Genomic DNA, 55,299 nt, shown 5'->3' on the forward strand with positions numbered 1-55,299 from the left:
ACGTCTCCACCCACACCGGCTCAGCCCGCAGCACCCCACCCATACAGCAGAAATGCCCTGTCTCCGCCCTTCTGCAACAAGCTTTAGGGCCCGTCAGGCCGCCGGGAAGTCGAAGGTGTACCCCTGGGCGACCAGCCAGGGCAGCAGCTGCTTGAGCGCGGCCACGGTCTGGCTGCGGTCGCCGCCGCCGTCGTGCAGCAGGATCACGCCACCGGGCTTGAGCTGCTTCTGCACGGTGGAGACGATGGCCGGCACGCCGGGGCGGGACCAGTCGCGCGGGTCGACGGACCAGCCGAGCGAGGACATGCCGAGGCCCGCGGTGATGTGCTCGTTGTCGGGGTTGAAGCCGCCGCCCGGGGCGCGGAACCAGCTGACCTCGGTGCCCGGGCCGCCGGCCTGGACGATCATGTCGCGGGCCGCGGTGATCTCGTACACGGCCTTGTCGTGCGGGAGCTTCGCGAACGGCTGCGGGTGGTGGACGCTGTGGTCGCACAGCCGGTGCCCGGCGGCCAGGACGCGCTTGACCAGGGCCGGGTTGGCGGCGGCGTTCTGACCGATCTCGCAGAAGGTGGCCTTGGCGTGGTACTGGGCGAGCAGGTCGAGGATCTGGCCGGTCGCCGGGCCCGGGCCGTCGTCGAAGGTGAGCGCGACGGTGCGGCCGCCGGAGGCGGTGGAGCCGATCACGGAGCCCGCTCCGGGGTGCCCGGTCGGTGCGGTGGGCGGCGTGGTGGGCGGCGCGGCGGGAGTGGAGGCCGCGGCCGGGGTGCCGGGGACCGGGGTCGCCGGAGCGGCGGCGGCGGAGGAGGCGGCCGGTGCGGGGGTGCGCGGCTTCACCGGGGCGGCGGTCGCGGACGGTGAGGCGGAGGCCGGGGCCGGCGGCAGCCCGTCGGAGCCGGGGGTGGGCGCGATGGTGGCGGCCGGTGTGCCGCTCGGCCGGTCGGCGAGCGGCGGCTGGGCCGCGGTGCTCGGCGACTGCAGGGCCCCGCTGGCGGTTCCGCACGCGGTCAGCCCCAGGACGGCGGCCGCCGCGATGCAGCCCGCGACCAGCCGGCGCCGGGAGCGGGTCGGGCTGGTCGGGGTGGAGGGGCGGCGTCGGGCGGTCCGGTGCATGGCGGCGGCTCCTGAGGATGCGAGGGCGGTGCCGATCTCTCGGGGCAGGATGACTGTCCGATAGGACGCCGAGCGTACGTGGCCCGGTTGCGCGCCGGACCGATCCCTCCAGGGACTCTTCTCACATCCGCTCCGGTTGGCACCCGACCGCCGCCCGGGGTATCGCCCCCGCCGCCCGGGGGCGGTCGGCCTGCCGTCAGAACGGGTACCAGCGCACCTCGGTGGCCCCGTCCCGCAGGGAGCCGACCCGCCGCCGGAACTCCGCCAGCGCGGCCGGGTTGCCGGCCGCCTGCTGCGCCACCCAGGCGGCGCTGGCGGTCTCCCGGGCGCCGCGCAGCACGGTGAAGCCGGGCCAGTCGCGCACGTCCCAGCCGTACGCCTCGGTGAACGCGTGGTACTCCTCGCCGGGCACCCCGTAGCGGTCCTGGGCGAGCGCGAGGACCACCAGGTCGTGTTCGCGCAGGTCGTCGGCGACGAATTCGAGGTCGAGCAGCACCGGGCCGTCCGGGCCCACGTGGACGTTGCGCGGCAGCGCGTCGCCGTGGATCACCCCCGGGTGCAGCCGGGGCACGAGGTCGGGCAGGGCGGCCTCGAAGGCGTTCCGGCGGTGGCGCAGGAAGGCGACGTCCTCGGGGTCGACGTGGCCCTCGGCGGAGGCCAGCCAGCGTTCGACCGGGGCCAGCAGGTCGCGCCGGCCGAGCGGTACCGGCGGCACCGGCAGCCGGTGCAGGGTGCGCAGCAGCGGGGCGAGGTCGACCGGGCGGGCCGGGCGGACGGCGGGCGCGAGCCGGTGCCAGAAGGTGACCGGGTGGCCGTCGGCGAGCTGCGGCTCGGGGGCCACGGCGTCGTACGGGCGCACCACCGGGACGCCCTGACCGGCCAGCCAGTGGGCGACGGCCAGCTCGCGGTGCGCCCGGTCGTACAGTTCGGGGCCGCGGCCGACCTTGGCGACCACGGCCGGGTCGCCGAGGTCGAAGACGGCGTTCTCGCCGAGGGCGAGCAGCGGGGCGTCGCCGGGGCCGGGCAGTCCGGCGGACTCGCAGGCGTGGGCGAGCAGCAGCCTGGCGCGGCCCTCGTCGAAGGGGATCATGACCGGGCTCCGTTCCGGCGGTGTTCGCCCGGGGGCCCCCGGGCGGTGATCATCATGACGCACGGACGCCGGGCCCCGCGCGCGGCGGGGCCCGGCGTGGTCCGCGTCACGGGTGCCGGCTCAGACCTCGACCCTCCGGTGCCGCGCGCCCTCCGCCGGGGATCCGGCGGCGGGCTGCCCGTGCAGGGCGGTCGCGGCGCCGAGCGGAGGGACGGACTCGCCGTGCGAGAGGTCCGGCAGCCACCTCAGCCAGCGCGGCAGGTACCAGTTGCGGTCGCCGAGCAGGGTCATCACCGAGGGCAGCAGCACGGCGCGGATCACCGTCGCGTCGATCAGCACGGCCACCGCCAGGCCCACGCCCATCTGCTTCATCGCCTGCATGGACAGGGTGCCGAAGACCGCGAACACCGCCACCATGATCACCGCGGCGCTGGTGACGACCCCGGCCGTCGAGCGGATGCCGTGGGCGATCGCGGCCCGGGTCGGCAGCCCGCGGTCGTGGCCCTCCTTGATCCGGGAGACCACGAAGACGTGGTAGTCCATCGAGAGCCCGAAGAGGATCACGAAGAGGAACAGCGGCACCCAGGACTCCACCGCCCCGACCCCGGCGGTGCCCAGCAGCGAGGCGCCCACGCCGTGCTGGAAGACCAGCGTCAGTACCCCGTACGCGGCGCCCACCGAGAGCAGGTTGAGCACCACGGCGGTGCCGGCCACCACCGGCGAGCGGAAGGAGGTGAGCATCAGCAGGAAGGCGAAGGCGACCACGAAGCCGAAGACCGGCGGCATCGAGCCGGTCATCTTGGCGTTGAAGTCGTACGACCCGGCGGTGCGCCCGGTGACCGGGGCCTCGGTGCCGGGCACCGCGAGGACGGTCGAGGGCACCAGGTCCTCGCGCAGGGTCTTCAGCGCCTCGTTGCTGGTGGCGTCGTTGCCGGTGCCGTTGAGCGGGATGTCCACGGTGGCGACGTTCTCGTCGGCGTGCACGGCGACCTCGATCGGGCCGTGCATCCGCCCGCTGGCCAGCGCCTTCGCCTTGAGGTCGGCGATCGCGGCGGTCATCGCGGGGGAGTCGATGTCGGCGGCCCTGATGACCACGGTGGCCGGGGCCGGGCTGCCGGGGAAGGCGGCCTCGATCTTCTGCGAGGCGGCGACCAGCGGGTTGCCCTTCGGCAGCTGCTGCTGGAAGGTCAGGTTGGCGGTGTGCATGGTGAGCAGCGGCGCGGCCAGGGCGAGCAGGAAGGCCCCGGCGAGCACGGTCGCGGCCAGCGGGCGGCGCAGCACCGGGGTCAGCACCGCGTTCCAGAACCGTCCGCCGGTCCGTGCCGCGTCCGGGCGGCGGAGCGTGGCGAGGAGGGGCACCCGGCCCTTGTCGACCCGGTCGCCGAGCATCGACAGCAGGGCGGGCAGCACGGTGAGCGAGCCGAGCACGGCGGTGACCACGACCAGGATGGTGGCGAAGGCCATCGCCCGGAAGTCGGCGATCCCGGTGAGGAACATGCCGGCCATGGCGACCACCACGGTGACGCCGGAGACCAGGACGGCCCGGCCGCTGGTGGCGGCGGCCACGGTCAGCGCGGTCTGCGCGTCGCGCCCGGCGGCCCGCTCCTCGCGCTCGCGGCGCAGGTAGAAGAGGCAGTAGTCGACGCCGACGGCGAGGCCGACCAGCAGCATCACCGAGCTGGCGTCGTCGCTGGTGTGCAGCAGGCCGCTGGTGAGCGCGACCAGTCCGCCGGCCGCGACGAAGGCGGTCAGCGCGAGCACCACCGGCAGCACGGCGGCGACCAGCGCGCCGAAGGCGATCAGCAGGATGCCGAGGGCGAGCGGCACGGCCGTCCACTCGGCGCGGGCGAAGTCGTTCTTGAACTGGTCCTGGATCCACTTGCCGGAGCTGGCGTCGCCGAGCTCGACCACGGTGAGCCCGGGGTTGCGCTGCTGCACGCCGTTCACCGCGTCCATCACGGACTGCACCCCGGCGACGGCCTCGTCCCGGTCCCCCTTGAGCGTCACCAGGACGAGTGCGGAGTGGCCGTCCTGGGAGACCGCCTTGGTGTCGTACGGCGAGCGGATCCCGGCGGCCTTGCCGGTAGCCTCGACGGCGGCGATCACCTGGCCGACGGCCGTCCGGAAGTCGGGGTCGTCGGCGCTGCGGGTGGCGCTCTGGACCAGGACGGTCTCGCTCGCCGGGCTCCGCAGGCCGGCCTCGTCGAGGATCCGCGCGGCCCGGGCGACCTGCCCGGGCATCGACTCGGCCTCGGTCACCTTGGCGCTGCCGTGCGCGCCGCCGAGCACGGTGGCGAGCACCACGAAGAGCAGCCAGCCGAAGACGGCGGTCTTGCGGTGCCGGGCGCTCCAGACGCCCATCGCGGCGGCCATGCCGCGTCTGGTCTGCGCGGTTCCGGTCTGTACGGACTTCACGGTGGTCCCCCCTGGGAGAGCGGCGGTGGTCGCCGGCCGGGAGCGGCGCGGCGGCCCCGGTCACGGGCCGCCGTCCGCTGCGCGCCGGGTGCGGATCCGGCGCCTGATCGACAGTAGGGAAGCGGGAGTTGTGCGGTAATCCGGCTGGCGGGTGACGCCTCCCTGGTGCTGCCCTCGGGGGCGGGGTGGGGTTTTCCCTACCCCCCGACCCCGAGATCTCCTCCTCGGGGGTAGGGGACGCAACTCCACCCTGAGGGGGAGATGACTCCACCCGGAGCACGAGGTCAACGAGGGTGCGGTCGGGAGAAACTGGGTCGGGGCCGTTTCGGGGCGGTCCCGCACGGGGGTTGGAATACGGGGGCTCCTTGCCGGGCGGCAAGCAAGTGCTCGTAGGATGATGCCCGAATCTACTTACCTGCCGACCGGCAAGGGTGTGCCTCCGTGCGCTTCCGAGCCGGTCCTGCCGTCGCCCAGCGTCCCGTCCCCCAAGGGCTGCGGTGAACCATGCCCAGGAGGCATCACGAGCATGTTCCACCGACTAGGACACTTCGTCGTTCGCCGTGCGTGGTGGGTGATCCTCGCCTGGGTCGTCGCGATGGTCGCCATCGTCGCGTCGGCCCCGAAGGTCACCTCGCAGACGGACGAGTCCGCATTCCTGCCCAAGCACTACGAGTCGATCCAGGCGGCGCAGCTCCAGGAGCAGGCCTTCCCGTCCAGCTTCACCCCCGCCGCGCTGCTGCTCTTCGAGCGCACCGACGGCCAGGCGCTGAACGACGCCGACCAGGCCTCGATGGACAAGGTCGTCAACGGCCTCACCGAGGCGCACATCCCCGCCGTCGAGAAGATCATCCCGGTCGACCCCAAGACGTCGAAGTCCAAGGACGGCAAGTACGCGCTGTCCATGGTCGCCATCGACAAGACCAAGATGCAGACCGAGGAGTACCCCGACGCGGCCAAGAAGCTGCGTGAGGAGGGCTCCAAGCTCGCCGACGGCACCGGGCTGAAGTTCCAGGTCGGCGGTCAGGCCGCCAGCAGCCTGGACCAGAAGGACGCCTCCGGCGCCACGGACGCCATCGTCATGTTCGGCAGCCTGCTGCTGGTCATCCTGATCGTCGGCATCATCTTCCGCAGCATCCTGGCCGGCCTCCTGCCGGTCCTGCTCTCGCTGGTCATCGCGATGCCGGTGGCCAACGGCCTGATCGCCGACGCGATCAAGATGTTCGACCTGAAGTCCTCCCCGATGACCTCCGCGATCCTGATCATCGTGGTCCTCGGCGTCGGTACGGACTACTTCCTCTTCCTGGCCTTCCGCTACCGCGAGCGGCTGCGCCTGGGCGAGGACCGCAAGACGGCCGTGGCCAACGCGGTCGGCCGGGTCGGCGAGGCGATCGCCTCCGCCGCCGGTGCCGTCGCCGTCGCCTTCGCCGTGCTCGTCCTGTCCAGCCTGGGCATGTTCACCGCGCTCGGCCCGGCGCTGGCCATCGCGGTCATCGCGACCGCCCTGGTCTCGCTCACCCTGGCCCCGGCCGTGCTCGCCGTCCTGCCCGCCAAGGCCGTGTTCTGGCCGGGCAAGAAGTGGATGCAGGAGCCGAAGAACGCCCGCTTCGCCGCGCTCGGCCGGATGACCGGCAAGAAGCCCGGCCTGGTGGCCCTGGTCTCCGGCGGCATCCTGGTGGCGCTGACCCTGGCCGGCGTCAACTACAACGGCACCTACGACCTCTCGGGCAGCTCGATGCCCAAGACCAAGGAGTCGATGGTCGTCCAGGACAAGCTGATGACGGCGTTCTCGGCCGGCGCCGCCGACCCGAGCCACGTCTACCTGACCAGCACCAACGGTGCCAAGCTCGCCGACTCGGCGATCAAGGACTTCGGCGCCAAGCTCCAGGAGGTGCCCGGGGTCGCCTCGGTCTCCACGCCGGTCGCCCAGAAGGGGATCAACGCCGACGGCACCACCGCCGACTTCACGGTGATGCTGAACGACGCCCCGGCCTCCAACAAGGCCATCGACACCATCGAGAAGGTCCGCGACACCGCCCACGCCTCGGCCCCGGCCGACAGCAAGTCCCTGGTCGGCGGCATCACCTCGGTGTACAAGGACATCAACACCGCGATGGTCCACGACTACACCCTGGTCTTCCCGATCGCGGCCGTGATCATCATGCTCATCCTGGGCCTGCAGCTGCGCAGCGTGGTCGCGCCGTGGTACCTGATGGCCTCGGTCGGCCTCGGCTTCGGCGGCACCCTCGGCGCCACCACCCTGGTGTTCCAGAACCTCAAGGGCGAGCCCGGCCTGATGTTCATGCTGCCGATCTTCATCTACCTCTTCGTGGTGGCGATCGGCACGGACTACAACATCCTGATCATCGCCCGCCTCCGCGAGGAGGCCCGCGAGGGCCGCAACCCGCGCGAGGCGGCCCGCGAGGCCGTCAAGCACGGCGGCCCGACCGTCGCGGCGGCCGGCTTCATCCTGGCGGCGTCCTTCGCGACCTTCATGCTCGCGGGCAACGTGCTCTTCATGGAGCTCGGCTTCTCGCTGGCCTTCGGCATCGTGCTGGCGGCCTTCGTGATGGCGATGTTCTTCACCCCGGCCCTGACCGCGCTGCTCGGCCACCGCGCCTGGTGGCCCGGCCACGCGGACGAGGCCCCGTCCGGCCGCGGCCACGGCAGTGGTCCGGCCCCGCTGGCGGGCACGCACGACGGCGTGCCGGAGCCGGCCGGCCGGCACTGACCCCGGGCCCGGCCACGGACGGGCTCCAGGGTCACCCTGGGCCCGGCCCGGACTGATCCACCGACGGCGCCCCGCTTCGGCGGGGCGCCGTTTTCCCGTTCCCCGGGCGCGCCAAACGTGATCTGTTCAGCGGAAAATCCCCGGTCGCTCGGGGTGGCACCGTGCTACAGTCGAGTCAGTTGCAGTTTTGGTTCCCATGAACGTGTATGTGCGCCTGCTGGTTCCAACCAACAGGCGCATTTGTTTTGTCCGGTGTTTCAGTCTCCGGATGGGGATCGCGGCTACTTGGGGATTCACGAGGTGTGGATCCCTGATGCCCCAGTTTTAGAGGAGACGGTTATGGCTACCGGCACCGTGAAGTGGTTCAACAGCGAAAAGGGCTTCGGCTTCATCGAGCAGGACGGCGGCGGCGCCGACGTGTTCGCTCACTACTCGAACATCGTTGCCCAGGGCTTCCGTGAGCTGTTCGAGGGCCAGAAGGTCGAGTTCGACGTCACCCAGGGCCAGAAGGGCCCGCAGGCCGAGAACATCCAGATCATCGGCTGACGTCAGCCTCACGCTGACTCGCGATCATCGCGAAGCGGGGGCCCGCACCGCACGGTGCGGGCCCCCGCTCATGCCGCCGAACGGCCGGGGCGGCGCACCTCCTCTCGACGGCCGACCAGCCCGCAGCGCGGGCTGCCGACCGACGGACGGAGATCCCGTGACCACCCCTGCCCGCCCGCCGCGCGACCGCGGCGCCCGTACCAACGACCGTGGCAACGACCGCGGCCCCCGTAGCACCGAGCGCGGCTCCGACCAGGGCCGCCGCGCCGCCGGCGGCGACCGCGCGCGCAAGCCGCGCAACCGTGCCGGCGCCCCCAAGCAGGCCCGCGCCGCCGTCCCCGAGGCCACCGAGTTCACCGTGGTCCAGGGCACCCCGGCCCGGCCCCCGGCGGCCACCTTCGCCGAGCTTGACCTCCCCAAGGGCATCCTCGCCGCGCTCGGCCGCGAGGGCGTCACCGAGCCCTTCCCGATCCAGGGCGCCACGCTGCCCGACTCGATCGCCGGTCGCGACGTGCTCGGCCGCGGCCGCACCGGCTCCGGCAAGACCCTGGCCTTCGGCCTGCCGCTGCTCGCCCGTACCGCCGGGAGCCGCGCCGTCGCCCGGCACCCGCTGGCGCTCGTCCTGGTGCCCACCCGCGAGCTGGCCCAGCAGGTCACCGAGGCGCTCACCCCGTACGCCACCGCCGTCAACCTGCGGATCACCACCGTCGTCGGCGGCATGTCGATCAACCGGCAGTCCAACGCCGTGCGCCGCGGCACCGAGGTCCTGGTCGCCACCCCCGGCCGACTGGACGACCTGATCGGGCGCGGCGACGTCAACCTCTCCGACGTGGCGATCACCGTCCTGGACGAGGCCGACCAGATGGCCGACATGGGCTTCCTGCCGCAGGTCAGCAAGCTGCTGGAGCAGGTCGCCGAGGGCGGGCAGCGGATGCTGTTCTCCGCCACCCTGGACCGCAACGTCGACCGGCTGGTCAAGCGCTTCCTGAACGACCCGGTGACCCACTCGGTCGACCCGTCGGCCGGCGCGGTCACCACCATGGACCACCACGTCCTGCAGCTCGACCCGACCGACAAGGCCTCCGCCACCGCGCACATCGCCTCCCGCGACGGCCGCGTGATCATGTTCGTGCACACCAAGCACGGCGCCGACCGGCTCGCCAAGCAGCTGCTCGCCAACGGCGTGAAGGCCGCCGCCCTGCACGGCGGCAAGTCCCAGCCGCAGCGCAACCGGGTCCTGGACCAGTTCCGGGACGGTCACGTCACCGCGCTGATCGCCACCAACGTCGCCGCCCGCGGCATCCACATCGACGGCCTGGACCTGGTCGTCAACGTGGACCCGCCGGTCGACCACAAGGACTACCTGCACCGCGGCGGCCGCACCGCCCGGGCCGGCGAGTCCGGCACGGTCGTCACCCTCGTGCTGCCCGAGCAGCGCCGCGAGGTCAACCGGCTGATGACGGTGGCCGGCATCCGCCCGACCGTCACCAAGATCCGCCCCGGCGACGCCGACCTGGCCCGGATCACCGGCGCCCGCACGCCGAGCGGCGTCCCGGTCACGCTGGCCGTACCGGTGGTCGCGGTGGCCGAGAAGCCCGTGGAGACCAAGGCCGCCGCCCCGCGCCGCCGCCCGGGCAAGCGCTCCGGCCTGCCCACCGACGTCGACATGAACGGCAACCCGCGCCGCCCCCGCCCCAAGCAGCGGGTCGGCGGCGCCCAGGGCGAGCGGCACCAGGCGGCCGGCTTCATCGGCCGGTCCTCCGGGCGCGCCAAGCCCGGCAGCGGTTCCAAGTCCGGCTCCAACTACGGGACCGGGCGCCAGCGCCGCAAGGCCGACTGACCGCCGTCCCGGCCCCGCCGAACGGGCCCCGCGACCTCCCCGCACCGGGAGAGGGCGCGGGGCCCGTTCCGTTTCCGGGGCCGCTCCGGAACGGGTGGACGCGCGTCCGCCCGTGCGGGAACTGCCGCCCGGGCCGACGGCGCTGGTCAGCCCCCGGTCAGGCGGCAGCTGCCGCCGAACTGCCGTTGACGGTGGACCGCGCGCCGCCGAGTCTTTCACTCGGCCCACACATTCGACGCGACGTCAACACAGTTGCGCGGATGGTGAGTTGCCGTCACCAACCCGACCGGAAGGACGACCGTACCGATGCGCCGCACCTCCGCACTGCTGACCACCGCCCTGCTCGCCGGGGCCGCCGCCCTCGCCGCCCCGGCCACCTCCGCCCAGGCCGCGCCCGCCTGTTCCGCCTACGTCGCGGGCTGGAGCGCCGTGGGCACCTGTACCGGCCTCGACCCGATGCAGACCTGGTCCGTCACCGCCAACTGCTGGTACTGGAACGCCGACCACACCATGCAGTTCTCCCGCCCCGCGTTCGGCGGCGTGTCGATCGGGGACGGCTCCGCCTCCGCCGCCTGCGGCATCGGCGACACCGTGATGTTCCCGCGGGTCGTCCTCGGCCCCGTGCCGCCGGCGGGCCCGACCGGCCAGATCACGGGCTACGCGGACAAGTGCGTCGACGTGAAGGGCGCCAACGCCGGCAACGGCACCCCCGTCCAGATCTACGACTGCAACAACACCTGGGCGCAGAAGTGGCGGATCGGTGTCGACGGCACGATCCGCGCCCTCGGCAAGTGCCTGGACGTGCAGGGCGGGAACACCGGCAACGCCACCCGGGTGCAGATCTACGACTGCAACGGCACCGGGGCCCAGCAGTGGCAGGCCCGCCCGGACGGCTCGCTGCTGAACCCGCAGTCCGGCCGCTGCCTGGACGACCTGGGCTTCTCCACCGCCAACGGCAACCAGCTCGGCATCTGGGACTGCAACGGTGCCGCCAACCAGAAGTGGAACCTGCCGGTCTGACGACCCGGCCGGGGGTGAAGACCCGCTTCCGCTCCGCCGCCCCGGCACCGCGCCGGGGCGGCGGAGCCGCGTTCAGACGGTGGCGACGGCCGGAGCCGGGGCCAGGGACCGCAGCCGTTCCTCCGTCTCGGTGTCGCGCGGCGCCATCACGATCAGCTGCAGCCCCTCGGCGGCCAGCAGCACGTGCTGGTCGATCCGCAGCTCGCCCACCACCTCGTGGCGGATGAGCTTCTCGGCCCCGCCCCGCTCGGCGACCTGGTGCTCGTCCAGCCAGCGGTCCGCCTCCGGGTACTCGCCGCGCACCTGCTGGATCATCCGGGCCAGGTGGCGCCCCACCGCCGTCGCCTCCCCGCCGCGCTCGGCGTACGCGGACCGCAGCTGGGCCAGGAAGCCGCGGGCGTGCTCCTCCCAGTGCTCGACCCGGGCCCGGTGCACCGCGTTGCCGAACACCACCCAGGCCAGGTTGCACTCCTCCGGCGGCCGGCCGGTCAGGCCGAACAGCGCGTCCGCGCCCGGATTCCAGGCCCGGATGTCCCAGTTGGCGTCCATCACGAAGGCCGGCGCCGGCCACTGGGCCCGCATCAGCCGCAGCAGCGGCACCGGGACGTCCCCCGGTGCGGCCACTTCACCGTCCCGCGGGTGGCTGCCGGCCAGCCGGAACAGGTACGCCGTCTCCGCCCGGTCCAGCCGCAGCGTCCGGGCCAGGCTCGCCAGCACCTCCGGCGACGGATGGATGTCCCGCCCCTGCTCCAACCACGTGTACCAGGTCACCCCCACGCCGGCGAGCAGCGCCAGCTCCTCCCGCCGCAGCCCCGGCGTGCGCCGCCGCACCCCGGGCGCCAGCCCGACGTCCTGCGGTGTCAGCCGGGCCCGGCGGCTGCGCAGGAAGCTCGACAGCGCCGTACGGCGCTCCTGGGCGTCCTCGACGTCCATCACGTCCCCCCGTTCTTCCTGGTAGCCGGACTACCAGTACCCTCACGCACTGCTGCGGCCCGCCCGTTCGCGCGAGGCTCGATCACGACAACGGACCGCACGCGCAGAGGAATTCCGATGAGCCACCGTCAGCACCGTACTCTCCGCCGCACCCTGGTCGCGGCCGCATTCACCACCCTGCTGGGAGCCTCCGGCGCACTGCCCGTCGCCTCGCCCGCCGCAGCCTCGCCCGCCGTCGCCTCGCCGGTCGCGGCGGCGGCCCGCCCGGCCCCGGCCGTGATCATCGGCCGGGCGCCCGGCCTGGTGCCCGAGGCGGGCGCCTGGGACGCCTCCCACCACCGCTTCCTGCTCGGCTCGCTGCGGCACGCCACCGTCTCCGCCGTCGGCACCGACGGGAGCGTGCGCACCCTGGTGCAGGACCCCGCGCTGACCGAGATCGCGGGCCTGCGGATCGACCCGGTCCACCGCCGCGTCCTGGTCACCGACCTCGACAACGGCCTCGGCGAGCGCAGCGGCCCCGCCACCCTCGGGAAGATCGCCGGCATCGGCGCCTACGACCTGGACACCGGCCGGCGGATCTTCTACACCGACCTCGCCGCCGTCGCCGCCGACGGCGGCGGCCACCTGGCCAACGACATCGCGGTCGGCCCCGACGGCACCGCGTACGTCACCGACTCCTTCGCCCCGGTCGTCTACCGGGTGACGCCGGACGGCGCCGCCTCCGTCCTGCTGCGCGACCCGCGGCTGGCCCCCGCGCCGGGGTCGTACGGCCTCAACGGCATCGTCTACCGGGAGGGCCGCCTGGTCCTCGGCAAGTGGGACGACGGCACGCTGTGGCAGGTCCCGCTGGGGAACCCGGCCGCCGTGCGGCGGGTCGAGGTGGCCGGCGGCGCCGGTGCCCTGCTGCACCTGGACGGCCTGCTGGGCCGCCCGGACGGCTCCGTCGCGGGCGTCACCAACGCCCTGCTGGGGACGGGCCGCGACGCCGAGGTCGAACTGCGCTCCGACGACCACTGGCGCACCGCCCGCCTCACCGCCGTCCGCCCCTCCGTCGACGCCACCCCCACCGCGCTGATCGCCGGCCCGGCCGGCCGCGTCTACCAGCTCTCCGCCGGCCTCGCCGACGCCCTCGCGGGCCGCCCGTCGGACACCTTCGCCCTGCGCCGGATCTGACCCGGCCGCGGACCGCCTGACGGCCCGGCTCCCGCTCGTCCGGGAGCCGGGCCGTACGCGATCCGGCCGGATCGGCCGGGCGTCCGGCCTGGCCGGGTCCCCGCCGTACCGTGTCGTACACGTTCCGTGCGTGGACGGACCGGTGGCGTGATCTTCACCCCCACCCGTTGACCGTGAACAGACGGTGCCCGATGCTTTCGCGCGGCCCGCACAACTGTCACACCGTCATCACGTGTGCTTCACATGCGGGCCGGTTGGTTCACCCTCCCCGGAAGGACTCCCCCCGTGCGCCGTACCTCCGCCCTGTTCGCCACCGCCCTGCTGGCCGGTGCCGCCGCGCTCACCGCGCCGGCCGCCGCCGACGCCGCCGAGAGCACCACCCGGAGCGCGAGCGCGACCACCACCACCGTCCCGGGCCCCGGCGGCGTCGGGAGCTGCACCGTCGACAACGCCCCGCTGGCGCCCGTCGGCACCTGTACGGGCATCGACCCGCAGCAGACCTGGCGCGTCGTGGTCGACTGCAACGGCTACGACTGGACCTGGCACACGCCCATCTACACGGCTGCGGCCGGCAACTGGGTCACCGGCAACACCAGCGCCTCCGCCGGATGCATGTACCCGCTGAACACGGGCAGCGGCTCGATCCAGTTCGGTCCGGCGGTTCCGGCCGGCCCGGTCGGCCAGATCACCGGGATCGCGGGCAAGTGCCTGGACGTGCGCGGCGGCAGCACCGCCAACGGGACGCAGACGCAGATCTGGGACTGCCTGGGCAATGTGAACCAGACCTGGAAGGTCGGCGCCGACGGCACCGTCCGGGCGGTCGGCAACTGCCTGGACGTCGAGGGCGGGCGGACCGGCAACGGCACCCTGGTGCGGACCTGGGAGTGCAACGGCAGCGGTGCGCAGAAGTGGCAGGCGCGGCCGGACGGTTCGCTGGTCAACCCGCAGTCGGGCCGCTGCCTGGACGTCCGGGGCGTGTCCAGCGCGAACGGCGCGGTGCTGCAGATCTGGGACTGCTTCGGTGCCGGCGCGGCCAACCAGGTCTGGCACCTGCCCGCCTGATGCCCACCACAGGACAATCCGCCCGATCACTCCCGAGGAGCCCCGCCATGCGTCGCACTGCCGCTCTGTTCGCCACCACCCTGCTCGCCGGAGCCGCCGCGCTCACCGCGCCGGCCGCCGCCGATGCCGCCGCGAGCACGCCGTCCGCCCTGACCGCCGGAGGCTGTTCGGTCGTCAGGACAGGTGCCGGCTTCCTCGGCACCTGCTCGGGCATCGACCCGCAGCAGACCTGGCAGCTCGCGGTCTCCTGCCAGGGCTTCGACAGCAACGGGTTCCCCACCTACTCGGGCTCCGCCAGCGGCTGGGTCACCGGCAACACCAGCGCGGCCGCGAGCTGCTTCTACCCGATGATGGCGACCGGCGGCTGGATCGTGAACGGCTCCCCCGTCCCGGCGGGCCCGGTCGGCCCGATCAGCGGCTACGCGAACAAGTGCGTGGACGTGCGCGGCGGCAACAGCGGCGCCGGTACCCCCGTCCAGATCTGGGACTGCCTCGGCAACGCCGCGCAGACCTGGAAGATCGGCGTCGACGGCACGATCCGCGCCCTCGGCAAGTGTCTGGACGTGCAGGGCGGGAACACCTGGAACGCCGCCCGGGTGCAGATCTACGACTGCAACGGCACCGGTGCGCAGAAGTGGCAGGCCCGCCCGGACGGCTCCATCCTCAACCCGCAGTCCGGCCGCTGCCTGGACGACCTGGGCTTCTCCACCACCAATGGCAACCAGCTGGGCATCTGGGACTGCAACGGCGCCGCCAACCAGAAGTGGAACCTCCCCGCCTGACCCGCACCACCCCTCCTGACGGCGCGCGCGGCCCGACCGCGCGCGCCGTCGGAGATCGACCTCGACGACGAGGCGCCGGCGCGCTATGGCACGTGCCGGAGTCCTGGGCTCCCCGCTCAGGCGGTGAGGGCCGGGAGGGCCTGCGCCGGGTGGCGGGCCTGGTCGTAGCGTTCCAGGAGCAGGGTGGCCAGCTCGGGGGCGGGGCCGAGGACGTCGGCGAGGACGTCGGCCTCGGTCGAGGCCGCGGCGATGCGGTCGGGCAGGCGGCCGGGGGCCAGCAGGTAGGGGGCGACCGCCGTCCGTTCGGCGCCGGCGGCGCGGAGGGCGGCGAGGGCCTCGGGGACGCGGGGGCCGGCGGCGGAGGCGTAGGCCACCTCGACGGCGGCCCAGCCGCGGGTACGCCGCCACTCGGCGGCCACCGCGCGGGTGGCGGCGTCGGCGGCCGGGTCGGAGGAGCCCGCGGCGGCCAGCACCACGCCGGTGCGGGCGCGGACGGCCGGGGTGGCGACGTCCAGGCCGGCCTCGGCGAGGCGGCGGTCCAACGCGGCCGGCAGCAGCGGGGACGGCCCCAGCACGTCCGCCACCGGCAGGCGGGAGCCGGCGGCGCGCAGCGCGGCGGGGATGTCGTGCTTGGCGTGGAACGCCCGGTTGAGCAGCAGTGGGACGGCCACCGCGTCCGTCAGCCGTCCGGCCACCTGCGGGATCCGCGGCGCGCAGTGGTCCAGGTACGCGGTGGCGACCTCGGTGCCGGGCCGCTGCGCCCGCACCTCCTCGACGAGCGCGGCCACGGACGCGGCGTGGCGCGGGTCGCGGCTGCCGTGGGCGATGAGGAGGAGGGCGGGCATCAGCGGTGCCTCACTTGCCGGTGGCCAGCAGGCCGCGGTTGCGCAGCACCCGGCGCTCGACCGGGGTGAACACCAGCAGCTCGATGGCGATGCCGACGAACAGGATCAGGACGATGCCGAGCAGCACCCCGGACATGTCGGAGAACTCGCGCTGGTCCTCCAGGAACCGGCCGAGGCCGCGGCCCAGGTCGGGGGAGGAGGCGACCAGCTCGGCGGCCATCAGCGAGCGCCAGGAGAACGCCCAGCCCTGCTTGAGGCCGGCCAGGTAGCCGGGCAGCGCGGCCGGGATCAGCACGTGCCGGGCGCCGGCCAGGCCGGTGGCGCCGATGGTGCGTCCGGCCCGCAGGAACAGCGGCGGCACCTGGTCGATGCCGGCCACCAGGCCGTTGGCGATCGAGGGGACGGCGCCGAGCAGGATCACCGCGTACATCATCGAGTCGTTGATGCCGAGCCAGATCACCGCGGCCGGCACCCAGGCGACCGAGGGCAGCGACTGCAGGCCCTGCAGCACCGGGCCGATCGCGGTGCGCACCGGCCTGACCCGGGCGACCACCAGCCCGATCGGGGTGCCGATCACCACGGCGAGCAGGAAGCCGGACAGGCCGCGCCAGACGCTGGTCCAGATGATCGAGAACAGCGTGCCCTGGTACCAGAGCTCCTGCGCGGAGTGCCAGACGTCCAGCGGGCTGGGCAGCTTGTACGAGGAGGTGAGGTGCAGGCTGTACGCCCCCTGCCACAGGGCGAGCACCACGAGCACGCCGATCAGCGGCGGCAGCGCCTTGGTCCGCAGCGCCTGGCCGAGGCTGCCGCGCTGCGCGGTGACGGCGTCGAGGGCGTCCAGGCCGGCCCCGACGTCGGCGGTGTCGGTGCTGCCGGTGCCGCCGGCGGCCTTGTCCAGGACGGGGGTGGTGTCAGTGCTGGCCATGGCGACGGATCTCCCCACGCAGTTCTTCGGTGATCTCGATGGACAGGTCGGCGACGCCCGCGGACTCGATGCGGCGCGGCTGCGGCAGGTCGATCCGCCATTCGCGGGCGACCCGGCCGGGGCGGGAGGAGAGCAGCACGACCCGCTGGGCCAGCCGGACGGCCTCGCGGACGTTGTGGGTGACGAACAGGACCGAGAGCTGCCGCTCGGCCCAGATCCGGGTGATCTCGTCGTGCAGCACGTCGCGGGTGATGGCGTCGAGCGCGGCGAACGGCTCGTCCATCAGCAGGACCTTGCTGCCCTGGGCGAGGGCCCGGGCCATCGCCACGCGCTGGCGCATGCCGCCGGACAGCTCGTGCACCCGCTTGTCGTACGCGCCCTTGAGGCGGACGAGTTCGAGCAGCCGCTCGGCCTCGGCGCGGCGCTCGGGGCGGGGCAGGCCGGCCAGCTTGAGGGCGAGTTCGATGTTCTTCCCGGCGGTCAGCCAGGGGAAGAGCGCGTGCTCCTGGAACATCAGGGCGGGGCGGCCGCCGGGCACCTCGATGCTGCCGGCGGTGGGCTTGTCGAGGCCGGCGACCAGGTTGAGCAGGGTGGACTTGCCGCAGCCCGAGGCGCCGAGCAGGGTGACGAACTCGCCGGGCGCGACGTCGAGGGTGATGTCGTCCAGGACGTGGGTCTGGGCGCCGGGGCGGCCGAAGGACTTGTGCACGTGCGAGATCCGGACGGCGGGCGCGCCGCCGTGGGCGCCGGCGCCGGGGGCGGCGGGCGCCGAGGTGGTCAGTGCCGAGGTCATCCGGGCACCTCCTGCGTGAGTGGTCTGCGTGGGCTGCGGGTCGGGGCCGTGGCCCGGGCCCCGCCCGTTCCGGTGGGCATCGATCGGGGATCGACCGGGCGGGCGGGGGCCGGACCGCGGAGTCGGGGCCGAACGGCGTTGGCCCGGGCGTTACTTGGCGCCGAGTCCGGCGTCCGCCACGGCGGCCTGGCCCTGGGCGGCGAGGACCTTGTTCAGCAGGCTGAGGTCGTAGATGCCGTTCAGGTTGGGCTTCTTGAGGAGCCCGGCGGTGACGGCGTGGTCGGCCTCGGCCTGCAGGGTGTTCGCCAGCGGGTCGTCCAGGAAGTCGATGTCGGCCCAGGCCGGGTCGAGGACGGTCGGCTCCAGCGCGTTGCCGGCTTCCTTCTTGATCGCCTCGTTGGCGTCGGCCTTGGCCTTGTCGGAGTTGGCCTTGATGAAGGCGTTGGTCTTCACCGAGCCGCGCAGCACGGCCTCCACCACGTCCGGGTGCTCCTTGAGGAACTTCTGCGAGACGATGATGTTGGTGATCACGAACTTCTTGTCCGGCCAGACGTCCTTCTCGTTGAGCAGGACCTTCGCACCGAGCGTGACCAGCTTGGAGGCGGTCGGCTCGGGCACCCAGGCGCCGTCGATGGAGCCGGACTTGTAGGCGTCGGGGGTGACCTTGTTGTCGGTGCGCACCACCGAGACGTCGCCCGCGCCGGAGGCCGCGTCGACCTTGTAGCCCTTGCCCGCGAGGTAGTTGAGCAGTGCCACGTCCTGGGTGTTGCCCAGCTGCGGGGTGGCGATCTTCTTGCCCTTGAGGTCGTCCAGCGAGGGGACCTTGTCCGGGTTGACCACCAGCTTGACCCCGCCGGAGGCCGAACCGCCGATGATCTTCAGGGACTGGCCCTCCGACTTGGTGTAGCCGTTGATCGCGGGGGAGGGGCCGATCCAGCCGATGTCGATCGAGCCGGCGTTGAGCGCCTCGATCTCGGCGGGGCCGGCGTTGAAGACCTGGGTCTTGATCTGGGTGCCGCCCAGCTCCTTCTGGAAGATGCCCTCCTGGAGGCCGACCAGCGGGGTGCCGTGGGTGAGGTTGGCGAAGTAGCCGATCTTCACGGTGTCCGCGGACAGCTTCGCCCCGGAATCCCCGGCGGTGGCCGCGGCCTTGGCCTTGTCGTCGGACTTGTCGGCCTTGGATCCGTAGCTGCAGGCCGACAGCAGGGCCACCGCGGTCAGGCCGGCCGCGGCGGCCGCCGCGGTGCGTCTGATCCGGCCGGCGTTGGGGCGGGTGCTGGTATGGGCGCGGGAGGGGGCCTGGTTCGGTGCCATGGTGAGTCCTGTTCGCGGACGGACCGTCAGGAGGCGGTCTCGGGAGGATGGTTCGGAAGGTGGTGCGCGCGGCAGCGGAGTGCCGGGGCAAGCCGGGCGGCTGTGGGGGAAGACGACCCGGTGACAGGGCGTTCTCAGCCCTGTCGGCCCGCACATCGGGTCAAGCCGCCCTGGCCGCTGCCGAGGACGCCGCTGCCGATGCGGCCGCCTTCCTTGTCCATGCCCGAGAACGCCTCGCTGGGCATCAGACCCAGTCCTCCTCTTCGGGTGCGTCGGGTGCGTCGGTGCCGCGTACGGTCTCGAAGGCCTCGCCCGCCATGCCGGCGGTGAGGGTGGTGCCGTCGGCCGGGTCGATCAGCAGGAACGAGCCGGTCCGGCGGTTGTCGGTGTAGCTGTCGATGGCCAGCGGCTCGGCGGTGCGCAGCTTCACGTGGCCGATGTCGTTGACGTTCAACCCCTCGGCGCCGCTGCGCTGTTCGAGAGTGTCGATGTCGATCCGGTAGGAGATCTCCTTGACCAGGGCGCGCACCGTGCGGGTGGTGTGCTTGAGCAGCACCTTGTCGCCGGCGCGCAGCGGCCGCTCGTTGAGGTGGCTGACGGTGGCCTCGATGTCCTTGGTGGGGACGGGGGCCGGGCCGGCGGCGAGCAGGTCGCCGCGGGAGATGTCGAGGTCGTCGGCGAGGCGGACGGTGACCGACTGCGGGGCCCAGGCGATGTCCGTTTCCCGGCCGAGGGCGTCGATGCCGGTGACGGTGCTGGTGTGGCCGGAGGGCAGGACGGTGACCGGGTCGCCGACGCGCAGCACGCCGGAGGCCAGCTGGCCCGCGTAGCCGCGGTAGTCGGGGTGCTCCTCGGTCTGCGGGCGGATCACGTACTGGACGGGGAAGCGGGCCGGCTCGGCGCTCGGGTCGCTGCCGACCGGGACGGTCTCCAGGTGCTCCAGCAGGGTCGGGCCGCCGTACCAGTCCATGTGGGCGGAGGGCTCGACGACGTTGTCCCCGGCGAGCGCGGAGATCGGGACGGCCAGCACGTCCTTGACGCCGAGCGAGGCGGCGTAGGAGGTGAACTCGGCGGCGATGGCGGCGAAGACGGGCTCGGCGTAGCCGACGAGGTCCATCTTGTTGACGGCGAGGACGACGTGCGGCACCCGCAGCAGCGCGGCGACGGCGGCGTGCCGGCGGGTCTGCTCGACCACGCCGTTGCGGGCGTCGACCAGGACGACGGCGAGTTCGGCGGTGGAGGCGCCGGTGACCATGTTCCGGGTGTACTGCACGTGGCCGGGGGTGTCGGCGAGGATGAAGCGCCGGCGGGGGGTGGCGAAGTAGCGGTAGGCGACGTCGATGGTGATGCCCTGCTCGCGTTCGGCGCGCAGGCCGTCGGTGAGCAGCGCGAGGTCGGGCGCGTCCTGGCCGCGGTTGCGGGAGGCGTGCTCGACGGCCTCCAGCTGGTCGGCGAGCACGGACTTGGAGTCGTGCAGCAGCCGGCCGACGAGGGTGGACTTGCCGTCGTCGACGGAGCCGGCGGTGGCGAAGCGCAGCAGCGACGTGGCGGTGCCGGTCTGGATCGTGTCGGCCCGGGTGGTGCTGGTCATGGTTAGAAGTACCCCTCGCGCTTGCGGTCTTCCATCGCGGCCTCGGAGAGCTTGTCGTCGGCGCGGGTGGCGCCGCGCTCGGTGAGGCGGCTGGCGGCGATCTCGGCGATGACGGCCTGGATGGTGGTGGCGTCGGAGTCGACGGCGCCGGTGCAGGACATGTCGCCGACGGTGCGGTAGCGGATCAGGCGGCGCTGGACGGGTTCGGTGTCCTTGGGGCCGCCCCACTCGCCGGCGGTGAGCCACATGCCGTTGCGGGCGAAGACGTCGCGTTCGTGGGCGTAGTAGATCTCGGGGAGCTCGATGCCCTCGCGCTCGATGTACTGCCAGACGTCGAGCTCGGTCCAGTTGGACAGCGGGAAGACGCGCACGTGCTCGCCGACGGCGTGGCGGCCGTTGTAGAGCGACCACAGCTCGGGGCGCTGGCGGCGCGGGTCCCAGGCGCCGAACTCGTCGCGCAGGGAGAAGACGCGCTCCTTGGCGCGGGCCTTCTCCTCGTCGCGGCGGCCGCCGCCGAAGACGGCGTCGAAGCGGTTGGTCTCGATGGCGTCGAGCAGCGGGACGGTCTGCAGCGGGTTGCGGGTGCCGTCCGGGCGCTCGCGCAGCCGGCCGTCGTCGATGAAGTCCTGGACGTGGGCGACGTGCAGGCGCAGGTTGTGCTCCGCCACGACGCGGTCGCGGTAGGCGATGACCTCGGGGAAGTTGTGCCCGGTGTCGACGTGCAGCAGGGAGAACGGGACGGCGGCGGGCGCGAAGGCCTTCAGCGCCAGGTGCAGCATGACGATGGAGTCCTTGCCGCCGGAGAACAGGATCACCGGGCGCTCGAACTCCCCCGCGACCTCGCGGAAGATGTGCACCGACTCGGCCTCCAGCGCGTCCAGGTGGGACAGCGCGAAGGGGTTGTCCTCGGTGCGGACGGGACTGTCGGTCGCGGTGGTCATGCCAGGCCCCTCTCGGTCAGGAAGGCGTGCAGCTCGGCGGCGCTCTCGGCCACCTCGCGGCCCTGGGTCTGCAGTCGCAGCTCGGGGTCCACGGGCGCCTCGTACGGGTCGTCCACACCGGTGAGACCGGAGATCTCGCCGGCCGCCTGCTTGGCGTACAGGCCCTTGACGTCGCGTTCGGCGCACAGCTCGACCGGGGTCGCGACGTGGATCTCCAGGAACTCGGTGCCGGCCGCGCCGTGCCGCTCGCGCACGGCGGCGCGGGAGTCGGCGAACGGGGCGATCACCGGGGCGAGGACCTTGACGCCGTTGGCGGCGAGCTTCTCGGCGACGAAGCCGATCCGGGTGACGTTGGTGTGCCGGTCCTCGCGGGAGAACCCGAGGCCCTTGGAGAGGAACTCGCGGATCTCGTCGCCGTCCAGGACCTCGACCTTGTGGCCCTCGGCGCGCAGCCGCTCGGCCAGGGCGAAGGCGAGCGTGGTCTTGCCGGCGCTCGGCAGTCCGGTCAGCCACACGGTGGCGCCGCGCTCGCAGGGGGCGGCCGCGGGGGCCGCCGCAGTGCCCCCGGCGGAGCCGCGGCGGCTCAGGGTGTTCGCTGTCACGGGCTGTTCCTCACGGGGTCGTTGATGACGGGTCGGTGAGCGGGTGTCAGAGGTGGATGCCGCACTCGGTCTTGCCGGAGCCGGACCAGCGGCCGGCCCGGGCGTCCTCGCCCTCGGCGGGCTTGCGGGTGCAGGACAGCGGCGAGCAGCCGATCGAGGTGTAGCCCTCCCACAGCAGCGGGTTGAGCAGCACGCCGTTGGCGGCGACGTAGGCGTCCACGTCCTCCTGCGTCCACCGGGCGATCGGGGCGATCTTGACCTTGCGGCGCTTCGGGTCCCAGGCCACCACCGGGGTGTTCGCCCGGGTCGGCGACTCGTCGCGGCGCAGCCCGGTGGCCCAGGCGTCGTAGCCGCCGAGGCCGCGGTTCAGCGGCTCGACCTTGCGCAGCGCGCAGCACAGGTCCGGGTCGCGGTCGTGCAGGTTCGGCCCGTACTCGGCGTCCTGCTCGGCCACGGTCTTCAGCGGGGTGAGCGTGATGACGTTGACCGGCATGGTCGCCGCCACCGCGTCCCGGGTGCCGATGGTCTCCGGGAAGTGGTAGCCGGTGTCCAGGAACACCACGTCCACGCCGGGGAGCACCGTGGAGGCGAGGTGCGCGACCACCGCGTCCTCCATCGAGGAGGTGACGCAGAACCGCTTGCCGAAGGTGTCGGCGGCCCACCGCAGGATCTCCTGCGGGGTCGCCTCCTCCAGCTCGCGGCCGGCCCGGACGGCTGCCGCCTCGTGGTCAGTCGCGGTGCCGCTCATGGGACGCACCCCCGTGATTCGTCGGTGACAGCAGGCCGAGGAACTTCAACTGGAAGGCCCGGCGGCACCCGTGGCACTCCCAGGCGCCGTGGCCGGCCTCCGAGGGGCGCAGGTCCTCGTCCCCGCAGTAGGGGCAGAAGAACGGTGCGGCTCGCTCACTCATCGCCCACCTCGCTGCGCTCGGCGTTCGCTTCGCGAACACGCCCTGCCCTTGTGGTTCGCTCGCTCACGACAGCTGCTCCTCGGTCGCCCGGGCCGCCCACTGGGCGAAGCGCTCGCCCTCGGTGCGGTCGGCCTGGTAGCGGGTCAGCAGCCGCTCGACGTAGTCGGGCAGGCCGGCGCTGGTGACCTTGAGGCCGCGGACCTTGCGGCCGAAGCCGGCCTCCAGGCCGAGCGCGCCGCCGAGGTGCACCTGGTAGCCCTCGACCTGCTCGCCGTTCTCGTCGGTGACCAGCTGGCCCTTGAGGCCGATGTCGGCGACCTGGATGCGGGCGCAGGCGTTGGGGCAGCCGTTGATGTTGATGGTCAGCGGCTCGGTGAACTCCGGCAGGCGCTGCTCCAGTTCGTCGATGAGCGTCTGGCCGCGCCCCTTGGTCTCGACGATGGCGAGCTTGCAGTACTCGATGCCGGTGCAGGCCATGGTGCCGCGGCGGAACGGCGACGGGGTGACCCGCAGGTCGAGCGCCTCCAGGCCGGCCACCACCGACTGGACGTGCTCCTCGGCGATGTCGAGGATCAGCATCTTCTGCTCGGCGGTGGTGCGCACCCGGTCGCTGCCGTGGGCGGCGGCGAGGTCGGCGATCCGGCCGAGCAGCTTGCCGTCGACCCGGCCGACGCGCGGCGCGAAGCCGACGTAGAACCGCCCGTCCTTCTGCTTGTGCACGCCGACGTGGTCGCGCCAGCGGGCGGTGGGCTCGGCCGGGGCGGGGCCGTCCACCAGCCGGTACTTGAGGTACTCGTCCTCCAGGACCTGACGGAACTTCTCCGCGCCCCAGTCGGCGACCAGGAACTTCAGCCGCGCGCGGTTGCGCAGGCGCCGGTAGCCGTAGTCGCGGAAGATGCCGATCACGCCGCCGTAGACGTCCGCCACCTCGTCCAGCGGGACCCAGGCGCCGAGCCGCACGCCCAGGCGCGGGTTGGTGGACAGGCCGCCGCCGACCCACAGGTCGAAGCCGGGACCGTGCTCGGGGTGGACCACGCCGACGAAGGCGATGTCGTTGATCTCGTGCGCGACGTCGAGCTGCGGGGAGCCGGAGACGGCGCTCTTGAACTTGCGCGGCAGGTTGGAGAAGTCCGGGTTGCCGATGAAGCGGCGCTGGATCTCGTCGATGGCGGGGGTGCCGTCGATGATCTCGTCCTCGGCGATGCCGGCCACCGGGGAGCCGAGGATGACGCGCGGGGTGTCGCCGCAGGCCTCGGTGGTGGACAGGCCGACGGCCTCCAGCTTCTGCCAGATCGCCGGGACGTCCTCGATCCGGATCCAGTGGTACTGGACGTTCTGCCGGTCGGTCAGGTCGGCGGTGCCGCGGGCGTACTGCTCGGAGACCTCGGCGACGGCGCGCAGCTGGGCGACGGTCAGCCGGCCGCCGTCGATGCGGACGCGGAGCATGAAGTACTCGGCGTCCAGCTCGTGCGGCTCCAGGATCGCGGTCTTGCCGCCGTCGATGCCCTCCTTGCGCTGGGTGTAGAGCCCCCACCAGCGCATCCGGCCGCGCAGGTCGGCCGGGTCGATCGAGTCGAAGCCGCGGTGCGCGTAGATCGTCTCAATGCGTGTCCGCACATTGAGACCGTCGTCGTCCTTCTTGAACTGCTCGTTGGCGTTCAGCGGCGTGTAGTGGCCCATGCCCCACTGGCCCTCACCGCGGTGACGGGTCGCCTTGCGGGCCGCGGCGGGGCGGCGCCCGACGGGGCGGTCGGCCGTGGGCTCGACGGTCTCGGGGGAGGTGGCCATGGTGAAGTCCTTCGGGGCAGGTGGCGCTGGCGCCGATCGGGTCGCTGGGCGTGCTCAGCCATGCGGTGCTGCTCTGACCTGCGGGTTTCTCAGGACCGGGAGGGCAGTGACCGAGGCCGGGCGGGCGCCTGCGCATCCGTTGCGGCGGGGATGGCGGGAACGGGCGGCGCCGGGTGCGGTGGTGCGGCGGGGATGGGCTCAGGTCACCGGACAGATGGCGCTGGACACGCGAAGGAGATCGACGTGGAGTCGACCTACTAGGGTGGTTCCGGCGCTACGCATGGCAAGAGATTCGCACGGCCCGGGACTCGCGGTCCACTAACATCCGAATGCTGGACGCTGATGTTTCGTCATGTGGGACGCCCGGGAGTTCCCGCCGCTCCCCGCCCGGGCGGCCGGCCACGCGACCGCACCCCGGCGAGATCAACCGGAGCGCCCCGGCCCGATACGGTTGGCCCTGTGCAAGCAGCAGGCGATACGAGCAGACCGAACCCCGAACGGCCCTCCCGGCGCCGGGGCAAGGGCTCCCGGCGCGCGGCCAAACAGGCCACCTGGCGCCGCACGGCGTGGGAACTGGTCAAGGACACCACCAACACCTGCGTCGAGTACCGGGTCACCGGCCTCGCCGCGGAGGCGGCCTTCTTCACACTGCTGTCGATCCCACCACTGCTGCTCGGCCTGGCCGGCACGCTCGGCTACCTCGACGAGTTCGTCGGACAGGGCACCATCGCCGGGCTGAAGAAGAGCATCCTCTCGGCCTCCGGGACGGTGCTGTCGGACTCCTCCGTCAACGAGGTCGTGGTCCCGCTCCTGGACGGGGTGTTCGACCGCACCCGGCCCGACCTGGTCTCGATCGGCTTCCTGCTGTCCCTCTGGTCCGGCTCCAGGGCCCTCTACATCTTCATCGACACCATCACCGTCATGTACGGCCTCGACGGCAAGCGCGGCATCGTCAAGACCCGGCTGATGTCGCTCAGCCTCTACTTCGGCGCGCTGGTGATCGGCTCGCTGGTGCTGCCCCTGCTGATGCTCGGTCCGGGGCTGCTGGAGAACGCGGTGCCGGGGGTGTCCGGACTGGTCGGCGTCCTCTACTGGCCGGTCGCGATCGTGCTGCTGACCGTCTCGCTGACCACCCTCTACCACCTGGCCGTCCCGGTCTCGACCCCGTGGCGCGAGGACATCCCCGGCGCCCTGGTCGCCCTGGTGGTGCTGGTCTTCTGCAGCGTCGGCCTGCGGGTCTACCTGGTCAGCTCGGTCGAGGGCCCCTCGGTGTACGGCTCGCTGGCGGCGCCGGTGGCCGTACTGCTGTGGATCTTCGTGGTGGCCCTCGCCGTCCTCATCGGCGCCGCCATGAACGCCGCGATAGACCGCCGCTGGCCCACCCTGGAGACCGCCGACGCCCGCGCCGAGAACGAGCGGGCGCACGAGGAGGCGGCCGCCGCCGTGGTCCGCGAGGTCGCCGCCCGGCGGGCCGTCGAACGGGCCCGGCGCGCCCGCGAACTCGGGCTCGCCGAGGGCGCCGAGGAGGAGTGGGGCGAGGAGGACGGCGAGGACGTCGACGTGCCCTCCGAGTACCCGGAACGCTGGGCCGACGTCCTGGCCGCCGACAACGTGCGCGGCCGGCTCACCGCGCGCGGTGGGCCGCACCACCGGCCCGCCCCGCCGCCGCCGGACTCCGACCGGCCGTCGGGGCCGCCGCCGGGGCCGCCGTCCGGGCCACCGCCGGGACCGCCGTCCGGGCCGTCTCCGGTGCCGCCGGGGCTCTCCGGACCGCCGGGGGGTGCCGGGCCCTCCGGGGGGCCGGGGTACCCGCCGCGACCGCCCCGCCCGCCGTGGGAGCAGCGGTAGCCGGGCGGGGTCGGTCGACCGTCGAACGGGCAGGGCCTCCTCCGCGGGTGCGGGGGAGGCCCTGCCCGTTGGTGCGGGTGCCGAGGCCTGAGGTCTACCCGGCGGCCGGGTTCGGGGGGTAGCCGTACTGCGGTGCCGAGCTCTGCGGTGCCGAGCTCTGCGGGGCGGCCGACTGCGGGGTGACGGGGATCGGGGCCGCCGGGGTCGGGGCGGGGCTCCGGGGCGCCGGGTCGGTCCCCGCCCGGTCGCTCCCCGTCGGGCGGGCCCGGGCCGGGAGCGGCTCGGGGGAGGGCTGGGCGGGCTCCAGCGCGGTGCGCCCGGAGGAGTCGCTCAGCTTGATCAGCAGCGCGACCATCAGCCAGTTCGCCAGCAGGGAGGAACCGCCGGCGGCCAGGAACGGCAGCGCCTTGCCGGTCAGCGGGACGAGCCCGCTGACCCCGCCGACCACCACGAAGATCTGCAGCGCCAGCGCCGCCGACAGACCGGTGGCCAGCAGCTTGCCGAACGGGTCGGTCAGGCCGACCGCGGTGCGCAGCCCGCGCTGGATCAGCAGCACGTAGACCAGCAGCACCGCCGTGACCCCGGCCAGGCCCAGCTCCTCGCCGATGGTGGTGAAGATGAAGTCGCTGCGCCCGGCGAAGCCGATCAGCCAGGGCCGGCCCGAGCCCAGGCCGGTCCCGGTCAGGTGCCCGGTGCCCAGGCTGAACAGCGCCTCGGCGGGCTGCTCGGAGATCGCCTTGTCGTGCACCGGCTTGTAGTAGTCGAGCGGGTGCAGCCAGGCCTCGACGCGGCCGTGCACGTGCGGCTCCACGGTGCCGACCACCGCCGCGCCGCCGACCGCCATCAGCAGGCCGAGCACCACCCAGCTGGTGCGCTCGGTCGCCACGTACAGCATCACGATGAAGACGCCGAAGAAGATCAGCGAGGTGCCCAGGTCGCGTTCGAAGATCAGCACCAGCAGGCTGACCACCCAGATCGCCAGCACCGGCCCGGCGTGCCGGCCGCGCGGCAGGGTCATCCCCCAGACCTTGCGGCCGGCCAGGGCGAGCGCGTCCCGGGAGGCCATCAGGTAGCCCGCGAAGAAGATCGTGATCGCGACCTTCACGAACTCGTCCGGCTCGAAGGAGAGCCCGAACAGCCGGATCCAGCGCTTGGCGCCGAAGCTGTCGCTCGGCGAGGCCACCGGCGCGGCCAGCAGGATCAGCGCGCCCGCCATCAGCAGGTAGACGTAGCGCTGGAAGAAGCGGTGGTGCTTGACCAGCACGATCAGCGCGATCGCCGCCGCCACCGAGATGAACACCCACATCAGCTGCGAGGGCGCGGCCGGGAGCTTCTGGTAGTCGCCCTTGGCGCTGTGGGCGGCCTTGTAGCTGAAGTCCAGCCGGTCCAGCAGCACCAGCCCGAAGCCGGTCAGGAAGACGCCCAGCGGCAGGATCAGCGGGTCCGCGTACGGCGCGAACCGGCGCACCGCCAGATGCGCCACCCCGGCCAGGGCGCCCAGCGACAGGCCGTGCACCAGCAGCCCGGGAGGCAGGGAGCCGGTCAGCGCCAGCCCGGCCTCGACGTGCCCCGCCAGACAGACGACCACCGCGAACACCAGCAGTCCCAGCTCGATGGTGCGGTGGCGAGCGGCCAGTCGGCGGCCCTCGCCGCGTGCAGTGCTGTGCACTCGTGTCGTCCCCTTGTCACCCCACGTGGCGGGAGTCGCCGACGGGCATCCTGCCAGACGTCCGGGCCCCCGCCGCGGTTGCGGACGGAGGGGTTTCGAGGGCAGAACTTTGCCTGGGCAAAGCCTTGACGGTGTTCGGTAAAGCCTTGTTCAGGGACGGGTATAGAGGTGGGCCCCGCGCGTGGCGGGCCGGTCGTGCGGAGCCATCATGGCCGGGCGCCGCGGCGTCCGCCGGCCCGGCGGTGGTGGCGGTGGCGGTGACTTCGGTTTCGGCTTCGGTTTTGGCTTCGGCTTCGGGTTCGGCGAGGTGGGCGGACGGATGAACGGTGTGCTGGACGGCCCGGCGCAGGGCGCGGTCTCCGCACTCGCCTACAGCGGGCCGCCCCCGTGGCAGTGGTCCGACCTGGTCACCTCCTGGACGGCCGAACCACTGGTGCTCGCCCTCTCGGCGCTGCTCGGCGTCTGGTACCTGGCCGCGGTGCGCACCGTCGACCGCGCCGGCGGCGAACGCTGGCAGCCCACCCGCACCGTCGCCTTCCTCGGCGGACTGCTGCTCTGGATCTGGTGCACCTGCTCCGGCCTCGGCGTGTACGAGCGGATCCTGTTCACCGACCGGGCCGTGCAGGTCGTGCTGCTGCTGATGGTCGTCCCGCTGCTGCTCGCGCTCGGCGCGCCCGTCTCGCTGCTCGTCCGGGCCGCGCCGCCGGCCCGGCGGGAGCGGATCCTGCGGGCGCTGCGCAGCCGCCCGTCCAAGGTGCTGATGTTCCCGGCCGTCTCCACCGCGCTGCTGATGGCGCCGCCGTGGCTGCTCTACTTCACGCCCTGGTACGAGGAGTCGGTGTCCAGTGCGGCCGGGAACCTGCTGCTGCACCTGGCACTGGTGCTGCTCGGGCTCGCGTACTTCTGGCCGCGGCTGCAGATCGACCCGGTCGGGCACGAGTACCCGCACCTGGTCGGGCTGTTCATCACCTTCGCCGAGGTGATCTTCGACGCCGGGCTCGGGATCGTGCTGATCTACGGCGGCCACCTGGTCGCCGAGCACTACTACGTGGCGCTCGGGCGGCCGTGGGGGCCGAGCCTGGCGCAGGACCAGACCTGGGGCGGCAACGCGTTCTGGGTCCTGGGGGACCTGGTCGGGCTGCCGTTCCTGGCCGCGCTGGTGCGGCGGATGGTGGTGCAGGGCCGGGAGGAGACCCGGGCCGTGGACGCCGAGCTGGACGCGCGCTTCGAGGCGGCGGCCGAGCAGGCGCGGGCGGCGGGGCAGCCCGAGGAGGAGGAGACGGGGATGCGGCCGTGGTGGCTGGACGACCCGAACCTCAAGCACCGGTACGGCGGCTAGCGCGGGCGTGCGGGAGGGGCCTGCGGGGTGCGTTTCCGCAGGTCGAAAATGGGTTGGCGGGGGAGGGGTGCTCCGCTAGCGTGTGACGTGTTCGGTTCGGGGGCCTTCGGGTCGCCCGAGGAGTAGAGAGCAGGAGGTGAACCCCCGTGGTCGTTGTCGCCCGGATGGCTGCCCAGGGCAGCACTCGCGTTCATCTCCTCTTCCCGGCCGCCGGCTGAGCCCTTTCGCGCCAGCCGTAGCCCGCCGGGACCATCTCCTCCCGAAGGGCCACTGCGTTGTCCAACGCTGCCTCCGTTCCGTCGTTCTCTTCTTCTTTCTCCTCTTCCTTCTCCTCCTCTTCCGGCTTCGCCGACGGTTCCGTGTCGGCCGGCTCGGCGCTGACCGACTACGGCTGGACGGCTGAGCTCGACGAGCTGTTCGCCCCGCTCGGCGAGGCCGGGCTGCTCCCGGCCCGGATCGTCCGGGTCGACCGCGGCCAGTGCGATGCCGTGATCGCCGACCCGGAGACGGGTGAACCGCGTACCGTCCGCTTCGACACCCGGCCGGTGGGCGACGCCGACATGATCAACTGCCCGTGCACGGGCGACTGGGCCGCCGTGGACCTCCACGCCCAGCCGATGGCGGCCGTCGCCGCGCTGCTGCCGCGCTCCACCGCGATCATCCGCAAGGTGGCCGGCAAGCGCTCCGACGGCCAGGTGCTGGCGGCCAACGTCGACACCGTGCTGATCGCCTCCTCCCTGGCGAGCGATCCCGACCTCGGTCGGATCGAGCGCTTCCTCGCCCTGGCCTGGGAGTCCGGCGCCGAGCCGCTGGTCGTCCTCACCAAGGCCGACCTGGCGGACGACGCCGACTTCATCCGGTCCGACGTCGAGGCGGTCGCGCCCGGGGTCACGGTGCTCGTGGTGAGCGCCGAGACCGGCGAGGGCATGGACGTGCTGCGTGCCTGCACCCCCGGCACCACGGCGCTGATCGGCCAGTCCGGCGTCGGCAAGTCCACGCTCACCAACGCGCTGGCCGGCTCCGACGTCATGACGGTGCAGGAGGCCCGCGCCGTCGACCAGAAGGGCCGGCACACCACGACCACCCGCGAGCTGATCCCGCTGCCCGGCGGGGGCGTGCTGATCGACACCCCCGGGCTGCGCGAGGTCGGCCTCTACGGTGGCGAGGGCGTGGACCTGGCCTTCGCCGACATCGCCGAACTGGCCGAGGAGTGCCGCTTCCACGACTGCGGGCACCACACCGAGCCCGGCTGCGCCGTGCGGGCGGCCCTGGAGGACGGCAGCCTGCCGCAGCGCCGGATGGACAGCTACCTCAAGCTCCAGCGCGAGAACGAGTGGATCGCCTCGCGCTCGGACGCCCGGGTGGCCAAGGCCCGGCTGCAGAAGTGGAAGGCGATCACCAAGTCGATGCGGGCCGCGGGAGGTCCGGTGAAGCGCTGACCGTTCGACCGGCGGTCCGGTCGGGGTGTCCGCCGGGCCCGCCGACCTCCGCAGGGCCGGGCGGGCTCAGCGGAGGTCGGCCACCAGGCGGAAGCGCTGGAGGACCAGCGGGGTGGTGTCGTCCACGGTGAATCCCGGGTCGTCGAGGGCGGCGAGCATCTCCGGGCTGCGCCAGAACCGCTCGTGCGTCGCTCGCCACTCGGCCACGCTGCCGTAGCCCTCGCCCTCGTCCAGGGCGTGCTGCAGGTCGACCTCGGCGAGCGGGACCACCCGGACGTCCGTGGTCTCGATCACCGCGACCCGGCGGCCGTCCGAGTCGAGGACGGCCGCCCGCTCGCCGGGCTGCGGCAGGGGCTCGTCCTCGTGCTCGTAGTCGGCGACCAGGCCGGTGGTGCTGGTCTTGGCGCCGCTCAGGACGGCGGCGACCAGCTGGTCCCGCAGCGGGCCGGGGAAGGCGAACTCCTCCGGCGGCAGGGCGGCGACCCGCGGGTCCTCCGGGCCGGCGTAGGGGTGGTCGGCGGGCTGGGTTGCGGGCTGCTCGCTCATGGGGCGAGCGTAGCCGCGGCCCGATCGGTCGGCCCGCGAATTTCGGGCGGGTCAGGGCGGGTCAGGGCGGGTCAGGGCGGGTCAGGGCGGGGCTGGTCAGGGCTGATCAGCGCCGGGGCCGGGCAGGGGCCGAGTTGGCGGGGTCCTGCCGCCGGCCCCGAACGGCGATGTCCGATTCCCGCCAGTCACCCCCCGTCCGATCCCGCAGACTGGACAACGTGATCGACGACGACATCCGGTACCGAGCCGTGGACAGCCGCGACGCCCGCTTCGACGGCGTCTTCTTCACGGCCGTCACCTCGACCGGCATCTACTGCCGACCGAGCTGCCCCGCCGTGACCCCCAAGCGCGCCAACTGCGTCTTCTACCCCAGTGCCGCGGCCGCCCAGGGCGCCGGCTTCCGGGCCTGCCGCCGCTGCCGTCCCGATTCGGTGCCGGGCTCCCCCGAGTGGAACCACCGCGCCGACCTCGTCGGCCGGGCGATGCGCCTGATCGGCGACGGCGTGGTGGACCGCGAGGGCGTCGCGGGCCTGGCCGGCCGCCTCGGCTACAGCTCCCGGCAACTGCAGCGCCAGCTCACCGCCGAGCTGGGCGCCGGTCCGATCGCCCTGGCCCGCGCCCGTCGCGCGCAGACCGCCCGTCTCCTCCTGCAGACCACCGAACTGTCCGTCACCGACATCGCGTTCGCGGCCGGCTTCGCCTCCGTCCGCCAGTTCAACGACACCGTCCGCGAGGTCTACGACCGCACCCCCAGCGGCCTGCGCGCCGAGGTCGCGGCCGGCCGTCGCACCGCGACCCCGACCGGCGGGCTGACCCTGCGCCTGGCCTACCGCGGAGCGCTGGACAGCGACCACCTGGTCGACTTCCTCGCCCTGCGCGCCGTCCCCGGCGTGGAGGAGGTCGTCCCCGGCGCGCGCCCCGGCGTCCGCACCTACCGTCGCACCCTCGCGCTGCCGTACGGCCACGGCATCGCCGAGGTCGACGGCCTGGCGCCGGGCGAGCCGCGCACCCGCGGCTGGCTGGACTGCCGACTGCTCCTCGCCGACCTGCGCGACCTGCCGACCGCCGTCCAGCGCCTGCGCATCCTCTTCGACCTGGACGCCGACCCGCTGGCGGTCGACGACCAGCTCGGCGCGGACCCGCTGCTCGGCCCCCTGGTCCGCGAGCGCCCCGGACTGCGGTCGCCCGGCCACGTGGACCCGCACGAGCTGGCCGTGCGCGCCGTCCTCGGCCAGCAGATCAGTGTCGGCGCCGCCCGTACCCTGGCCGGCCGGCTCGCCGAGAAGTACGGCACCGCGCTGCCCGAGCCCAGTGGCGGGCTGCGGCTGCTCTTCCCGACCGCGGCGGCGCTCGCCACCGCGGACCCGGAGGACTTCGCGATGCCCGCCGCCCGGCGCCGCGCGCTCACCGGGATGTGCGCGGCCCTGGCGGAGGGCGTGGTCCGGCTCGACAGCGGGGTCGACCGGGAGGAGGCCGCGGCCGGGCTGCTGGCCCTGCCCGGCATCGGCCCCTGGACGGTCGGCTACCTGAGGATGCGGGCCCTCGCCGACCCCGACGTCTTCCTCCCGAGCGACGTGGGCGTCAAGCACGGCCTCGTCCGACTCGGCGCGCCCGGCGACCCGAAGTCCGCCGCCCGCGCGGCCGAGGCCTGGGCCCCGTGGCGCTCCTACGCGGTCCACCGGCTGTGGGCCGGCCCCGCGACCACCAGCACCGGAACGGAGAACACAGCAGCATGAGCACCACCGAGCACGCCCCGAGCGAGCACGCCCCGGCCGACCTCGCCACCACGGTCTACACGACGATGGAGAGCCCCTTCGGGCGGCTGCTGTTGAGCGGCGTCCGGCCCGAGGGCGGCGGTCCGGCCGCGCTGGCCACCGTCACCGCGCCGGGCCAGAAGTACGCGCTGGCCGAGCCGGCCGACGACTGGGTCCTCGACCCGGAGGCGCTGGCGGAGCCGGTCGCCCAGCTGACCGCCTACTTCGCCGGTGAGCGCACCGAGTTCGACCTGCCGCTGGCGCCGGTGGGCACCGAGTTCCGTCGCAGGATCTGGGCCGCGCTGGACGCGATCCCGTACGGCACGACCGTCACCTACGGCGAACTCGCCGAGCTGGCCGGGCAGGAGCCGCGCATGGTCCGCGCGGTCGGCGGCGCGGTCGGCGCCAACCCGCTGCTGATCGTGCGCCCCTGCCACCGGGTGCTCGGCGCCAACGGCGCGCTCACCGGCTTCGCGGCGGGCGTGGACCGCAAGCGGCTGCTGCTGGAGCTGGAGAGCGGGACCCTGTTCTGAACCGATCAGGCCTGACCCGATCAGGCCTGACCTGATCGGGCCTGACCCGATCGGGCCTGAGCCGATCAGGCCGAACCGCGGAGGTCCACCCGCCAGTTGTGGCTGCGCATGAACCGCCCGGGCGGGAACTCGAAGTCGGTCGCGCCGAGCAGCGTGAACCCGGCCTTCGCGCAGACCGCGTTGGAGGCGGGGTTGTCCACCGAGGGGAAGGCGTGCAGGTACCGGTGGGCGGCCTCGCGGCGGGCGGCCGCGACCGCGAGACGGGTCGCGGTGACGGCGATGCCCCGGCCCTGGTGGCCGGGCAGCACGTTCCACCCCATCTCGTGGACGGTCTCGCCCTCCCAGGTCCGGGTGCCGTAGCCGACCGTGCCGACCGCCTCGCCCTCGGCCGCCCGGCCCCCGGTCGCCTCACCGGTCGCGTCGCCGATCGCGTCGCCGATCGCATCGCCGGTGTCCTCGGTGGTCGCGTCATCGGGGAGCAGCACGATCCGGTACATGCAGCCCAGCCCGGACGGGACGAAGTCCAGGTACCGGCCGTGCCGGACGAGCAACTGCTCCTCGGTCTCCGGTCCGCCGACGTGCTTCTTCATCTCCGGCGTGTTGACCCGGCGCAGGAGCGCCAGATCGGCGTCCGTCCAGGGCTCGATGCGTACCCGTGCTGTCCTCATGCCGGGACGGTAGCGGTCGGCCAGGGGCGGTGACCAGCGGTTTTGTGGCTGCACCGCGGCTCAGCCCCGGCTCCCGGCGGCTCAGCCGCGGCCGTGGCTCCCTGGGGCTCAGCCGGGCTCGGGGCCGGTCCCCGGCTGGGCGAGGGCGCGGGCGAGTCGCTCCAGCGCGGGCAGGGCGTCGACGACCGCCGCGCGGTCGACCGGGTCGAGGGTGTCGAGTGCGGTGGCGATGCGGCGTTCGTGGGCGTGCTGCCAGTCGTCCAGCTGCCGCCGGCCGGCCGTGGTGAGGGCGATCCGGGCGGTGCGGCGGTCGCCGGGGTCGGCCTGGCGGTCCACGAAGCCGGCTTCGAGCAGCTTGCCGACGAGTCCGCTGACGGTGTTGGGCGCGAGCCGCTGCCGGGCGGCCAGCTCGCCGACCCGCAGCGGCGCGGCGGCGAGCGTCTGGAGGAGTTCGACCTGCGCCATCGGCAGGGACTCCCAGGGGTAGTCGGTGCGGATGCTGCTGCGCAGGGCGCGGCGCAGCCGGGTGACGGTGTCGGTCAGCCGCCGGGCGTGCTCGACCGCCGGATCGGTGCCCTCGGTGGCGGAGTCGGGAACGTGGTGTGACGACGGCATGGCGGACAGCGTATCTCCTGGTCCGGGGCGTTCCGGGGGCGCCGTCCGTCCCTCGGACGCCGTGCGGGCGCCCTGTGAGACGCTTCGTATCGCAGAGCGATCTGATCGTAGAAAGAACATATCTGTATCCGATATATTCGGACCATGAACGCCACCGCCCTTGTCGCCCGCCTGCTCACCGAGCGGCCGCGGCCCCGCGGCATCGCCGGCTGGCGCCACGCCCACTGGCTGGCCGTCGGGACGGTCTGCCTCGGCGCCTTCCTCGGTCAGCTCGACGCCAGCGTCATCGCCCTGGTCTTCCCCGCCATCGGCCACCACTTCGACGCGGGCTTCGCCGCCGTCGAGTGGGTCGCCCTCGTCTACCTGCTCGTCCTGGTCGCCCTGCTGGCCCCGATCGGCTGGCTGTCCGACCTGGTCGGCCGCAAGACGATGTACCTCGGCGGCTTCGCCGTCTTCGGGCTGTCCTCGCTCGGCGCCGGGTTCGCCGGCAGCCTCTGGATCCTGGTCGGCTGCCGTGCCGTCCAGGCCGTCGGTGCCGCGATGATGCAGGCCAACAGCGTCGCGCTGGTCGCGCGCGGGGTGCCGGAGCGCGCGATGCGGCGCGCGCTGGGCATCCAGGCCTCCGCCCAGGGCCTCGGGCTGGCGCTCGGGCCCAGCCTCGGCGGGCTGCTGGTCGAACACGCCTCGTGGCGCTGGGTGTTCTGGGTCAATGTGCCGATCGCCGTGTTCGGCATCCTGGCCGGCTGGTACCTGCTGCCCCGCACCCGGACGGACCGCCCGGCCCCGGCCGTCGTACCCGGGCTACCCGGGCTTCCCGGGCTGCCAGGGCTGCCCGTGCTACCCGGTCCCCGGAGGGCCGGTCCCCGGCGCGACGGACCCGCCCGGGGCGACGCCCGTTTCGACCTGCCCGGCATGCTGCTGCTCACCTGCGCGACCACGTCGCTGCTGCTCGCCCTGTCCACCGCCTCCGGCCTGCCGCTGCCCGGCTGGGTGGTCGCCGTCCTGCTGCTCGCCGCCGCCGTGCTCACGGTCGCGCTGGTGCGCCAGGAGCGGCGGGCCGCCCGGCCGATCCTGGCGCCCGGCCTGGTCAACACCCCGGGCGTGCGGTCCGGCCTGGCGGTCGCGCTGATCGGGTACCTGCTGCTGTTCTGCCCGCTCGTGCTGGGCCCCGTCCTGCTCACCGGCGCGGGCGTGTCCACGGCCGGCGCGGGCCTGCTGGTCACCCTGCTGCCCGCCGCGTTCGCCCTCGCCGCGACGGTCGGCGGCGGACTGCTGCCCCGGGGCTGGTCGGACGTCACCAGGTGCCGGTTCGGCGCGGCCGTCGCGGCCGGCGGGCTGCTGCTGTTCGCGCTGCTGCCGGCCTCGACCGCGTCGGCGGCTCCGCTACTGGTCGCCGGGTACGGGTTGGGCCTGTTGCTGCCGGCCAACAACGCGCTGGTGATGCGGGCGATACCGGCGCAGTGTTCGGCGGTCGGCGGCGGCATGGTGAACATGGCGCGCAGCCTCGGCACGGCGCTCGGGATGGCGCTGTCCGTCCTCGGTGTCCACCTGGCGGGCGCGGCGTCCGGTGGGCGGACGGTGCTGGTCGTCCTCGCGGCGGTCGCGGCGGCGGCCGCGGTCCTCACCCGGCCGGCCCGCGGCCCGCTCCGGCGGTCCCGGGGCGGGCGCGTCCCCCGGGTGCCCGGGCGGTCTCACACGAAGTCGTCGGCCGCGGTGAGGCCGTCGAGGAACGACCGGAAGTCCGGGGCGAGCGGCACCTCCCGGCCGAGGTCCGCCTCGAACCAGGTGACGGACGGTTCCCCGTCCCGGCCGCCGTCCCGGTAGTCCAGCCCGATCCAGCACGGGCCCTCACCCGAGAGCAGGACCACCGGCGTGGGCAGCCCCCACTCCGCGACCAGGTACGGGCTGTCGAGCAAGGTCAGCGCCCACGGGTGGCGGCCGATGCCCAGGAGCCAGTCGAACGGGACGTGGTCGGCGCTCCACGAGGTCGGCCGGTCGGTCGGGAAGGCGTTCCGGTCGTCCGCGACCTCGCCGCCGTCGCGGTGGCGCAGCAGGTCCAGCAGGGCGGCGGGGAGCGTGACGCCGAGCAGCCGCTGGGCCTCGGCCACCGCCTCGGCGGTCAGGGGAGGCCGTGGGTCGTCGGGCCGTGCGACGAGCAACCGCGCGCCGGCCGGCTGCGTGCCGTCCTGCCGTGCGCCGTTCCCGGGCCCGGTGTCCCGCGGGGTGCGCCGGAGGTCGTCACCGCGCGCCACGGTCGGCCTCCGCGCCCTGGCCGGGCTCCGTCCCGTGACCGGTCTCGGGCACGGGAGGGGCCTCGGGCACGGAAGGCGCCTCGGCGGCCGGGCGGGCGTTCAGGGTGTCCTGGGCGCGGTTCAGGCCGAGCCGCACCAGAGTCTCCAGCGCGTCCGCGCAACGGTCCAACTCGCCCGGCATCGCGGCCAGTTCGTCGTCCGAGAAGCTCTTCAGCACGAAGTCGCCGACGCTCTGCCCCTTCGGCGGCCGCCCGATGCCGAAGCGCAGCCGGACGAAGTCCCGGGTGCCGAGCACCTCGCCCACCGAGCGCACCCCGTTGTGGCCGCCGGGCCCGCCGCCGCGCTTGAGCCGGGCCGAGCCGAACGCGAAGTCCAGGTCGTCCTGCACCACCACCAGCCGCTCCACCGGCACGCCGTACCGGCGCAGCAGCGCGGCCACCGGGCGGCCGGACAGGTTGATGAACCAGAGCGGCTTGGCCAGCAGCACCGGCCGCCCGTCCACCGCGATCTCGGCGACCAGGGTGGCGAGTCCGCGCCGCCGGAAGCGGGCGCCGTGCCGCTCGGCCAGCCGGTCGACGGCCAGGAAGCCCGCGTTGTGCCGGGTCTGCCGGAACCACGGGCCGGGGTTGCCCAGTCCGGCGATCAGCCAGGGGGTGCCGGAGGAGCCCGAGGAGCCGGTCGAACCGGGGGAACCGGGCGGGTGGAGGGTCATACGAGCTGCTCCGCGAGGGGGTGGGGAACGGCGGACGGCCGGGGCGCGGCGGGGACGGTACGGGACCGTCGGCCGCGCCCCGGCCGTCCGGGGAACGAGAGGAGTGCCGAGCCGGCTCAGGACGCGGGCACGCCGGGGGCGGCGCCGCGCTCCTGGAGCATGTCGGTCATCAGCTGCAGCTCCGAGGTCTGGGCGATCACCATGGACTGCGCGAGCCGCTTCTCGGTGTCGTTCTTGGCCAGGTCCACGTAGCCCTGGGCCATCTCGACGCCGCCCTTGTGGTGCTCGATCATCAGCTGCAGGTAGAACACCTCGGCGTCCCGCCCGCTGAGCGAACGCAGCTTGGCGATCTGGGCGTTGGTGGCCATGCCGGGCATCAGCGAGCCGTCGTGAGGCTGGTAGTCGTGGCCCATCTTCATCCAGGCCATCGGCTTGGCGGACGAGTTCTGGGTCAGCCCCCACTGGTCCAGCCAGCCCATCATCATCCCGCGCTGGTTGGCCTGGGTGTTGATGATGTCGAAGGCCAGGGTGCGGGTCGGCTCGTCGCCGGTGCGGTCCCGGACGGCGAACGACAGGTCCACCGCCTGCTGGTGGTGGGTCGCCATGTCGCGGGCGAAGCCGGCCTCGGGCGAGTCGTCGGCCGGGACGGACAGCGAGCTGCCGGACGCGGAGGTCCCGCTCGCCACCAGGGCCGGTACGCCGAGCGCCAGCGCCACGGCGGCGGCCAGCGCGGCCGGCCACCACAGCCGCCGGCGCGGGGACCCGGCCCCGCCGGTCTCCTCGGTCGCGGAGTCCTCGGTCGCGGCCCCCTCGGTGCGGCCCGCGTCGGCGGTCACATCGCCCCCATGGTGCAGGAGGCGCCGGGCTCCTGGGTCTGCTTGCCCTGGACGTACTTGGTGAAGAACTGGTTCACCCGGGGGTCACTGGCGCTGTCCACGACCAGCTGGGTGCTCCAGGCGTTCAGGGTGATGGTGCCCTGCTCGTCCGGGTACGGGCTCATCAGCGAGTACGGGGTGGCCTTGACCTTGTCGGACAGGGTCTTGATGTCGTCCGGGGTGGCCTTGCCGTTGTACGTCACCCAGACCGCGCCGTGCTCCAGCGAGTGGACGGCGCGCTCGTTCTCGACCGGCTGGTCGTAGACGTGGCCCATGCAGTCCAGCCAGACCGAGTTGTGGTCGCCGCCGACCGGCGGGGTCATCGGGTAGGTGACCTTGTCCTTGACGTGGTTGCGGGTCAGCTCGCCGAAGGTCTTCACGCCCGGGATGTCCGCGTTGGCGGCGGCTTCCTTGTCCTTCTTCTTCTGGTTCTGGTCCATGACGACCCAGGTGCCGGTGGCGATCGCGGCGATCACCAGCACACCGGCCGCCACCGAGGCGACGATCTTGTTCCGGCGGTCGCGGCGCTGCTCGGCGGCGCGCAGCTCGGCGATCCGGGCGCGGCGGTCGAGGCCGGCCTGCTTGCCGCCGGACTTGTTGGACTGCTTCGAGGCGGAACCCATGGTGGTGTCCTTGTCTCCGCCGCGCACCGGTCGGTGGCGGCGGTCGGCTGGAAGGTGAGGCGGGGCGGATCCGCCGGCGGCTGGGCCGGCGGTGGGTTCCGCTCAGGACCGGTGGACCTGCAGCGCGTGCAGATCGGGCGCCGGGTGCGAACCGTCCAGCAGGCCCGCGGGCACCACCCGGGGCAGCGCCTCGGGCGCGGCCGGGGTGAGCGGTGACACGGCGGGCTGCGGCTGCGGCGGCGGATTCGGCAGCTGGGCGTCCTGCGGGCAGTACGGGTGGCTGGAGCAGCCGTTGTTGCGCGGGGGCTGGCCGTCGGCGGTGCAGAGGATCCAGTGCCCCTGGTCCTCGGCGATCCGGTGCTGGTCGGCGGCCGTCGGGGCCTTCGCCGCCGGGGCGGCCCCGGGGGCCCCGGCGAGCTTCGCGGCCCTGGCGGGCCGGGTGGTGGACGCGGCGTGGCCGGTGTGGGGCGCTTGTCCGGTCGCGACCTGGACGCTGACGACGGTGACGGCACTGACCGGGCCCGCGGTCGGCGCCGGACGGGCGGGCCCGTCCATCGCCTTCGCCTGGCCCGCGCAGGGCAGCATCGTCAGCAGGGCGACGAGCAGCAGGACCAACAGCGCACCCACCGGGCGGCCCGCCGGTGCGGCCCTCCCCGGTCGGGGCGAGCTGGGGGCCGACGCGGTCATGCGCACATTTAATCAGCCGAACGAGTGAAGCGATGCCCCCCATCGGCCCTCATTTTTCCGGGGCTCACACGCCCGGATGTCCAGGAAACACCCTGCTCCGGGCACATCCGGCAAGCACGGACGGAACGGAAGCGGACCAGCGGCGGACCGGACGGCGGCACCCGCGGTGACGCGGCGCCGTGCGGGCGACGAACCGGCTGGTCGGCGCGGTGGCCGGGATGTTCCGGTGGGTGACCGGTTGTCGCCGAATCCCGGACAGGGTCGTTGCACGTGGAGAACAATGACGTCGAGCCCGGCCCGCCCGGGGGCGGCGCGCGACCACGGACCGAGCAGGAGCCGCCAGATGAGCAAGCAGGGTGCACCCGCACAGCCGCACCGGCCGGAGGACGGCTGGTGGGACACCGTCTACGACGGCCCGGCGGGCACCCTCCCGGACACCCCGCACGCCGACCCGGGGGACGGCAGCGTGGACGAGTGGTTCGACACGGCGGTCGGGCTCATCGGGCAGCAGCGGTCGGCGGAGGCGGCTGCGGAGCCGTCGACGGGGGAGCCGGCGGCCGGGGAGGCGGAGGCAGGGGAGGCGGCGACAGGCGAGCCGTCGGCCGGGGACGCGGAGCAGCCCGAGCCCACGGGGGACGACGGTGACAGCCTCGACGACTGGTTCGACACCGCGGTCGGTGTGATCGGGGGAGCGGAGGGGATCGGGCGGCAGCGGACGGCTTCCGCCTCCACGGAGACCCGCCGGTTCCGGGCTCCCGCCTTCGCCGACGACGCGCCGGAGGCGGAGGTCGCTCCGGTCTCACTGGAGAAGGACACCCCACCGTCCGTCCCCGAGCCGGAGCCGGTGCCGGAGGCTGAGCCCGAGCCGGAGGCCGTTGCCGCCGAAGCTTCCGAGCCTGCGCCCGAGCCCGAGCCCGTTGCCGAGCCTGAGCTCGCCGAAGCTTCCGAGCCCGAGCCCGAGCCCGAGCCCGTTGCCGAGCCCGGGCTCGCCGAAGCCGCTGAAGCCGAGCCCGAGCTCCCCGAAGCTCCCGCACCGCCGGACGTCCTCGAAGCGCCCACCCCCGACCCGACGCCCGAACCCGAGCCCGACCACGCCCCGGCCCCCGAGCCCGAGCCGGAACCACTGCCTCCCACCGCCACCGCCACCGTCCCCGACCCCCGGCCGCCCGTCCGCGCACCGCTCGCCGACGGCGGGGTCGCCGTCCCGCACGTCGGCGGGCGCCCCCCGACGTACGGGCCCGAGCCGACGGCCGTCCCGGAGGCGGACCCGGGTGCGCTGCGGGCACTCGTCCCGGACACCGTGCTGGAGGGTGCGCAGTACGGACCGTCCGTGCTGCGCGCCGCGTCCGTCCGGGGCGACTCCGCCCGCTACCGGGGCGAGCCGCGCCGGGACTCCCTGCTGGTCACCCGGTTCGGTGACGGGCCCGAGGGACTGCTGCTCGCCGTCCTCGGCGGCTTCGACCGGACGGGCGGGGCGGCGGACGACACGGTCGGCCCGGAGGCCGTCGCCACCGCGACCGGTGAGGCTTGCCGCCACCTGGCCGCCGCCATCGGACGCAGCCGGGCCGGACTCGCCGCCGACCTGCGCGACGGCGCCCGGGACCGGCTCCGCTACGGGCTCCAGCGGTTGGCCACCGGCGCCGCCGCCCCGCTGCGCGCGCTGGCACCCCGGCCGGAGGGGGACGACACGCCGTCCCCGGCCTCGCTGCACTGCCTGATGGTGTCGCTCGACCCGGCCGCCGGCTACCGCGCGGCCTTCGGCGTCGGCCCCGGCGGCCTCTACCTGCTGCGCTCCGGGCACTGGATCGACGCGTACGCGGCCCGCCTGCTGCACCACCCGGACGGGCAGCCGCCGGTGCCCGAGGCTCCGGTCCCGGACCCGCGCCCGTTCCGCTTCCGGCTCGTCCCCGCGACCCCGGGCGACATCCTGCTCCTCTGCACCCCCGGCCTGGCCCGTCCGATCGCCGACGAACCCGCCGTCGCCCACTTCCTCTCCACCCACTGGGCCCACCCCCACCCCCCGGGCACCGTCGACTTCCTGCGCCAAGTCCAGGTCCGCGCCAAGGGCTACGCCGACGACCGCACGGCCGCCGCCGTCTGGACGGAGTGAACGGAGGCCCGGTCCAGCCGTCGACTCACCTCACCCGGGATCCGCCCGTGCCCACCCGTGCACCGGAAGTCGGCCCATCCGACTTCCGGTGCACGCGACTCCCGGCGAGTCGGGTCGAATCTGTAGACCGGTCTGCCTATTGCCCCGAGAGTCACCGTGGAGGCCGACCGCAGGCCCCGACCGGAAGTCGGCCCGGCCGACTTCCAGTGCGCACACCCCGGGTGAGGGGGGAATCAGTGGCCCGGTCGGCCGAGTTCTCGCGGCTCAGGCGCGGAGGAGGATGGCGGCCACGGCGGTGGCCTGGGTGAGGGCGGCCGGGGGGTGGGTGTCGGGGAGGCCGATGGCGATGGGGACGGCGAGGCCGTCGAGGAGGGCGCGGATCTGGGTGGCGCGGTCGGCGGTGGGGCCCGGGGTGAAGTGGCCGGTGGCGGTGCCCTCCTCGATGAGGGCCACCAGGTCGGCCTGCCAGGGGGCCTCGATCTCCTGCTGGCCCTGGCGGATCTCGGCGCTCGCCGGGGAGCGGCCCCACACCTCGACCCAGAGGATCCAGCGCGGGTCCCCCGCCCCCTCGGGCAGGTAGAGGCGCAGGTAGGCGTCGAGGCGCTGCCAGGGGTCGAGGGAGTGGTCGGCGAGGGCGTCGCGGCGGCGGGCGCCGAGCTGGTCCTCGCTCCAGCGGAGGGTCTCCAGCAGCAGCTGGTCCTTGCTGCCGAAGTAGTAGAGCAGGTGGCCGGCGCTCATCTGGAGCTGTTTGCCGAGCCCGGCCATGGTGAGTTTGGCGAGCCCGTGTTCGGCGATCGCGGCCCGGGCGGTGGCGAAGACCTCCTCGCGGGGGCGTGCCGGCCGGCGCGGGCGGGGATCCGCCATGTGCGTTGCTCTCCCTCGGTGGAACGGAGGTTCGAAGGCTACCCGGGCGGGAGCGCGCGGCTCCCGCCCGGGGTGCGGGCGTCAGAGCGCCTTGGGCTGCTGCTGGGTGATGCAGTGGATCCCGCCGCCGTTGGCGAAGATCTCGCGGGCGTCGACGAGTTCGACGGTGCGGCCCGGGTAGGCGCGGCCGAGGATGGCGGCGGCCTCCTGGTCGCGGGGGTCGGCGAAGGCGCAGAGGATCACGGCGCCGTTGGCCACGTAGTGGTTGATGTAGGAGTAGTCGACCGGCTCGCCGTCCTCGTCCAGCAGGACGGTGGGGGCGGGCAGTTCGATGACCTCCAGCGGTCGGCCCTGGGCGTCGGTCGAGGCGCGCAGGATGGCGACGAGCTCCTGGCAGACCTCGTGGTCCGGGTGCGCGGGGTCGGGCTGGACGTGGGCGACCACGACGCCGGGGCGCACGAAGGAGGCGACGATGTCGATGTGCCCGCGGGTGCCGAACTCGTCGTAGTCGCGGGTGAGTCCGCGCGGCAGCCAGATCGCCTTGGTGGTGCCGAGGAAGGCGTGCAGCTCGGCCTCGACCTCCTCCTTGGTCCAGTCGGCGTTGCGGCCCTCGCCGAGCTGGACGGTCTCCGTGACCAGCACCGTGCCCTCGCCGTCGACGTGGATGCCGCCGCCCTCGTTGATCAGCCGGGAGGCGAAGCGCTGGACCCCGGTCAGCTCGCCGATGTGCTCGGCGACGTGCTGGTCCTTGTCCCAGCGGGCCCAGGACTGCGCGCCCCAGCCGTTGAAGATCCAGTCGGCGGCGGCCACCGAGCCCTTGCCGTCGATCAGGAAGGACGGGCCGATGTCGCGCATCCACGCGTCGTTCAGCGGGCGCTCGACGATCTCGACCCGCTCGGAGACGTACTTGCGGGCCTCGGCCGTCTCGCCGGTGTTGACGATCAGCGTCACCGGCTCGTACTTCACGATGGTGTCGGCGACGGCGGCCCAGGCCTCCCGGCCGGCGTGCAGCGCCTCGGGGCTGTCGAAGGTGGGGTTGGTGGTGGGGAAGGCCATCCAGGTGCGGTCGTGCGGGTGCCACTCGGCGGGCATCCGGTAGCCGAGCGAGGCGGGCGTGGGGGTGGTGGGGGTGGTCATCGTCGAGTCCTTGGGATCAGGGGAGATCAGAGGAAGTAGAGCCGGCTGAGCGAGACGCTGTCGGCCGGTTCGGAGCGCAGCGGCGCGCCGTCCAGCGAGACCAGCCCGGTCTCGGTGACCTCGACGTGGCCGACGCGGGCGTTGCGCACCATGTCGCGCGGCCCGATGCCGCGGGTGCCCCGGACGCCGACGCGGCGGCGGCGGGTGGGCAGCCCGTCGGCGGGGCGGTCGAGGTAGGCGCCGTCGGCGGCGGCCTGGGCGACGAAGGCCACCGAGATGTCGGCGGCGGTCGCCCCGTGGGCGCCGAACTGCGGGCCCAGGACGAGGGGTTCGCAGCGGTCGGTGGAGGCGTTGGGGTCGCCGACCACACCGTACGCGGGGAATCCGGCCTTGAGGACGAGCTGCGGCTTGGCGCCGAAGTGGTCCGGGCGCCAGAGCACGATGTCGGCGAGCTTGCCGACCTCGATCGAGCCGACCTCGTGCGAAAGGCCGTGCGCGATGGCCGGGTTGATGGTGAGCTTGGCGATGTAGCGCAGCACGCGCTCGTTGTCGTCGCCGCTCTCCGTCGTCCCGTACGAGCCGGCGCCGTCGAGCGGGCCGAGCTCGGTCTTCATCTTGCCGGCCATGGCGAAGGTGCGGCGCACGGTCTCGCCGGCCCGGCCCATGCCCTGGGCGTCGGAGGAGGTGATGCCGATGACCCCGAGGTCGTGCAGCACGTCCTCGGCGCCCATGGTGCCGGCCCGGATCCGGTCGCGGGCCATCGCCGCGTCGCCGGGCAGGTCGACCTTGAGGTCGTGCGCGGAGACGATCATGCCGAAGTGCTCGCCGAGGGCGTCCCGGCCGAACGGCAGGGTGGGGTTGGTGGAGGAGCCGATGACGTTCGGCACGCCCGCCATCTTCAGCACGTTGGGGACGTGCCCGCCGCCGCAGCCCTCGATGTGGAAGGCGTGGATGGTCCGGCCCTCCAGCACCTTCAGGGTGTCCTCGACCGACAGGCACTCGTTCAACCCGTCGGTGTGCAGGGCGACCTGGACGTCGTACTCCTCGGCGACCCGCAGCGCGGTGTCCAGCGCGCGGGTGTGCGCGCCCATGTCCTCGTGCACCTTGAAGCCGGACGCGCCGCCCTCGGCCAGCGCCTCCACCAGCGGGGCCGGGTCGGAGGACGAACCGCGGCCCAGGAAGCCGATGTTGACCGGCCAGGCGTCGAAGGCGTTGAACGCGTGCCGCAGCGCCCAGGGCGAGTTGACGCCGACGCCCCAGACCGGGCCGAACTCCTGGCCGATGATCGTGGTGACGCCGGAGGCCAGCGAGGCCTCCATGATCCGCGGCGAGAGCAGGTGGACGTGGGTGTCGATGGCGCCGGCGGTGGCGATCATGCCCTCGCCGGAGACGATCGTGGTGCCGGTGCCGACCACGACGTCCACCCCGTCCAGGGTGTCCGGGTTGCCGGCGCGGCCGATCGAGGCGATCCGGCCGCCGATCAGGCCGATCGAGGTCTTGCGGATGCCCTGGACCGCGTCGATCACCAGCACGTTGCTGATCACGACGTCGCAGGTGTCGCGGACGGCCGCGGGCTTGAGGTGCAGGCCGTCGCGGGCGGTCTTGCCGAAGCCGGCCAGGAACTCGTCGCCCGGTGCCTGGGAGTCGGACTCGACGCGGACGATCAGACCGCTGTCGCCGAGCCGGACCCGGTCCCCGGCGCGCGGGCCGTGCACGGAGATGTAGTCGTGGGGGGTGATCGAACTCATGACGGCACCTCCGCGTCGTCGAAGCTGGTCAGGTAGCCGGTCGCGCGGGCCTTGGCCAGGGCGGCCTCCTTGGCGCCGGGCGCGTCCAGCGGGCCGTCCACCAGCCCGGCGAAGCCGATCGCGACCCGCTCGCCGCCGATCGGCACCAGGCCGACCTCGACGGTGGCGCCCGGGTCGAAGCGCACCGAGGAGCCGGCCGGCACGGCCAGGTGGGTGCCGTACGCGGTGGCGCGGTCGAAGGCCAGGCGCGGGTTGGCTTCGAAGAAGTGGAAGTGCGAGGTGACCGAGATCGGCACCCCGGAGGTGTTGTGGACGGGGAGCAGCAGCGTCTCCTCGACCGGGTCGTAGCCGGCGCCGTCGCCGATCAGCGCGCCGCCGGGCGCCTCGTCGCCGAGCGAGCCGGCGCCCTTGAACGGGTCGTTGACCACGGCGAGGCGGGTGCCGTCCTCGAAGACGGCTTCGACCTGGACGACGGTGACCACGTCCGGCACGCCGGGCAGCACGTCGTCGGCGGTCAGCACGGAGCGGCCGGCCTCGATGGCCTCGGCCAGGCGCCGGCCGTCGCGGGCGGCCTCGCAGACGGTGTCCGCGATCAGGGCGGTGGCCTCGGGGATGTTGAGGCGTACGCCTCGGGCTCGGCGGGCGCGGGCCAGTTCGGCTGCTGTGAAGATCAGCAGCCGGTCCCGCTCGGTGGGGGTCAGTCGCACGGTTCCTCGCTCGCGGTCGCCGGGGGAGGGGGTCGGCTCGGGGCCTCGGGGGCTTCCGGGGTCGATGTTAGAACGTCGTTCAAACATCTCGGGCCATTGAACCCGGACCGGGCCGCCCTGTCCAGCGTTGCCGGTCCGCGCGGGTTCGGCTCCCTGGGCGGGGGATGGGGGTGAGGGACCCGAGCCGGGGCGCCGGGCCGGGCCGAGGGCCCGGCGCGCGGCGGGAGCGGGGCAGGGGGCGCGCGGTCGGGCGCACGGCTCGTACGGGCGCGGGGTGTGCGCGGGATCGGGTGACGGCGGCTTCGGGAAGGGCCTCTGCGCTTCGCAAACCTGTCCGGCGCGGGCAGTTGGATCACGTGAACCTCCCCGTGCCCCTTTCACCCCACGTGATCGGACGCACACTGTTGCAAACGCCGTCAACTGGGCATGAGGATGGTGGTCAGATCGAGGGGGCCACCGGCCGGCGGGGGATCCGGAGGCGGGGGCCCGGATTCCAGGGCGGGGGCATGTGGTGATGGACGGTCAGTCGCGATTCCCGCGTCAGCGGACGAGCTCGGGCGACGCCTACCGGTCCGGGCCGGTCCAGGGCAAGGCCGGCGGCACCGGGGCGACCGGCACCACCGGTCCCGTCGGCGCCGCGGGTGCGACCGGTGCCACCGGCTCGACCGGTGCGACCGGGACGGCCCTGCCGGGCGCATCGGCCCCCGGCTGCGCACTGCACCGGCGGCTGCACCTGACGCTCGACGCGGCCGATCTGGTCGCGGTGGGCTCGGTGCGGCGGCGGCTGCGCTCCGCGCTGAGCCACTGGGGGGTGCCGGAGCTGTCCGACACCGCCGAGCTGCTCTCCTCCGAGCTGGTCACCAATGCGCTGCTGCACACCGCCAAAGGCGCGGTCTTCGACGCGGTGCTCGGCTCGGACCACCGGCTGCGCATCGAGGTGCAGGACGGCACGAGCAGGCTGCCCGGGCGCCGGCGCGACCCGGAGGCCGAGTACGCGACCTCGGGCCGAGGCCTGCTGCTGGTGGAGGCGCTCGCGGACTCCTGGGGCGTGCAGCTGAGAGGCGACGGAAAGGTCACCTGGTTCGAACTCGCGTCCCCCTGAGTCCGGCCGGGCGGTCGTACGATTGTTCGCAGTCGATTGATTCGCTGTCGAAGGAAGCCCTGAACAGAAGGCGGGGCGGAAGATTTCCGGCCCGTTGGCATTGCCGCTCGGCGGAACATTGGCCAGGATGGTGGGAATGTGTGTCCACGTGCGGGAAGCAGCGGGGAGACCGAACCTCGACTGACCACCGTCCGCCGGCACCGTCCCATCCAGCACGACCCATCACATCGCCACGCGGCCCGGCCGGACGGTCGGCGCGGTCCGCCACGGCAGCGGCAGGAGCAGCATGCCCACTGAGCCCGAGTCGCCGGGGCCGGCGCTTACTCCCGGCGTGTCCGCCGCCGAGCCGCGAACCGCAGAGCCCAGAACCGTAGAGCCGTGGACCCCCGAGCCGCGGACCCCCGAGCCGCGTGCCGCCGAGCCCCGCATCGCCGCGCAGCCGGCCCGGCGGTCGCACGCCGTGCGCCCGTCCCCAGGCCTCGCCGCCGCCCGGCTGGCGCCCGTGCTGTCCGGCGGACTGCCGCCCGCCTCCGCCGACTCCATGCCGGACTGGCTGGAGCCCGCGATGGCCGCCAACGGCATCGGCTCCTTCGACTGGGACATCCGCCGCGACGTCCTGGAGGGCGACCAGCGGGCCTGCACGATCATGGGCCTGGACACCGCGGAGCAGGCCCGGTTCGACCGCACCGCCGACTCCTTCCTGGCCCTGCTGCACCCCGAGGACGCACCGGTGGTCCGCCGCCGGGTCGAGCGGGCGGTCGCCGAACTCGGCCAGTGCGGCGCCTACTACCGCACCGTCGGGCCGAGCGGCACCATGCGCGCGGTCCGCTTCCGCGGCCGGGTGCTCGCCGACGCCTTCGGCCGCGCCTCCCGGATGGTCGGCTTCGTCTGGGACGCCACCGTCGAACTGCACAAGCGCGACCGCGCCGACCGGATGGCCCTGCTGCGCGAGGAGCGCTCCCGGTTCATCAAGGAGGCGGCCCGGGCCCTCTCCGAAGCCGTCACCGTCCGTGACGTGGCCCGGGTGTTCACCGAGCTGCCGCTGCCCGGACTGCCGCCGGACGGCCTGGTGCTGGCTTCCTTCGAGGCCGGACGGGCCAAGATCCTCGGCGCCTCCGGCTACCGCGCCGAGGCGCTGGCGGTCTGGGACCGGGCCGTGCTGCCCGCCGGCCACCCGGCCGCCGAGGCGCTGCGGCACCGGGCGCCGGTGTTCGTCTCGACCCGCGAGGAGTTCCGCGACGGCTACCCCGAGGTGTGGGAGCCGACCAGCCGCACCGGCCGCGGCTCCTGGGCGTACCTGCCGCTGGTGGCCAGCGGCCGGGCGATCGGCGTCTGCGTGGTCAGCTTCGACGACGAGCGCGAGCTGGACGCGGACGAGCGCACCCTGCTGACCACCCTGGGCGGACTGGTCGCCCAGTCGCTGGCCCGGGCCCGGCTGCACGACGCCGAGCACGAGCTGGCGGCCGGCCTGCAGCGGGTGATGCTGCCGCGCACCGTCCCCTCCGTCCCGGGCGTGAGCACCGCCGTGCGCTACCTCGCGGCCGGCTCCGGACTGCAGATCGGCGGCGACTGGTACGACGTGGTGCCGCTGCCCGGCGGGCACGTCGGCCTGGTGATCGGCGACGTCCAGGGCCACGACGTGCACGCCGCCGGGATCATGGGCCAGCTGCGGATCGCGCTGCGCGCCTACGCGGCCGAGGGCCACCCGCCCGCCGCCGTGATGGCCCGCGCCTCCCGCTTCCTCGCCGACCTGGACACGGACCACTTCGCGACCTGCACCTACGCCGAGGTCAACGTGGACTACGGCGTGGTCTACGCCGTGCGGGCCGGTCACCTCGACCCGGTGGTGCGCCGCGCGGACGGCACCGCCTCCGCGGTGCCGGTGGCCGGCGGGCTGCCGCTGGGCATCGACCCCGACCAGGAGTACCGGGTCACCCGGTTCAGCCTGGACCCGGGCGAGACGGTGCTGCTCTGTACCGACGGTCTGGTCGAGGCGCGCGGCATGGACCTGGACGAGGGCATCGCCCGGCTCACCCGGGCGCTCGCCCACCCGCTGCCGCCCGCCGCGCAGGCGGCCCGCGACCCGCTGGAGGAGCTGGCCGACCGGATCGCCTCCCAGGCCGCCGACTCCAGCGAGCGCGAGGACGACATAGCGCTGCTGCTCCTGCGCTGGGACGGCCCGGCGGGCGGCCTCGCCGCCCAGCAGCTGCGCCGCCGGATCGGCCAGGCCGACCTGGCGCGGGTCGCCGAGGTCCGGGCCGAGCTGCGCGACGCGCTGCGCCGCTGGGGCGTCGCGGAGTTCATCGACACCGCCGAGCTGCTCTCCTCCGAGCTGGTCACCAACGCGATCCGGCACACCGACCGGGACGCCATGTTCACCGCCCGGCTCTACCGCGAGCCGGAGCAGGACGGCGGCCGGGCCCGGCTGCGGGTCGAGGTGGAGGACGAGTCGGACCTGTGGCCGACCCGCCGGACGCCGGGGGAGCAGGCCTCCTCCGGGCGCGGACTGATGCTGGTCGAGGCGCTGGCGGACTCCTGGGGCGTGGAGCCGCGCGGGTCCGGCAAGCGGATGTGGTTCGAGCTCAGCGGCGCGGCGGCCTGAGCGGCCAGGGCGGCCTGAGCGCCGGGGCGGCCTGAGCGCCGGGGCGGCCGGGGCGGTGTGAGCGTCCTGCGTGCCTGAAGCGCCCGGGGCGACCGAAGCGTCCGGGGCGCCGACGGCCCCGGACGGGACCGTCGGCGCCCCGGGGAACGCGTGGGACGGCCGGGCGTCAGCCGAACTGCTGCTCCAGGTCCTTCAGTTTGCGCTCCAGCGAGTCCAGCCGGGGGAGCGTGACGGTGTCCTCCTCCAGGGTCAGGTCGATGGTGCGCCGCTCCGGACGGGCCGGTAGGCCGGGCTGGACGACCGTGCCCTCGGCGGGCTCGACCTCGCGCGGCGCGGCGGCCCGTTCCACCCCGGCCCGTTCCGCCCCGGGCCGCTCCAGCCCGGCCCGTTCGGTCGTGGCGGGCCGCTCGGCCCCGGACCCGCCGGCTATGGCGGGCTCCGAGCCGGACTCCAGCTGCCGCGTGCCGGTGCCGCGGCGCCAGGTGCTGTGGGAGCGGTTGATGGCCCGGATCTCGGCCCGCTCGCGGCGCCCGGCCAGCTTGCGGCGCTCCTTGTCCAGGGCGCGTTCCCGCCTGTCCTCGCGGACCTCGTCCACCGCCTCGTCCAGGCTGCGCACGCCCTCCAGGAGCATCAGCGACCAGGCCGCGTAGGTCTCGCGCGGGGCGCGCAGCCAGCGGACGATGCGGATCTGCGGCAGGGGCCTGGGGACCAGGCCCTGCTCGCGCAGCGCGGCCCGGCGGGTCTGCTTGAGCGCCCGGTCGAACAGGATCGCCGCCGAGAGGGACATGCCGGAGAAGAACTGGGGGGCGCCGGCGTGGCCGAAGCCGCGCGGGGCGTGCACCCAGTTGAACCAGGCCGAGGCGCCGGCGAAGAGCCAGACCAGCAGCCGCGAGCCGAAGGCCGCGTCACCGTGGCTGGCCTCGCGGACGGCGAGGACCGAGCAGAACATCGCGGCGCCGTCCAGACCGAACGGGACGAGGTACTCCCAGCCGTCGGACAGGCCCAGGTTCTGCACGCCGAAGCCGACCAGCCCGTGGAAGGAGAGCGCGGCGGCGACGGCGGCACAGCAGAACAGCAGGGTGTACGAGGCGGCCCCGTACAGGGATTCCTTGCGGCGGCGCCGTTCCTCGGAGCGCTCCCAGGAATCCGGGCCGGAGGCGTTCGAGGATCCCCGGCTGCGGAGCAGGGCCACCAGGAGCGCGCTGACCAGCAGCCCCGCGACCCCGGTGACGGCCCACCCGAGCGGTATGTCGGACAATTTCATCGCCGGAACCAGCCTCGCTTTCCTGCGTCGCGTTCCCACGTCGTGATGGCGGGGACCATCATGACGGATGCTCGGCGGGCGAAGGACTGATTCGCTGTCAATGCGCTGAGGAGAGGGATTTCTGACCCAGCACTAATCGCATCGTCGTATGAATTTGATGTGGGCGATTCCCGGAATGACGGGCTTTCCGGTTTCCCGGTCGAAGGGATTTTCGTCAACATCGCGTGACGCGGGGGCAGCCGCCGCACATCTCCCGCGGTTCCGCGGTGTAGACGAGGCAACAGCTGGCCCGGAGCCGGTCCGTACGCGAAGCCTCCCCGTGCCCGGGCGCCGGGGGCGCGAAGCCGGCGCCCGGGGTGAAGGGGGCCGGGGCGGCGGCGGGACCCCCGTCCGCGCCGGGCGCGTGCGCGGGGTCGGCGGGTGCCAGCAGCGCGGACAGCTCGGCGCGCGCCCGTTCCGGCTCCCCCAGCAGGCCGCCCGCGTAGCAGAGCCCCTCGACCACCGCGTCGGTGGCCATCGCCCAGAGCACCCGGGGGCCGCGGCGCGCCTCCGGGCGGAAGGCGGCCAGCACCGGGGCGAGGAACCCGCCCAGCGCGCACCGCAGTTCGGCGGCCAGCGCGGCCTCGTCCGGCACCGTACGGGTCCGCGGCGAACCGGCCGCCGGGTCGTCCGGCAGGCAGGCGAACTCCGCCGGGCGGACGGCCAGTTCGACCGCCTCGGGCCGACGGCGCAGCGCGACGTCCGCGAGGGCGAGCAGGGGCACCCGGCGCTCCAGGAACCACGGCAGCGTGAACAGCAGGGAGACCGGCCAGACGAAGCGGTGCAGCCCGAAGCCGGCCGCGACGTCCGGGCGCAGCGGCTGCCCGTAGCGGGCGAGGCCGCGCCGGGCGTCGTGGGCGATCAGCTCGCGCACCGCCTCGGGCCGGGCGGCCAGGTCGGCGGCGCGGAGCCAGCCGCGGCCGGGCGGGGGCGGGGCGCAGCGCACGCTGAGCACGGGGGTGAGCCCGGTCAGCCGGTGGTACGAGGGGGCGCCCGGGGTGTCGGGCGCCGGGGCGGGGGAAGGGGCGTGCCCGCCGGGGGTGCGGGGAGCGGCCGGTGGGCCGGGGGCGGCCCGGGTGGCGGCCGGGGCCGGGGTGTCCGGGGTGCTGGGAGTGCCAGGGGCGTCGGATGCGGAGGCGTGCGCGCCGGGGGTGCGGGGGGCGCACGGCGCGGGGCCGGGCCTGGTGCTGCTCGCGGACATGGGCGGGCCCCATCGGGTCGACCGGGGCCGCCCATGGACCGCCCGGCCGAGCCCGGCGGCGGTGCGGTGCGGGGCGCGGCCGGACCGGGGCATGGCGGTGCCCGGGGAACGGCAAGGCGACCCGGCCGGGGTACTGCTCCCCCCGGCCAGGTTAGGCTCACCTTAGCTGATTGTTCCCCGGGTCTCGTCGACGATGCGTCCGTCCGGGGGAGGCACCGGCGCGCGGGCGGCGCCCAGCTGGCGCGCGAGCCAGACCGGCACCCCGCCCAGGGCCTGCACCAGCCGGGCCGCCTCGGCGCGCAGCCGCGCGGCCTCGGCGGCCTCGGACACCTCGGCGAGCGCCGCGAGCGCCGGAGCCACCCCCACCGTGAACCCGAGTTGCTCGCGCAGCCGCAGTGAGGCGTCGAAGCCTTCCCGGGCGTTGCCGCGGTCCCCGCGGGAGAGCGCCAACGCGCCCAGGTGGCGCCAGGTGTACGAGCGCAGCAGTTCGTCCCCGCGCTCGCCGGCGCCCTCGTGCGCCCGCCGGTAGGCGATCCAGGCGGCGCTGCGGTCGCGCAGCAGGTTCTCGGCGACCAGTCCGCGCCGGAAGTCCAGCAGCGGGCGGCCGGGTGCGTCCGGCGGCAGCAGGGCCGAGGTGCGGCCGAGCGCGGCCTGCGCCTCGTCCAGCCGGTCCCGCGGACCGAGCACGCTCGCCACGTACGCGAGGAAGCCGCGGGCGCAGGCGGCGGCCGCGCGCTGCTCGGTGCCGGCCGCCAGCGCCTCCGCCAGGCGCAGCGCCTGCTCCGCCTGGGCCCAGTGGGCCGCGGTGAACAGGCACTGCTCGATGAGGAGTTCGGCGCGTCCGAGGGCCGCCGACGGGTCCTGTTCGGCGGCCGGGCGCAACAGTTCGGCGGCCTCCTGCCAGCACCCCCGGGACCTCAGTCGCCACACGGTGTCGCCCGGCTCCTCCGCTGCCGCCCGCCCCCGCCCCTCCGGGCCGCTCGGGCCCCATCCGTGCTCCGACAACGCCACCTCCTTGTGTGCGCCATCCGGCAGGGCACGGACCCGCCCCTGGGGCCCTGCCGCCACGACCCGTGCGCATGGCGACGGCAGGGCGAAAGGCCCGCGCTGTGGCGGCAATTCAACACGGGGGTGAGCTTGTGCACCAGATCACGAGCGGAGGTTGTTGCGTTCGGCGCCGAAATGATCTAGTGGAGCGCTCCGGCGGTCGGGCGGCGGTCAGCAGGCCGACGAGCGGCGCCGGGAACGCGCTCAGGAGGCGGTCAGGGGACGGTCAGGAGGTCCAGCCGGTCTCCATCAGGGCCTCGGCGGCGCCGTTCGCGGGCTGCGGCACACCCGCCAGGTCCAGGCTGAACAGGGCCACCAGCAGCTGTTCGCCGCGCACGGTGGCCTGGTGCGAATAACCCGCGAGGGTGAACATCGCGGCGGCCATCTCCTCGGCGTGCAGGGTCTGCAGCCAGAGGCACTCGACCGACTTCACGTCGGCCGGCTCGGTCCAGGTGTCGACCTGGGCGACCATCCGGCTGCCCAACAGGGTGACCCCGTCGCGCTCCTGGGCCTCGGTCAGCTCCAGGTCGTCGAAACCGAGCCACTCCAGGTAGCGGGCGGCGGTGAACACCGCGTCCTGCGAGGTGCGCACCGGGTGCGGCCGGAACGGAGTGCGGTGCCGGAACGGCCGGGAGCGGCCGGCGGGGGCACCGGGCGGCGCGGGCGGGGTGGGCACCGGCGCGCCCATCGGGTGGGCCGGGTGGGGGTGGGTGGCCTGCGGGCCGGCGGCGGCCAGCGGGCCGGCCGTACCGCTGCCGAGGCGGGTGGTGCGGTCCACCGGCAGCCGGACGGTGGCACCGCAGTTGCAGGTGAACTCGGGCTGCGGCCACTGGTCGGAGCGGCCGCAGTGCGGGCAGCGCATGCTCAGCCAGGAGTCCTCCCAGGAGCGGAACCGCACCTGCACCGGCACCCCGCCGCGCAGCAGCGGCACCTTCAGCGAGGCGCCGCAGGGACAGGGCAGCGACGGCGGCTCGTACAGGTGCTCCCGGCGGCAGGCGGGGCAGCGGATCGCCCGGGCGCCACCGCCCGCCCCCGGCAGCGAGGGGTCGTGTCCGGTGAAGTCGTCGGGCAGTCCTGCCATCGCGGGCTCCGTCCGTCGTGTGGGTGGGTGCGTGGGACGATTCCCATGCTCCCCGAAATGTCCGGCGTTGGGCGCGGAATGGGGCAATCCTCAGGGACGGATCAGGGGCCCCCGACCGTCGGGGAGGAGTCGGCCTCCGTCCCGAGGACGACGGTCAGCCGGCGGACCAGCGGGCCAGGTCGGCGGGGGTGTCGAGGTCGTCCGGGGCGGCGACGTCGGCGCACTCGACCAGGACGACCTCCGCCGCGTGCGCCGCCAGCAGGGCGCGGGCCCCGGCGTCGCCGGAGGCGCCCGCGGCCGCCTCGGCGAAGTGCCGGGCGCCGATCAGCACCGGGTGGCCGCGCCGGCCGTCGTAGGCCGCCGCGGCCAGGTCCGCGCCGGCCCGGTGCGCGGCCAGCAGCCGGGCCACCGCGGCCGGGGTGACACCC

Annotated in this window: 48 protein-coding genes and 1 pseudogene (1 of these 49 only partly in view); 16 read left to right on the forward strand and 33 right to left on the reverse strand. The window is 74.2% G+C overall.

The window, feature by feature from the left end; translation table 11 throughout:
* Positions 1 to 93: 93 nt before the first annotated feature.
* The 3 genes from ACIRD3_RS24630 to ACIRD3_RS24640 all read right to left on the reverse strand — a co-directional run bounded on the left by ACIRD3_RS24630 (position 94) and on the right by ACIRD3_RS24640 (position 4,573).
* On the reverse strand, positions 94 to 1,110 hold the full coding sequence (locus tag ACIRD3_RS24630; RefSeq protein WP_402220417.1) for a polysaccharide deacetylase family protein: 1,017 nt from the start codon (positions 1,108 to 1,110) through the stop codon (positions 94 to 96).
* A gap of 196 nt (positions 1,111 to 1,306) precedes the next feature.
* Positions 1,307 to 2,200 carry a phosphotransferase enzyme family protein gene (locus tag ACIRD3_RS24635; RefSeq protein ID WP_402220420.1) on the reverse strand — a complete coding sequence of 298 codons (894 nt, stop codon included), beginning with the start codon at positions 2,198 to 2,200 and terminating at the stop codon, positions 1,307 to 1,309.
* Positions 2,201 to 2,320: 120 nt separating this feature from the next.
* On the reverse strand, positions 2,321 to 4,573 hold the full coding sequence (locus tag ACIRD3_RS24640) for an MMPL family transporter (RefSeq protein WP_402220850.1): 2,253 nt from the start codon (positions 4,571 to 4,573) through the stop codon (positions 2,321 to 2,323).
* 568 nt (positions 4,574 to 5,141) lie between these two features.
* On the opposite strand from ACIRD3_RS24640, the gene ACIRD3_RS24645 reads away from it, so the two are divergent.
* The 4 genes from ACIRD3_RS24645 (at position 5,142) to ACIRD3_RS24660 (ending at position 10,749) form a co-directional block, all read left to right on the forward strand.
* Entirely contained in the window at positions 5,142 to 7,343 is a 2,202-nt protein-coding gene (locus tag ACIRD3_RS24645) for an MMPL family transporter (RefSeq protein WP_402220423.1), read from the forward strand.
* A 339-nt stretch (positions 7,344 to 7,682) separates the two neighbouring features.
* Positions 7,683 to 7,889: a cold-shock protein gene (locus ACIRD3_RS24650; RefSeq protein WP_049657493.1), complete on the forward strand. Its 207-nt coding sequence runs from the start codon at positions 7,683 to 7,685 to the stop codon at positions 7,887 to 7,889.
* A 157-nt stretch (positions 7,890 to 8,046) separates the two neighbouring features.
* Positions 8,047 to 9,729: a DEAD/DEAH box helicase gene (locus ACIRD3_RS24655; RefSeq protein WP_402220426.1), complete on the forward strand. Its 1,683-nt coding sequence runs from the start codon at positions 8,047 to 8,049 to the stop codon at positions 9,727 to 9,729.
* A 306-nt stretch (positions 9,730 to 10,035) separates the two neighbouring features.
* On the forward strand, positions 10,036 to 10,749 hold the full coding sequence (locus tag ACIRD3_RS24660) for a ricin-type beta-trefoil lectin domain protein (RefSeq protein ID WP_402220429.1): 714 nt from the start codon (positions 10,036 to 10,038) through the stop codon (positions 10,747 to 10,749).
* A gap of 72 nt (positions 10,750 to 10,821) precedes the next feature.
* Here the strand turns inward: ACIRD3_RS24660 and ACIRD3_RS24665 are convergent, their stop codons facing one another.
* On the reverse strand, positions 10,822 to 11,682 hold the full coding sequence (locus ACIRD3_RS24665) for a helix-turn-helix transcriptional regulator (RefSeq protein ID WP_402220853.1): 861 nt from the start codon (positions 11,680 to 11,682) through the stop codon (positions 10,822 to 10,824).
* 117 nt (positions 11,683 to 11,799) lie between these two features.
* On the opposite strand from ACIRD3_RS24665, the gene ACIRD3_RS24670 reads away from it, so the two are divergent.
* The 3 genes from ACIRD3_RS24670 to ACIRD3_RS24680 all read left to right on the forward strand — a co-directional run bounded on the left by ACIRD3_RS24670 (position 11,800) and on the right by ACIRD3_RS24680 (position 14,699).
* Entirely contained in the window at positions 11,800 to 12,855 is a 1,056-nt protein-coding gene (locus ACIRD3_RS24670) for a hypothetical protein (RefSeq protein WP_402220432.1), read from the forward strand.
* 285 nt (positions 12,856 to 13,140) lie between these two features.
* Positions 13,141 to 13,917, forward strand: coding sequence for a ricin-type beta-trefoil lectin domain protein (locus tag ACIRD3_RS24675; RefSeq protein WP_402220435.1), 777 nt, complete (start codon positions 13,141 to 13,143; stop codon positions 13,915 to 13,917).
* Positions 13,918 to 13,964: 47 nt separating this feature from the next.
* Positions 13,965 to 14,699, forward strand: a complete 735-nt coding sequence (locus ACIRD3_RS24680; RefSeq protein WP_402220438.1) for a ricin-type beta-trefoil lectin domain protein — start codon at positions 13,965 to 13,967, stop codon at positions 14,697 to 14,699.
* Positions 14,700 to 14,815: 116 nt separating this feature from the next.
* On the opposite strand, the gene ACIRD3_RS24685 is transcribed toward ACIRD3_RS24680, so the two are convergent.
* From ACIRD3_RS24685 to ACIRD3_RS24735, 11 genes are all read right to left on the reverse strand, one after another.
* Positions 14,816 to 15,544 carry a sirohydrochlorin chelatase gene (locus ACIRD3_RS24685; protein WP_402220441.1) on the reverse strand — a complete coding sequence of 243 codons (729 nt, stop codon included), beginning with the start codon at positions 15,542 to 15,544 and terminating at the stop codon, positions 14,816 to 14,818.
* Between the two features lie 10 nt (positions 15,545 to 15,554).
* Positions 15,555 to 16,469, reverse strand: a complete 915-nt coding sequence (locus tag ACIRD3_RS24690; protein WP_402220442.1) for an ABC transporter permease — start codon at positions 16,467 to 16,469, stop codon at positions 15,555 to 15,557.
* The gene (locus ACIRD3_RS24695; RefSeq protein ID WP_402220445.1) at positions 16,456 to 17,262 is read right to left on the reverse strand and encodes an ABC transporter ATP-binding protein; all 807 of its coding nucleotides are present in this window, start codon (positions 17,260 to 17,262) and stop codon (positions 16,456 to 16,458) included. The genes ACIRD3_RS24690 and ACIRD3_RS24695 overlap by 14 nt, the downstream gene beginning before the upstream one ends.
* 150 nt (positions 17,263 to 17,412) lie before the next feature.
* Positions 17,413 to 18,576, reverse strand: a complete 1,164-nt coding sequence (locus tag ACIRD3_RS24700) for an aliphatic sulfonate ABC transporter substrate-binding protein (RefSeq protein WP_402220447.1) — start codon at positions 18,574 to 18,576, stop codon at positions 17,413 to 17,415.
* A 244-nt stretch (positions 18,577 to 18,820) separates the two neighbouring features.
* The gene (locus ACIRD3_RS24705; RefSeq protein ID WP_402220450.1) at positions 18,821 to 20,167 is read right to left on the reverse strand and encodes a sulfate adenylyltransferase subunit 1; all 1,347 of its coding nucleotides are present in this window, start codon (positions 20,165 to 20,167) and stop codon (positions 18,821 to 18,823) included.
* Positions 20,168 to 20,169: 2 nt separating this feature from the next.
* A complete protein-coding gene (gene cysD / locus ACIRD3_RS24710) occupies positions 20,170 to 21,108 on the reverse strand; it encodes a sulfate adenylyltransferase subunit CysD (protein ID WP_402220451.1) in 939 nt (312 codons plus the stop codon).
* Positions 21,105 to 21,695 carry an adenylyl-sulfate kinase gene (gene cysC / locus ACIRD3_RS24715; RefSeq protein ID WP_402220856.1) on the reverse strand — a complete coding sequence of 197 codons (591 nt, stop codon included), beginning with the start codon at positions 21,693 to 21,695 and terminating at the stop codon, positions 21,105 to 21,107. Before cysC ends, cysD begins: the two co-directional genes overlap by 4 nt.
* 61 nt (positions 21,696 to 21,756) lie before the next feature.
* Positions 21,757 to 22,458 (reverse strand): phosphoadenylyl-sulfate reductase, encoded by a 702-nt coding sequence (locus tag ACIRD3_RS24720; RefSeq protein WP_402220453.1) that lies wholly within the window; start codon positions 22,456 to 22,458, stop codon positions 21,757 to 21,759.
* Positions 22,439 to 22,621 (reverse strand): hypothetical protein, encoded by a 183-nt coding sequence (locus ACIRD3_RS24725; protein ID WP_402220455.1) that lies wholly within the window; start codon positions 22,619 to 22,621, stop codon positions 22,439 to 22,441. The genes ACIRD3_RS24720 and ACIRD3_RS24725 overlap by 20 nt, the downstream gene beginning before the upstream one ends.
* A gap of 63 nt (positions 22,622 to 22,684) precedes the next feature.
* Entirely contained in the window at positions 22,685 to 24,409 is a 1,725-nt protein-coding gene (locus ACIRD3_RS24730; protein ID WP_402220457.1) for a nitrite/sulfite reductase, read from the reverse strand.
* Between the two features lie 198 nt (positions 24,410 to 24,607).
* Complete coding sequence (locus tag ACIRD3_RS24735) at positions 24,608 to 24,691, reverse strand: putative leader peptide (RefSeq protein ID WP_373313697.1); 84 nt, start codon at positions 24,689 to 24,691, stop codon at positions 24,608 to 24,610.
* A gap of 177 nt (positions 24,692 to 24,868) precedes the next feature.
* Between ACIRD3_RS24735 and ACIRD3_RS24740 the strand changes: the two genes are divergently transcribed.
* Positions 24,869 to 26,257 (forward strand): YihY/virulence factor BrkB family protein, encoded by a 1,389-nt coding sequence (locus ACIRD3_RS24740; protein WP_402220459.1) that lies wholly within the window; start codon positions 24,869 to 24,871, stop codon positions 26,255 to 26,257.
* Positions 26,258 to 26,351: 94 nt separating this feature from the next.
* Here ACIRD3_RS24740 and ACIRD3_RS24745 read toward each other — a convergent pair whose 3' ends face one another.
* Positions 26,352 to 27,926, reverse strand: a complete 1,575-nt coding sequence (locus ACIRD3_RS24745; RefSeq protein WP_402220462.1) for an FtsW/RodA/SpoVE family cell cycle protein — start codon at positions 27,924 to 27,926, stop codon at positions 26,352 to 26,354.
* A 208-nt stretch (positions 27,927 to 28,134) separates the two neighbouring features.
* Between ACIRD3_RS24745 and ACIRD3_RS24750 the strand changes: the two genes are divergently transcribed.
* Positions 28,135 to 29,265, forward strand: a complete 1,131-nt coding sequence (locus ACIRD3_RS24750) for a cytochrome c oxidase assembly protein (protein WP_402220464.1) — start codon at positions 28,135 to 28,137, stop codon at positions 29,263 to 29,265.
* Between the two features lie 275 nt (positions 29,266 to 29,540).
* Positions 29,541 to 30,704 carry a ribosome small subunit-dependent GTPase A gene (gene rsgA / locus ACIRD3_RS24755; RefSeq protein WP_402220467.1) on the forward strand — a complete coding sequence of 388 codons (1,164 nt, stop codon included), beginning with the start codon at positions 29,541 to 29,543 and terminating at the stop codon, positions 30,702 to 30,704.
* Positions 30,705 to 30,770: 66 nt separating this feature from the next.
* On the opposite strand, the gene ACIRD3_RS24760 is transcribed toward rsgA, so the two are convergent.
* Complete coding sequence (locus ACIRD3_RS24760) at positions 30,771 to 31,250, reverse strand: ASCH domain-containing protein (protein WP_402220470.1); 480 nt, start codon at positions 31,248 to 31,250, stop codon at positions 30,771 to 30,773.
* Between the two features lie 167 nt (positions 31,251 to 31,417).
* Here ACIRD3_RS24760 and ACIRD3_RS24765 point away from each other — a divergent pair, with 167 nt between their 5' ends.
* Positions 31,418 to 32,986: a DNA-3-methyladenine glycosylase 2 family protein gene (locus tag ACIRD3_RS24765; protein WP_402220473.1), complete on the forward strand. Its 1,569-nt coding sequence runs from the start codon at positions 31,418 to 31,420 to the stop codon at positions 32,984 to 32,986.
* The gene (locus tag ACIRD3_RS24770) at positions 32,983 to 33,537 is read left to right on the forward strand and encodes a methylated-DNA--[protein]-cysteine S-methyltransferase (protein WP_402220475.1); all 555 of its coding nucleotides are present in this window, start codon (positions 32,983 to 32,985) and stop codon (positions 33,535 to 33,537) included. Before ACIRD3_RS24765 ends, ACIRD3_RS24770 begins: the two co-directional genes overlap by 4 nt.
* Positions 33,538 to 33,602: 65 nt before the next feature.
* Here ACIRD3_RS24770 and ACIRD3_RS24775 read toward each other — a convergent pair whose 3' ends face one another.
* Positions 33,603 to 34,205 (reverse strand): GNAT family N-acetyltransferase, encoded by a 603-nt coding sequence (locus ACIRD3_RS24775; protein WP_402220478.1) that lies wholly within the window; start codon positions 34,203 to 34,205, stop codon positions 33,603 to 33,605.
* A gap of 108 nt (positions 34,206 to 34,313) precedes the next feature.
* A complete protein-coding gene (locus ACIRD3_RS24780) occupies positions 34,314 to 34,820 on the reverse strand; it encodes a MarR family winged helix-turn-helix transcriptional regulator (RefSeq protein WP_402220481.1) in 507 nt (168 codons plus the stop codon).
* Between the two features lie 144 nt (positions 34,821 to 34,964).
* Here ACIRD3_RS24780 and ACIRD3_RS24785 point away from each other — a divergent pair, with 144 nt between their 5' ends.
* Positions 34,965 to 36,644, forward strand: coding sequence for an MFS transporter (locus ACIRD3_RS24785; RefSeq protein WP_402220484.1), 1,680 nt, complete (start codon positions 34,965 to 34,967; stop codon positions 36,642 to 36,644).
* Here the strand turns inward: ACIRD3_RS24785 and ACIRD3_RS24790 are convergent.
* From ACIRD3_RS24790 to ACIRD3_RS24810, 5 genes and pseudogenes are all read right to left on the reverse strand, one after another.
* A pseudogene (locus tag ACIRD3_RS24790) lies at positions 36,602 to 37,072 on the reverse strand (SMI1/KNR4 family protein); the annotation flags it as partial. The gene ACIRD3_RS24785 and the pseudogene ACIRD3_RS24790 sit on opposite strands and share 43 nt — an antisense overlap.
* Positions 37,059 to 37,784 (reverse strand): aminoacyl-tRNA hydrolase, encoded by a 726-nt coding sequence (gene pth / locus ACIRD3_RS24795; RefSeq protein ID WP_402220487.1) that lies wholly within the window; start codon positions 37,782 to 37,784, stop codon positions 37,059 to 37,061. The pseudogene ACIRD3_RS24790 and the gene pth, both read right to left, overlap by 14 nt.
* Positions 37,785 to 37,900: 116 nt before the next feature.
* A complete protein-coding gene (locus tag ACIRD3_RS24800) occupies positions 37,901 to 38,530 on the reverse strand; it encodes a DUF305 domain-containing protein (protein WP_402220860.1) in 630 nt (209 codons plus the stop codon).
* A gap of 86 nt (positions 38,531 to 38,616) precedes the next feature.
* Positions 38,617 to 39,282, reverse strand: coding sequence for a DUF3105 domain-containing protein (locus ACIRD3_RS24805; protein WP_402220490.1), 666 nt, complete (start codon positions 39,280 to 39,282; stop codon positions 38,617 to 38,619).
* Positions 39,283 to 39,384: 102 nt separating this feature from the next.
* Entirely contained in the window at positions 39,385 to 39,969 is a 585-nt protein-coding gene (locus ACIRD3_RS24810; protein ID WP_402220492.1) for a hypothetical protein, read from the reverse strand.
* Between the two features lie 343 nt (positions 39,970 to 40,312).
* Here ACIRD3_RS24810 and ACIRD3_RS24815 point away from each other — a divergent pair, with 343 nt between their 5' ends.
* Positions 40,313 to 42,079 (forward strand): hypothetical protein, encoded by a 1,767-nt coding sequence (locus ACIRD3_RS24815; protein WP_402220494.1) that lies wholly within the window; start codon positions 40,313 to 40,315, stop codon positions 42,077 to 42,079.
* A 264-nt stretch (positions 42,080 to 42,343) separates the two neighbouring features.
* Here ACIRD3_RS24815 and ACIRD3_RS24820 read toward each other — a convergent pair whose 3' ends face one another.
* From ACIRD3_RS24820 to ACIRD3_RS24835, 4 genes are all read right to left on the reverse strand, one after another.
* On the reverse strand, positions 42,344 to 42,943 hold the full coding sequence (locus ACIRD3_RS24820) for a TetR/AcrR family transcriptional regulator (RefSeq protein ID WP_402220497.1): 600 nt from the start codon (positions 42,941 to 42,943) through the stop codon (positions 42,344 to 42,346).
* Positions 42,944 to 43,024: 81 nt separating this feature from the next.
* A complete protein-coding gene (locus ACIRD3_RS24825; protein WP_402220500.1) occupies positions 43,025 to 44,080 on the reverse strand; it encodes an agmatine/peptidylarginine deiminase in 1,056 nt (351 codons plus the stop codon).
* A gap of 26 nt (positions 44,081 to 44,106) precedes the next feature.
* Positions 44,107 to 45,828: an urease subunit alpha gene (locus ACIRD3_RS24830; RefSeq protein ID WP_402220501.1), complete on the reverse strand. Its 1,722-nt coding sequence runs from the start codon at positions 45,826 to 45,828 to the stop codon at positions 44,107 to 44,109.
* Positions 45,825 to 46,535, reverse strand: coding sequence for an urease subunit gamma (locus tag ACIRD3_RS24835; RefSeq protein WP_402220504.1), 711 nt, complete (start codon positions 46,533 to 46,535; stop codon positions 45,825 to 45,827). The genes ACIRD3_RS24830 and ACIRD3_RS24835 overlap by 4 nt, the downstream gene beginning before the upstream one ends.
* 514 nt (positions 46,536 to 47,049) lie before the next feature.
* Between ACIRD3_RS24835 and ACIRD3_RS24840 the strand changes: the two genes are divergently transcribed.
* Both ACIRD3_RS24840 and ACIRD3_RS24845 read left to right on the forward strand, forming a co-directional pair.
* Positions 47,050 to 47,637 carry an ATP-binding protein gene (locus tag ACIRD3_RS24840; protein WP_402220507.1) on the forward strand — a complete coding sequence of 196 codons (588 nt, stop codon included), beginning with the start codon at positions 47,050 to 47,052 and terminating at the stop codon, positions 47,635 to 47,637.
* A 460-nt stretch (positions 47,638 to 48,097) separates the two neighbouring features.
* Positions 48,098 to 50,239: a SpoIIE family protein phosphatase gene (locus tag ACIRD3_RS24845; protein ID WP_402220509.1), complete on the forward strand. Its 2,142-nt coding sequence runs from the start codon at positions 48,098 to 48,100 to the stop codon at positions 50,237 to 50,239.
* Positions 50,240 to 50,405: 166 nt separating this feature from the next.
* Here the strand turns inward: ACIRD3_RS24845 and ACIRD3_RS24850 are convergent, their stop codons facing one another.
* The 5 genes from ACIRD3_RS24850 to ACIRD3_RS24870 all read right to left on the reverse strand — a co-directional run.
* The gene (locus ACIRD3_RS24850) at positions 50,406 to 51,503 is read right to left on the reverse strand and encodes a DUF2637 domain-containing protein (RefSeq protein WP_402220512.1); all 1,098 of its coding nucleotides are present in this window, start codon (positions 51,501 to 51,503) and stop codon (positions 50,406 to 50,408) included.
* Positions 51,504 to 51,717: 214 nt separating this feature from the next.
* The gene (locus ACIRD3_RS24855) at positions 51,718 to 52,743 is read right to left on the reverse strand and encodes a (2Fe-2S)-binding protein (protein ID WP_402220514.1); all 1,026 of its coding nucleotides are present in this window, start codon (positions 52,741 to 52,743) and stop codon (positions 51,718 to 51,720) included.
* Positions 52,744 to 52,905: 162 nt separating this feature from the next.
* Positions 52,906 to 53,673, reverse strand: a complete 768-nt coding sequence (locus ACIRD3_RS24860; RefSeq protein WP_402220516.1) for a hypothetical protein — start codon at positions 53,671 to 53,673, stop codon at positions 52,906 to 52,908.
* A 343-nt stretch (positions 53,674 to 54,016) separates the two neighbouring features.
* Complete coding sequence (locus ACIRD3_RS24865; protein WP_402220519.1) at positions 54,017 to 54,871, reverse strand: hypothetical protein; 855 nt, start codon at positions 54,869 to 54,871, stop codon at positions 54,017 to 54,019.
* A gap of 154 nt (positions 54,872 to 55,025) precedes the next feature.
* On the reverse strand, positions 55,026 to 55,299 hold the 3' end of the coding sequence (locus tag ACIRD3_RS24870; protein WP_402220521.1) for an NTP transferase domain-containing protein. It continues 344 nt past the right edge of the window; 274 of the gene's 618 nt are visible here — the last part of the coding sequence; its start codon lies beyond the right edge, outside the window; the stop codon is at positions 55,026 to 55,028.

Origin of the sequence: Kitasatospora sp. NPDC093550 (assembly GCF_044764985.1) — a bacterium.
GTDB lineage: Bacteria > Actinomycetota > Actinomycetes > Streptomycetales > Streptomycetaceae > Kitasatospora.

What these genes read in the sequence shown, in the direction of transcription:
- ACIRD3_RS24665 (WP_402220853.1), bottom strand. Translation starts at nt 11,682, where the DNA reads ATGGACGTCGAGGACGCCCAGGAGCGCCGTACGGCGCTGTCGAGCTTC.
- ACIRD3_RS24825 (WP_402220500.1), bottom strand. Translation starts at nt 44,080, where the DNA reads ATGACCACCCCCACCACCCCCACGCCCGCCTCGCTCGGCTACCGGATG.
- ACIRD3_RS24805 (WP_402220490.1), bottom strand. Translation starts at nt 39,282, where the DNA reads ATGGGTTCCGCCTCGAAGCAGTCCAACAAGTCCGGCGGCAAGCAGGCC.
- ACIRD3_RS24780 (WP_402220481.1), bottom strand. Translation starts at nt 34,820, where the DNA reads ATGCCGTCGTCACACCACGTTCCCGACTCCGCCACCGAGGGCACCGAT.
- ACIRD3_RS24725 (WP_402220455.1), bottom strand. Translation starts at nt 22,621, where the DNA reads ATGAGTGAGCGAGCCGCACCGTTCTTCTGCCCCTACTGCGGGGACGAG.
- ACIRD3_RS24815 (WP_402220494.1), top strand. Translation starts at nt 40,313, where the DNA reads ATGAGCAAGCAGGGTGCACCCGCACAGCCGCACCGGCCGGAGGACGGC.
- ACIRD3_RS24855 (WP_402220514.1), bottom strand. Translation starts at nt 52,743, where the DNA reads ATGTCCGCGAGCAGCACCAGGCCCGGCCCCGCGCCGTGCGCCCCCCGC.
- ACIRD3_RS24730 (WP_402220457.1), bottom strand. Translation starts at nt 24,409, where the DNA reads ATGGCCACCTCCCCCGAGACCGTCGAGCCCACGGCCGACCGCCCCGTC.
- ACIRD3_RS24690 (WP_402220442.1), bottom strand. Translation starts at nt 16,469, where the DNA reads ATGGCCAGCACTGACACCACCCCCGTCCTGGACAAGGCCGCCGGCGGC.
- ACIRD3_RS24670 (WP_402220432.1), top strand. Translation starts at nt 11,800, where the DNA reads ATGAGCCACCGTCAGCACCGTACTCTCCGCCGCACCCTGGTCGCGGCC.
- cysD (WP_402220451.1), bottom strand. Translation starts at nt 21,108, where the DNA reads ATGACCACCGCGACCGACAGTCCCGTCCGCACCGAGGACAACCCCTTC.
- ACIRD3_RS24695 (WP_402220445.1), bottom strand. Translation starts at nt 17,262, where the DNA reads ATGACCTCGGCACTGACCACCTCGGCGCCCGCCGCCCCCGGCGCCGGC.
- ACIRD3_RS24680 (WP_402220438.1), top strand. Translation starts at nt 13,965, where the DNA reads ATGCGTCGCACTGCCGCTCTGTTCGCCACCACCCTGCTCGCCGGAGCC.
- ACIRD3_RS24865 (WP_402220519.1), bottom strand. Translation starts at nt 54,871, where the DNA reads ATGGCAGGACTGCCCGACGACTTCACCGGACACGACCCCTCGCTGCCG.
- ACIRD3_RS24775 (WP_402220478.1), bottom strand. Translation starts at nt 34,205, where the DNA reads ATGAGGACAGCACGGGTACGCATCGAGCCCTGGACGGACGCCGATCTG.
- pth (WP_402220487.1), bottom strand. Translation starts at nt 37,784, where the DNA reads ATGACCCTCCACCCGCCCGGTTCCCCCGGTTCGACCGGCTCCTCGGGC.
- ACIRD3_RS24785 (WP_402220484.1), top strand. Translation starts at nt 34,965, where the DNA reads ATGAACGCCACCGCCCTTGTCGCCCGCCTGCTCACCGAGCGGCCGCGG.
- ACIRD3_RS24770 (WP_402220475.1), top strand. Translation starts at nt 32,983, where the DNA reads ATGAGCACCACCGAGCACGCCCCGAGCGAGCACGCCCCGGCCGACCTC.
- ACIRD3_RS24720 (WP_402220453.1), bottom strand. Translation starts at nt 22,458, where the DNA reads ATGAGCGGCACCGCGACTGACCACGAGGCGGCAGCCGTCCGGGCCGGC.
- ACIRD3_RS24660 (WP_402220429.1), top strand. Translation starts at nt 10,036, where the DNA reads ATGCGCCGCACCTCCGCACTGCTGACCACCGCCCTGCTCGCCGGGGCC.
- ACIRD3_RS24840 (WP_402220507.1), top strand. Translation starts at nt 47,050, where the DNA reads ATGGACGGTCAGTCGCGATTCCCGCGTCAGCGGACGAGCTCGGGCGAC.
- ACIRD3_RS24650 (WP_049657493.1), top strand. Translation starts at nt 7,683, where the DNA reads ATGGCTACCGGCACCGTGAAGTGGTTCAACAGCGAAAAGGGCTTCGGC.
- ACIRD3_RS24810 (WP_402220492.1), bottom strand. Translation starts at nt 39,969, where the DNA reads ATGACCGCGTCGGCCCCCAGCTCGCCCCGACCGGGGAGGGCCGCACCG.
- ACIRD3_RS24850 (WP_402220512.1), bottom strand. Translation starts at nt 51,503, where the DNA reads ATGAAATTGTCCGACATACCGCTCGGGTGGGCCGTCACCGGGGTCGCG.
- ACIRD3_RS24645 (WP_402220423.1), top strand. Translation starts at nt 5,142, where the DNA reads ATGTTCCACCGACTAGGACACTTCGTCGTTCGCCGTGCGTGGTGGGTG.
- ACIRD3_RS24760 (WP_402220470.1), bottom strand. Translation starts at nt 31,250, where the DNA reads ATGAGCGAGCAGCCCGCAACCCAGCCCGCCGACCACCCCTACGCCGGC.
- ACIRD3_RS24750 (WP_402220464.1), top strand. Translation starts at nt 28,135, where the DNA reads ATGGCCGGGCGCCGCGGCGTCCGCCGGCCCGGCGGTGGTGGCGGTGGC.
- ACIRD3_RS24640 (WP_402220850.1), bottom strand. Translation starts at nt 4,573, where the DNA reads ATGGCCGCCGCGATGGGCGTCTGGAGCGCCCGGCACCGCAAGACCGCC.
- ACIRD3_RS24765 (WP_402220473.1), top strand. Translation starts at nt 31,418, where the DNA reads ATGTCCGATTCCCGCCAGTCACCCCCCGTCCGATCCCGCAGACTGGAC.
- ACIRD3_RS24735 (WP_373313697.1), bottom strand. Translation starts at nt 24,691, where the DNA reads ATGCGTAGCGCCGGAACCACCCTAGTAGGTCGACTCCACGTCGATCTC.
- ACIRD3_RS24635 (WP_402220420.1), bottom strand. Translation starts at nt 2,200, where the DNA reads ATGATCCCCTTCGACGAGGGCCGCGCCAGGCTGCTGCTCGCCCACGCC.
- ACIRD3_RS24820 (WP_402220497.1), bottom strand. Translation starts at nt 42,943, where the DNA reads ATGGCGGATCCCCGCCCGCGCCGGCCGGCACGCCCCCGCGAGGAGGTC.
- ACIRD3_RS24700 (WP_402220447.1), bottom strand. Translation starts at nt 18,576, where the DNA reads ATGGCACCGAACCAGGCCCCCTCCCGCGCCCATACCAGCACCCGCCCC.
- ACIRD3_RS24705 (WP_402220450.1), bottom strand. Translation starts at nt 20,167, where the DNA reads ATGACCAGCACCACCCGGGCCGACACGATCCAGACCGGCACCGCCACG.
- ACIRD3_RS24630 (WP_402220417.1), bottom strand. Translation starts at nt 1,110, where the DNA reads ATGCACCGGACCGCCCGACGCCGCCCCTCCACCCCGACCAGCCCGACC.
- ACIRD3_RS24830 (WP_402220501.1), bottom strand. Translation starts at nt 45,828, where the DNA reads ATGAGTTCGATCACCCCCCACGACTACATCTCCGTGCACGGCCCGCGC.
- ACIRD3_RS24685 (WP_402220441.1), bottom strand. Translation starts at nt 15,544, where the DNA reads ATGCCCGCCCTCCTCCTCATCGCCCACGGCAGCCGCGACCCGCGCCAC.